This is a genomic window from Shewanella sp. MBTL60-007 (genome assembly GCF_019654915.1).
Lineage (GTDB): Bacteria > Pseudomonadota > Gammaproteobacteria > Enterobacterales > Shewanellaceae > Shewanella.
This window is the reverse complement of record NZ_BPET01000047.1, coordinates 1-47,601: the sequence shown is the minus strand read 5'-3', so window position 1 is coordinate 47,601 and position 47,601 is coordinate 1. Positions and strand designations below refer to the sequence as shown.

General features: G+C 43.3%; 34 protein-coding genes, 5 tRNA genes and 1 pseudogene. 31 read left to right on the top strand and 9 right to left on the bottom strand.

What is annotated here, in order from left to right; translation table 11 throughout:
- Window positions 1–99 precede the first annotated feature (99 nt).
- The 3 genes from K5Q92_RS17080 to K5Q92_RS17070 are packed head-to-tail and all read right to left on the bottom strand — an operon-like array spanning window position 100 to window position 2,574.
- Complete coding sequence (locus tag K5Q92_RS17080) at window positions 100–408, bottom strand: hypothetical protein (RefSeq protein WP_220770127.1); 309 nt, start codon at window positions 406–408, stop codon at window positions 100–102.
- The gene (locus K5Q92_RS17075) at window positions 395–1,615 is read right to left on the bottom strand and encodes an EAL domain-containing protein (RefSeq protein ID WP_220770126.1); all 1,221 of its coding nucleotides are present in this window, start codon (window positions 1,613–1,615) and stop codon (window positions 395–397) included. The genes K5Q92_RS17080 and K5Q92_RS17075 overlap by 14 nt, the downstream gene beginning before the upstream one ends.
- Window positions 1,612–2,574: a helix-turn-helix transcriptional regulator gene (locus K5Q92_RS17070; RefSeq protein WP_220770125.1), complete on the bottom strand. Its 963-nt coding sequence runs from the start codon at window positions 2,572–2,574 to the stop codon at window positions 1,612–1,614. Before K5Q92_RS17070 ends, K5Q92_RS17075 begins: the two co-directional genes overlap by 4 nt.
- Window positions 2,575–3,589: 1,015 nt before the next feature.
- On the opposite strand from K5Q92_RS17070, the gene K5Q92_RS17065 reads away from it, so the two are divergent.
- From K5Q92_RS17065 to K5Q92_RS24280, 15 genes are all read left to right on the top strand, one after another.
- Window positions 3,590–4,477 carry a LysR family transcriptional regulator gene (locus K5Q92_RS17065; RefSeq protein ID WP_220770124.1) on the top strand — a complete coding sequence of 296 codons (888 nt, stop codon included), beginning with the start codon at window positions 3,590–3,592 and terminating at the stop codon, window positions 4,475–4,477.
- 93 nt (window positions 4,478–4,570) lie between these two features.
- A complete protein-coding gene (locus K5Q92_RS17060; RefSeq protein ID WP_220770123.1) occupies window positions 4,571–5,737 on the top strand; it encodes an efflux RND transporter periplasmic adaptor subunit in 1,167 nt (388 codons plus the stop codon).
- A gap of 5 nt (window positions 5,738–5,742) precedes the next feature.
- A complete protein-coding gene (locus K5Q92_RS17055; protein WP_259649614.1) occupies window positions 5,743–8,865 on the top strand; it encodes an efflux RND transporter permease subunit in 3,123 nt (1,040 codons plus the stop codon).
- A gap of 1 nt (window position 8,866) precedes the next feature.
- Complete coding sequence (locus K5Q92_RS17050) at window positions 8,867–10,393, top strand: efflux transporter outer membrane subunit (protein ID WP_259649613.1); 1,527 nt, start codon at window positions 8,867–8,869, stop codon at window positions 10,391–10,393.
- 460 nt (window positions 10,394–10,853) lie between these two features.
- Window positions 10,854–11,522: a GntR family transcriptional regulator gene (locus K5Q92_RS17045; protein WP_220770122.1), complete on the top strand. Its 669-nt coding sequence runs from the start codon at window positions 10,854–10,856 to the stop codon at window positions 11,520–11,522.
- A 122-nt stretch (window positions 11,523–11,644) separates the two neighbouring features.
- Entirely contained in the window at window positions 11,645–12,523 is an 879-nt protein-coding gene (gene prpB, locus K5Q92_RS17040) for a methylisocitrate lyase (RefSeq protein WP_220770121.1), read from the top strand.
- 196 nt (window positions 12,524–12,719) lie between these two features.
- Entirely contained in the window at window positions 12,720–13,844 is a 1,125-nt protein-coding gene (gene prpC / locus K5Q92_RS17035) for a 2-methylcitrate synthase (RefSeq protein WP_220770120.1), read from the top strand.
- 365 nt (window positions 13,845–14,209) lie between these two features.
- Entirely contained in the window at window positions 14,210–16,825 is a 2,616-nt protein-coding gene (gene acnD, locus K5Q92_RS17030) for a Fe/S-dependent 2-methylisocitrate dehydratase AcnD (RefSeq protein ID WP_220770131.1), read from the top strand.
- 318 nt (window positions 16,826–17,143) lie between these two features.
- A complete protein-coding gene (prpF, locus tag K5Q92_RS17025; RefSeq protein ID WP_220770119.1) occupies window positions 17,144–18,403 on the top strand; it encodes a 2-methylaconitate cis-trans isomerase PrpF in 1,260 nt (419 codons plus the stop codon).
- A 262-nt stretch (window positions 18,404–18,665) separates the two neighbouring features.
- Window positions 18,666–19,451, top strand: a complete 786-nt coding sequence (locus K5Q92_RS17020; RefSeq protein WP_259649612.1) for a bifunctional 2-polyprenyl-6-hydroxyphenol methylase/3-demethylubiquinol 3-O-methyltransferase UbiG — start codon at window positions 18,666–18,668, stop codon at window positions 19,449–19,451.
- Window positions 19,448–20,641: an HNH endonuclease domain-containing protein gene (locus K5Q92_RS17015; protein ID WP_259649611.1), complete on the top strand. Its 1,194-nt coding sequence runs from the start codon at window positions 19,448–19,450 to the stop codon at window positions 20,639–20,641. Before K5Q92_RS17020 ends, K5Q92_RS17015 begins: the two co-directional genes overlap by 4 nt.
- Before the next feature lie 532 nt (window positions 20,642–21,173).
- The gene (locus K5Q92_RS17010; RefSeq protein ID WP_220770118.1) at window positions 21,174–21,548 is read left to right on the top strand and encodes a hypothetical protein; all 375 of its coding nucleotides are present in this window, start codon (window positions 21,174–21,176) and stop codon (window positions 21,546–21,548) included.
- Window positions 21,549–21,683: 135 nt separating this feature from the next.
- Entirely contained in the window at window positions 21,684–22,574 is an 891-nt protein-coding gene (locus tag K5Q92_RS17005; protein WP_220770117.1) for a hypothetical protein, read from the top strand.
- Between the two features lie 132 nt (window positions 22,575–22,706).
- On the top strand, window positions 22,707–23,168 hold the full coding sequence (locus tag K5Q92_RS17000) for a hypothetical protein (protein ID WP_220770116.1): 462 nt from the start codon (window positions 22,707–22,709) through the stop codon (window positions 23,166–23,168).
- Between the two features lie 116 nt (window positions 23,169–23,284).
- Complete coding sequence (locus K5Q92_RS24280) at window positions 23,285–24,322, top strand: TIR domain-containing protein (protein ID WP_259649610.1); 1,038 nt, start codon at window positions 23,285–23,287, stop codon at window positions 24,320–24,322.
- Window positions 24,323–24,344: 22 nt separating this feature from the next.
- On the opposite strand, the pseudogene K5Q92_RS16990 reads toward K5Q92_RS24280, so the two are convergent.
- A pseudogene (locus K5Q92_RS16990) lies at window positions 24,345–25,301 on the bottom strand (IS110 family transposase).
- Between the two features lie 525 nt (window positions 25,302–25,826).
- Window positions 25,827–26,570 (bottom strand): hypothetical protein, encoded by a 744-nt coding sequence (locus K5Q92_RS16985; protein WP_220770115.1) that lies wholly within the window; start codon window positions 26,568–26,570, stop codon window positions 25,827–25,829.
- A 772-nt stretch (window positions 26,571–27,342) separates the two neighbouring features.
- Between K5Q92_RS16985 and K5Q92_RS16980 the strand changes: the two genes are divergently transcribed.
- The gene (locus K5Q92_RS16980) at window positions 27,343–27,927 is read left to right on the top strand and encodes a hypothetical protein (RefSeq protein WP_220770114.1); all 585 of its coding nucleotides are present in this window, start codon (window positions 27,343–27,345) and stop codon (window positions 27,925–27,927) included.
- A 121-nt stretch (window positions 27,928–28,048) separates the two neighbouring features.
- Window positions 28,049–28,549, top strand: coding sequence for a DUF4240 domain-containing protein (locus K5Q92_RS16975; RefSeq protein WP_220770113.1), 501 nt, complete (start codon window positions 28,049–28,051; stop codon window positions 28,547–28,549).
- Between the two features lie 246 nt (window positions 28,550–28,795).
- On the opposite strand, the gene K5Q92_RS16970 is transcribed toward K5Q92_RS16975, so the two are convergent.
- Window positions 28,796–30,337, bottom strand: coding sequence for a glutathione synthase (locus tag K5Q92_RS16970; protein ID WP_220770112.1), 1,542 nt, complete (start codon window positions 30,335–30,337; stop codon window positions 28,796–28,798).
- A 296-nt stretch (window positions 30,338–30,633) separates the two neighbouring features.
- On the bottom strand, window positions 30,634–31,716 hold the full coding sequence (locus K5Q92_RS16965; protein WP_220770111.1) for an AI-2E family transporter: 1,083 nt from the start codon (window positions 31,714–31,716) through the stop codon (window positions 30,634–30,636).
- A gap of 296 nt (window positions 31,717–32,012) precedes the next feature.
- Between K5Q92_RS16965 and K5Q92_RS16960 the strand changes: the two genes are divergently transcribed.
- Window positions 32,013–33,041: a YafY family protein gene (locus K5Q92_RS16960; RefSeq protein WP_220770110.1), complete on the top strand. Its 1,029-nt coding sequence runs from the start codon at window positions 32,013–32,015 to the stop codon at window positions 33,039–33,041.
- Window positions 33,042–33,083: 42 nt separating this feature from the next.
- Window positions 33,084–34,244, top strand: coding sequence for a cell division protein FtsZ (ftsZ, locus tag K5Q92_RS16955; protein ID WP_220770109.1), 1,161 nt, complete (start codon window positions 33,084–33,086; stop codon window positions 34,242–34,244).
- 144 nt (window positions 34,245–34,388) lie between these two features.
- On the opposite strand, the gene K5Q92_RS16950 is transcribed toward ftsZ, so the two are convergent.
- A complete protein-coding gene (locus K5Q92_RS16950) occupies window positions 34,389–34,730 on the bottom strand; it encodes a hypothetical protein (RefSeq protein WP_220770108.1) in 342 nt (113 codons plus the stop codon).
- A gap of 366 nt (window positions 34,731–35,096) precedes the next feature.
- Here K5Q92_RS16950 and K5Q92_RS16945 point away from each other — a divergent pair, with 366 nt between their 5' ends.
- The 4 genes from K5Q92_RS16945 (at window position 35,097) to K5Q92_RS16930 (ending at window position 42,204) form a co-directional block, all read left to right on the top strand.
- Entirely contained in the window at window positions 35,097–38,090 is a 2,994-nt protein-coding gene (locus tag K5Q92_RS16945; RefSeq protein ID WP_220770107.1) for a UvrD-helicase domain-containing protein, read from the top strand.
- Between the two features lie 372 nt (window positions 38,091–38,462).
- Window positions 38,463–40,457 carry an excinuclease ABC subunit UvrB gene (gene uvrB, locus K5Q92_RS16940; RefSeq protein WP_220770106.1) on the top strand — a complete coding sequence of 665 codons (1,995 nt, stop codon included), beginning with the start codon at window positions 38,463–38,465 and terminating at the stop codon, window positions 40,455–40,457.
- Between the two features lie 220 nt (window positions 40,458–40,677).
- Window positions 40,678–41,499: a phospholipase A gene (locus K5Q92_RS16935; protein ID WP_259649609.1), complete on the top strand. Its 822-nt coding sequence runs from the start codon at window positions 40,678–40,680 to the stop codon at window positions 41,497–41,499.
- 42 nt (window positions 41,500–41,541) lie between these two features.
- Window positions 41,542–42,204, top strand: coding sequence for a CatB-related O-acetyltransferase (locus tag K5Q92_RS16930; RefSeq protein WP_220770104.1), 663 nt, complete (start codon window positions 41,542–41,544; stop codon window positions 42,202–42,204).
- 73 nt (window positions 42,205–42,277) lie between these two features.
- Here the strand turns inward: K5Q92_RS16930 and K5Q92_RS16925 are convergent, their stop codons facing one another.
- The gene (locus tag K5Q92_RS16925) at window positions 42,278–43,888 is read right to left on the bottom strand and encodes an ABC-F family ATPase (protein ID WP_220770103.1); all 1,611 of its coding nucleotides are present in this window, start codon (window positions 43,886–43,888) and stop codon (window positions 42,278–42,280) included.
- A gap of 428 nt (window positions 43,889–44,316) precedes the next feature.
- Between K5Q92_RS16925 and K5Q92_RS16920 the strand changes: the two genes are divergently transcribed.
- The 8 genes from K5Q92_RS16920 to K5Q92_RS16885 all read left to right on the top strand — a co-directional run bounded on the left by K5Q92_RS16920 (window position 44,317) and on the right by K5Q92_RS16885 (window position 47,457).
- The gene (locus tag K5Q92_RS16920) at window positions 44,317–44,814 is read left to right on the top strand and encodes a VF530 family DNA-binding protein (protein ID WP_220770102.1); all 498 of its coding nucleotides are present in this window, start codon (window positions 44,317–44,319) and stop codon (window positions 44,812–44,814) included.
- Between the two features lie 182 nt (window positions 44,815–44,996).
- Window positions 44,997–45,197 carry a hypothetical protein gene (locus tag K5Q92_RS16915; RefSeq protein WP_220770101.1) on the top strand — a complete coding sequence of 67 codons (201 nt, stop codon included), beginning with the start codon at window positions 44,997–44,999 and terminating at the stop codon, window positions 45,195–45,197.
- Window positions 45,194–46,441 (top strand): MFS transporter, encoded by a 1,248-nt coding sequence (locus tag K5Q92_RS16910; RefSeq protein WP_220770100.1) that lies wholly within the window; start codon window positions 45,194–45,196, stop codon window positions 46,439–46,441. The genes K5Q92_RS16915 and K5Q92_RS16910 overlap by 4 nt, the downstream gene beginning before the upstream one ends.
- A gap of 388 nt (window positions 46,442–46,829) precedes the next feature.
- Window positions 46,830–46,906 (top strand) — tRNA-Met (locus K5Q92_RS16905).
- A gap of 13 nt (window positions 46,907–46,919) precedes the next feature.
- Window positions 46,920–46,996 (top strand) — tRNA-Val (locus K5Q92_RS16900).
- Between the two features lie 38 nt (window positions 46,997–47,034).
- Window positions 47,035–47,111: transfer RNA gene (locus K5Q92_RS16895), tRNA-Met, on the top strand.
- Between the two features lie 2 nt (window positions 47,112–47,113).
- Window positions 47,114–47,190, top strand: a tRNA-Val gene (locus K5Q92_RS16890).
- A 190-nt stretch (window positions 47,191–47,380) separates the two neighbouring features.
- Window positions 47,381–47,457 (top strand) — tRNA-Met (locus tag K5Q92_RS16885).
- Window positions 47,458–47,601 lie beyond the last annotated feature (144 nt).

The following is a 47,601-nucleotide window of genomic DNA, read 5'->3' as shown; positions in this document are numbered from 1 at the left end:
TAAAACTGGTTGAATTTATCTTGTGCATTTTGCCAAAGAACAATATTTATCAATACGGTCATTAACAAACTGAAAATAAAAGCAATATATGTTATAGGGTTACATTTCAAACGACAGCTCCTCAAGCGAGTGCTGTAAAGCTTGAATGTTGCCTAGCAGAGCCACTTTATTATCTGTATGTTCGGATAATATTTCATTTTCCATTTTTAGGTAACGACAAATTCCTCTATGTTTGTGGTGTAACGCACTAATTTTATCGGGATCTTCACTCGAAGTCAGACAGACATCATGATGCAATTGTCTAAGTTCTTCAGATAACACTTGGTGTAAATGAACCTGAGTGCTCGAGTCAAATTGATTAAAGAATAGTGCTAACTTGTCATTAATACACTGGCTAGCAGTTCGCATATTTTTGCTCCCTCTGACGGTTATAACTATTGATCCAAGGAATGAGATAACGGCCTTCTATTGGCGGACTGATGAAGTAACCTTGAGCACAATGACAACCCATTTTAAGGAGACGGTTTTGAATAGCTAAAGTTTCAACACCTTCTGCAACGACTTTTACATTGAGATTTTTTGCCAGCGCAATGATAGATTCCACGATAGCTTGGTGTTGCGGATTTTTATCAAGATCAGACACAAAATCTTTATCAATTTTTATCTCTTCAAATGGTATAGAATCTAATCGATCCAGAGTTGAATAACTTTTACCAAAGTCGTCCAGTGAGATTGGAATATCGTTAATGATCAATTTAGCTATAGCCTGTAGTGCTCTATCTTGATTGATAGTTTGCTGAGATTCCGTTAGCTCGAGCATAAGCTTAATATCAGCATTGCATAGACGTTTATCAATAACGTAATCGATAAAGTCATCTGATAAGAGATCATTAGCACTCATATTAATTGACAATCGATATTTTTTTAGAGAATCAAATAAGTGCCACTGGGATAACGCTTGGCTGAGTACGAGCTTTGTGAGTTGACAGTTAAGGCCTGCATCTTCAACTAAAGGGATAAATTTATCAGGATAAATAAAACCGTCACCTTGAATGCACAGCCTAGATAGGACTTCAAAACCAACGAGCTTACCCGTTGCTATCTCAATTTTTGGTTGATAACAAAGAAACAGATTATCTTCGTTCATCAGTGATGTAATGTTGCCTGAATGGCATACGGGCGTTTCAATATTCAGTTCAGGTTTGGGCTGAGTTTGATTCTTTTTTGCGATCACCGAAGCGTAAATTTCCTTGGTATTTACGGGCTTTTGAAAGACACCAATCAGATTCAAACTAAAGCTGTTGGTTATATTGCCAACAAGTTCAAGTGTTCGTTTATCGGAAGAACTGACAATCGCTAAAGGGATTTCACGGCTACGAGTCGTAGCCATGTGATTAATTATCGCAAGACCATCACCGTTTTCCATTTTCAAATCGGCAATGACTAGGTCGAATTGTGTGGAGACATCTATGGGGCTTTCACTTAGTATTTTTATCGCCGTATTGCCACAATCTGCTTCTTTAAAGTGGAATAGGGTAGATGACGCAACTTGACAAAACTCCCGCATAATAATTTCTCTAATAAAGGCCTGATCGTCAACAATTAGAATGTTCATGAGTTATCTCCTTTCTCGTCAGAGGCTAGGAAGCTCACAAGTTGTTGTGGAGTAATCACTGCCAATTTTAATAGAAAGCGGTTAGCCATTAGTTCTGATCGACTAAGTAAAAATGAATGGATCTCAACTGTCATGTCGTTTAAGTCTATGTTTCTCACTTTGAAGGGCTCTAATTTAGCGGTGTTTAGTTTCTTAATTAAATTTTCATCACAGATACTAAAACAGAGATAGCGTAGGTGTTTTTGTTGCGAAAACTTGTTGATATAAGTAGACATAATGCTATTTTCGACCTGTTTAGTAGCACCAGCTGAAGACAAGATCAGCATTGTGTCATGACTGTTTTTGTCACATCTGGTGATAATTTGGCTTAAGTCATTATTGATATTAATTAGCTCAAGTACATTTTGAGACGTTGTCTCTATATAGAGGCTATGACCGATAATTTGGTCGTTGTAGGCTGTTGCAATGGAGATTCTTACGTCACTTAAACTCTCAAACTTCTCTAAAGGAGGTTTTAGTTTTAAGCTGGGATTACCTTCATAACGTAAGATCATTTTTAATACTAAATAAAAACTATCATCGTTGAGATCGATCGTTTCGATTTTGTAATTGTCATTTCTATAATAAGGATGGTTTGATTTTTGTTTATCAGAATCACTTGTTGTGACAAGGTGACTGCACTCTTCCAGAAATTTTTCATCACTCCTATAGATGTTAGTGAGTTCTTTATCATACAGTTCGACAATTTCGGCTTGTTTTGCCAAAGAGGGGATATTAACGCCTCGTTCCCAGCGACTTACAGTGATGGAATCTAGATTATAAAATAGACTGCTATGTTGACTAAGGTGTAAGCATAGCTGTTCTTGTGATAAGTCGTTATTCAAGCGCAGATTTTTTAGGAATGTTGAAAAGACGTGGTTTTGCTTGCCTTTTGAGTAAGAGTAATTGGTAAAGGTCATAACGCGTTCCATTGGTTTTACTTAATTGTGTTAATAGTCCCATATATTGTTCTTTATTTATGCCGTCAATGCGCTCTGGGTACAGTTCGGTATACATGATCCACACGCTATGTTTGCTTTCATTAAAATAAAGTCCTGTTACTCTTTCATTTGTCATGCTCTCACCAGTAAATCAGTCGGTAGAATGTACCGATGATTGAATGTAAAACATTAAAATTTTTAACAACATGGCAAGTTCATACAGGAGCATTAGTGAACATGCCTAGCGAGAACAAAATTAAAGTTTAGATATGGGAGAATAAGATTAGAGTTTACGGCTCTTGATTAAGTGTTTAAAACAGAAGGTAAAAGTAGAGGCGACCTCACCTGAGATTGCTTATAATTGTTTTTAATGAGCTCAAACATGTTAAATTTCCTGCCTTAAATTTGTTAGCAAATTTAGAGTGTAACAGACTTAGTAAGTGAAGTTGGTGTGCTGTCTGTGATTAGCAATCAACTCTTTATGTCAACGAAATGATTGCCTTAGAACTCTATTTACTAAGGGATTGAATCCTAGCATTATTGTGCCTTTGGGCTTTTTACCCAGTTAAAAAATAACGTTAACTTTACCTAAGCCGTCCATATCGTTTGGGCGAGCCGCCATATAAAAGCGTAAAAATTTCCATTTTAGCTGGCAAATTCAAACACCAGTTACCTTTTAGACTTTACTCCTAGGTTGTTGATAATTTGCTGGCTTAGTTTTAATGGTTTGTATTTTGCGGCAGTGTTGTCGACAAAGTACACCGTTAGTCGAGCGGTGAGCCATGAGACGATTCCCCCTGAAATCCAGCCATCGACTTGAGCATAAATCCAATTTTGGCGCTAGGAGCGAGAGTTTTACCTCCAAGGGATAAATAACGCTTTGATCATTAATTAAAAACCGCTACAGTTTTTTCCTGTAGTACTCCGGCCACTTAGGGGCCAGCCAGAGTAACTCTTTTTTTAGCTCCTCAATAATGGCGTTAGAGGCTGTTCAATGCGTATAGAAGATCTGAAACTTTTTACAATTGTGGTCAAGCTTGGCAGTTTCACTGCTGCAGCTACGGCTTTAGATCTGCCCCGCGCAAACGTAAGTAGACGGATAGGCGAGCTTGAGAAGTCACTCAATGCCCAGCTATTTTTCAGAACAACGCGTCAGTTACGTTTAACCCAGCATGGGGAGATCTATTACCGAGATCTGCTTGAGGTATTAGAAGGGCTCGAACAGGCCAAGAATAAACTACTCGATATCAACGAAAAGCCGATTGGCAAGGTTAAAATTGGTTTTTTGCCTGAAGGGGACGAGGCGTTGCAACCGGTTCTAGCTAAGTTCCAGCAACTTTACCCCGATATCGAGATCGATCTGCGTATTACTAATAACTACGCAAATGACATCTATAGCCAAGGTTTAGATTTTGTTATTTATGCCGGTAAGCTCCATGATTCGGGCTTCATTGCGAGACGAATATTGAGTCTTGGCCGAGCAATCTACGCGAGCCCGGAATATCTCAACCTTTACGGCGTCCCTAAAACCTTAGCAGATCTGAAAGACCATCATGCGATCTGCTATCGCTGGCCTGATGGAACGCTCGATAACAGTTGGGATTTGATCTCGGATACCGTCAAGATGAGCTGCCGCTTTAGTTGTAATCATATGGGGTTTGTTCGCCGAGCCATTGTTGGTGGTCAAGGTATTGGCTTTATGCCGCCCTTGTATGCCGTGTCTGCAATTGAGTCTGGAGAGCTGGTTCGGGTGTTACCTGAGTATGAGTCAAAGAAAGAGGATGTCTGGCTTATCTATCCTGACAGGAAAGGTATAAGCCTTACCACGCGGTTATTGATTGATTTTCTGTTACAAGAACTGCCTGAACTCATAAAATTGTAATGATATTCGTGACAGTCTTGTGCATGTAATGCCGATTATCTAATTAGCTTAAACACTTACACTCTCCCACATTAACTCATTTGGGAGCGTGTAATGACGGTTTCTAGTAAAACATTCGCCAGCCTTGGCCTCACTTCGTTATCTATTTTTATACTTGCTGGCTGCAGTGATGCGCCAGCACAGACTCAAGTACAGATTCAAACACAGGAGCAAATACCGTCTTCAGTCGTCCAACGTCCTGTGCAAATCATGCGCTTAGGCGATAAGGCAGAGAGCAATTCGAAACAATTTTCCGGCGTATTAGAGGCAAGCCAAGCGGCACGTCTAGCGTTTAGAGTTCCAGGTACCATTGAGAAAATCTTAGTTAAGACTGGCGACAAGGTCGTCAAAGGGCAAGTGCTAGCAAGACTCGATCCTCACGATTACCAAGTCACAGTGGTTGAGCTAGAAGCGCGACTGGCCGAAGCAAAGGCTTCACATCAGTTAGCAAGCGCCGAATTAGCTAGGGTTAAGCAAGCGATAGCAGATGATGCGATATCTCAAGTCAATTTAGATAGAGCAAAAAGTGGTTATAAGCGCAGTCTAGCCATGGTTGATGTGGTGACGCAGAATTTGATAAAAGCGCAAGACGCATTGGCATACACCGAGCTTAAAGCGCCTTTTGATGGCGTGATAGCATCTCAATCTCAAGAAACTTTCGAGCAAACCTCACCAGGTATTTCTCTGTTTTCCATTCATCAGCCATCACAGTTAAAGGCAGTGATAGACGTACCGGAAAACATGATGGCTTCAATCAATGATCTGCAACCTGTATCAGTGAGCTGGTTTGGGAATGATAAACCTTTGACCGCAACGTTTAGTGAAATGAATACCCTTGCCGATCCCATTAAGCAAACTTACACAGTGCAATACACCATAGATCAAGCTAATCACACACTGATGCCTGGCAAATCGGTAACGGTTTCCGTCGATATGAAAATGACTTCAAATCAGTACTGTATTCCATACAGTGCACTTGTTAATGGGGGAGATGATGAGCCCCGCAGTGATGAGATTGCTCAAGGAAACCTTGGTCAGGTCTATACCCTAGAGCAACAAAAAGTCGTGGTGAAGCATATCAGGTTTAAAGCAATGCAAAAATCCTGCGTTATTGCAGAGGGAGAGCTTAAGCAGGGCGATGAACTCATTGTTAGCGGTGTCGACTTCCTAAAGCCTGAGCAAGTGATTGCTCAGACACTTGTAATGTCTGCGAGTTACTAGGAGTTATGATGAATTTAGCTGAATTTGCCATAAAACAACGCGTATTTGTGCTGTTCTTTAGTGTCCTATGCGTCATCGTAGGACTCATTTCCTATTTTGAACTCGGTAAGCTTGAAGACCCGTCCTTTACCGTTAAGAGTGCTGTTGTTGTCACTCTCTACCCGGGCGCCTCGGCCCAAGAAGTGGAGCAACAAGTAACAGATAAAATTGAGACTAAGCTACAAGAGATGGGTTCCATGTGGAAGTTACGTTCACTATCGCGCCCAGGTAGCTCCATGATTTTTATCGATCTTAAGGAATCGACCCGCTCAAAAGATTTACCACAGGAGTGGGATCTGCTCAGGCGAAAAATGAACGATGTAAAGCTGTCACTACCTGCAACGGCACAGCTTAGTATCGTTCAAGACGAATTTTCTGAAGTCTATGGCATGCTCTTTAGCGTACATGGTAAAGATGCCGATCCAGAAGCGCTACGCCAATATGCCAAAGAGTTACAACGCCGGCTAAAGACTATCGAAGGCATTAAAAAAATTGAGCTGCATGGTGTGCAGCAACAAGCGATCTATATCGATCTGCCTGATGAGCGCTTAGCTCAATATGGGATCTCTTCGGCGCAAGTCATTAATCAGTTGGCCACTCAAAATCTCACCTACGACAGTGGCAGTTTCCCTGTGGGGGCTGAGCGGATCCGAATCAATCAAAGTAGTGCGTTTAAAAGCATACAAGATATTAAAGATCTGACCATTAAAGGCGGGGCAGGAAACTACAGTACAGGGCTAATTCGTCTTGGTGATATCGCTGAAATCAGCTTGGGCTATCAAACTCCGGCCACCAGCATGAGTCGCTTCAATAGTATGCCGGGCGTTACCTTAGCCGTGAGTCCTGTAAACGGGATTAACGTGGTTAGCCTAGGAGAAGAACTTACTCAAATTATAGAGGACTATGGGCAGACGCTTCCTGTTGGCATTGAAATAGGCACCATCGCATTTCAACCGGACGAAGTGAATGCGTCGATAGCTGATTTTGTTACTAATCTGCTAGAAAGCGTGCTGATAGTATTTGCTGTGCTACTTATCTTTATGGGTTTTAAGAGCGCGACAATCGTTGGTAGCAGCCTGATGTTTACCATTTTGCTCACGCTTATCTATATGTACATTGCTGGGGTCGATCTGCAGCGGGTATCCCTTGGTACCTTCATACTCGCGCTGGGTATGTTGGTTGATAATGCCATTGTGATCACCGATCTCATCATAGTGAAGCTTAATAAGGGCATGGAGCGGACTCAAGCGGCCATCGATGCGGTGAAAGAAACGTCAAAGCCACTCCTTGCTGCAACCGTGATTGCTATCATGGGGGCTACACCAGTACTGTTCTCAAAAACCGATGCGGGGGAGTTTTCAAGCTCAGTCTTCTTGATTATTTGCTCATCATTGCTATTTTCCTGGCTGGTGGCCGTTACCTTAACGCCGCTGTTATGTTGGTTATGGTGTAAGCCCTCTAAAAACAAACAACAAGCCGAACAGAAAGTCAGTCGCTATCAGATGTTGATTAAATGGACTGTGATGAATCCACGTAAGGCTATCGGTTCTGTCATTCCCTTATTACTGATCACTGCCATGGCTGCGCCTTATGTTGCTATCAATTTTATTCCAAGCTCAGACAGGCCTTTAGTATTCCTAGATTACTGGTTGCCAAACGGTGCCAAAATTGAGCAAACCTCCGCTGACATGAAAAAAATAGAAGGCTGGCTGCTGCAGCAAGCGGAAGTCTCATCAGTCTCGAGTTATGTCGGTGCAAGTGCGCCTCGCTTCTCGGTAACCGTTGAACCTGAACCCTATGATTCAAGCTATGGTCAAATTGTCATTAACGTCAAAGATTACGAAGGTATTAGCGAATTGAGTCAGCGAGGAGATCTATGGTTGGCTCAGACGTTTCCTAATGCGGAGCCACGTTTTCGCTCTCTAAAACTTGCGACGAAAGACAAGTTTAGCGTTGAAGCACGCTTTACCGGAAGTGATCCTAAGGTGTTGCAAGATTTATCAGAGCAAGCACAAACTATTATGAAGCAACACCCCAATGCTAAATATGTAAGGGATGATTGGCGTCAACCGAGTAAAGTTATTACACCTTTGATAAATCAAGAAAAAGCGCGTTTGGCTGGCGTGAACCGTACCGATATCTCATTGGCAATCAAGCGAGCCGCTGAAGGGGTACCTTTAGGAACACTCAACCAAGGCGATCAACTTATTCCAATTAACTTTAGGAGCCCTCACAGCGATTTAAGTCATTTGGAAACCTTAACCGTGCGTTCACTACTGGGCATACACAGTGTTCCTCTCGGTCAAGTTGTCGATGGTTTTGAACTTCAATCTGAGCAGAGCGTGATTTGGCGTCGTGACAGAGTGCCAACAATTACCGCCCAAGCCGATGTGTTCGGTGCAACACCAGCTCAGGTGCGAAACCAAATAAAAGATCAAATTGAAGCGATACCTCTACCAGCGGGTTACTCGTTTGAGTGGGGCGGCGAGTACTATGATGAAAACCGTGCTATTAACGATACCCTAAACCAATTACCAAAGGCCTTGTTGATGATGGTGATAATCATGGTCGCCATGTTCAATGGTTTTAGGCAACCTGCCATTATCTTAATCACCTTGCCATTGGCCACTATCGGGGTGATCTGGACGTTGTTACTGCTCGATAAGCCTTTTGGATTTATGGCACTGATTGGTGCAATCACCTTGATGGGAATGATCGTTAAAAATGGCATCGTATTAATGGATCAGATTGAGCTAGAGCGTGCAAAGAACCGACCTATCCATGAAGCGGTGACGGTAGCCACGGTCAACCGAACCATGGCGATCTCTATGGGGGCGTTAACCACGGCTCTGGGCATGATCCCATTATTATCCGACAGATTGTTCGATCAGATGGCTGCCACCATTATCGGCGGCCTAGCCGCGGCGACAGTGTTATCTCTGTTTATTATGCCAGCGTTTTACTGCCTATTTTATCGAGATAATGCGCCTAAGGAGGCGCAAGACAATAGCCAAGACAAAACCCAAAACACGTCGCAAAACCAGCCTCAGGAAAAGACTGCAATCTATTCCTCACAGGAGCAAAACTAATATGAAAATGTCTACATTAGCCCCTGTGGCCATTGCTATTTTACTAACTGGTTGCGCCGTTGGGCCACAGTATGAAAAACCAAATGTACAGTTAGACAGCGAATACCTATATCTAGCTGATACAAGCCCTGAAGCAACAAACCTTGCGTTGAACAAACAAGCGCAGAGTAAACAGGCAAAAAGTCAGCACCAAGCTGACTATTGGTGGCAGCAATTTAATGACCCTGTATTAAATGAATTGGTGAGGGATGCTCAGCAGCAGTCGGTACCGCTCAAGATCGCAGCCGAGCAGATCCGTATGGCGCGTTCCTATCAAAGCGCAATCGAGTCCTTTAAAGTGCCGACTGTTAACTTAGGTGCTGGCTTCGCCAATTATCAACTCAGTGAGAATGACCCCTTGCTGGGCTCGGCGATTACCGCAGTCAATCCTATCAATGGCAATAAACTGGGTTTAGTCGATGATAATAACAGTGCTTTTTTTGCTGGAGCGAGCATCGCCTGGGAGCTGGATCTTTTTGGCCGCATCGACAGTCAAGCCAATGCGGCTGCGATAAGAAAAGAGCAGGTGGTGATAATGCGTGAAGGGCTCACCACACTGATCACATCCGACGTCATTCATAATTATCTACAGCTACGAGGCGCTGAGGAGCGAAAACAAATAGCACTTAATACCATAGAAGATCAAAAAAAGACCTTAAGGCTTGTTGAGCAGATGGTAAAAAGTGGCTATGGCTCCTCACTGGATAAGGCGCGGGCTGAGGCGATGTTAGCGGCAACTCAAGCCGTGGTGCCGCAACTCGAAATTGCCAAAAATGTTCATAAGCAGCGCTTGGCTTTTCTATTAGGCGAAACGCCGAAGCAGATAGAACAAAGAATAGGAAAGCAAAGCTCGCTACCTGATTTTGATGGGATCATTCCTACTGGTTTACCCTCAGATCTACTGAATCGAAGAGCCGATATCCGTATTGCTGAGCGTGAAATGGCCGCTATAAGCGAAGAAAGGGCAGCTGCGGTTGCCTCACAATATCCTAAAGTATTTCTCACTGGCGCCCCGGGCGTCTTGGCAAAGGATTTTGACGATCTTTTCAGTAGTGATTCAATATCTTGGGCGGCAAGTATCGGTATAAGTTGGAATGTGTTCGATGGCGGCCGAGGTGATGCCATTGTCGATATGCAGCAAGCTAGATTTGATATGAGCGTATTAAGCTACCAGCAGTCGGTCATTGGTGCATTTGGCGAAGTCGAAACCCTATTGCAGGGCTATGGCTACAGTCAACAGTATGTCGAGCGGGTAACTTATGCGGCCGAGGCAACCAATATTGCAGTCGACAAAGCTAAATCCCTTTACCGAGCAGGCTTGAGTGATTATCTGTCGATCTTAGATGCTCAGCGTCAGCAAAATGCAATGAAAGATCGCATTGTCACAGCTAAACTGCAAACCGCACACCTAACCGTGGGATTGCATAAAGCATTAGGAGGCGACTGGCACTTAAACAGTAAGGAGCAACCAAATAGTAAGTCATACTAGCGCCAATCCATAAGCTGTTTAAATCAATAGACTGCTTAAATAAATAGTCTGTTTAAACCAATAGACCGCTTAAACAGAGATGCAGTGCATAGCGCTGCATCTTTCTTCCCATTTAAGATGCGGCTGTTGAGTACTGTTTTAACGCTTTAATACCGTACGACAAAGAGCATTTCCTCTTCCTTCGCTCTTTGGCCAGTATCAGTCAACTCAATGTACTTATTTTGGCTAAACTCATACATTGCCTAAACTCACAACCAAATTTAAAGCCAAACCTACGGCCATGCTATTGGCAAAGGCATAAAAGCGTAAAGATTTCCGTCCTACCTAGCTAATTTATCCCCTAGTTGTCCCTTAGACTTTACTCCTACTTTGTCGACAATTTGTTGGTCAAATGTTGACTATTGATGTTTAACTGGCTAGATTGTCGACAATCAATCGAAAACTAATATTGCGTTGGGTGATGACATTTTTTAGCGAACAGCCTGTTACAACGGCGGACAAAACCTTTTACCAGCTACGAAAAGCGATCGTAGAGGGAGAGATTTTGCAGGGCTCTAAGCTAAGTGAAACCGAGTTGTCGACAAAATACGCCGTTAGCCGCGCGGTGATCCGAGAAGCGATAAATCGCCTCGAAGCCAGTCATTTAGTTGAGCGTAAAGCCAATGTAGGCGCAAGAGTTGTCAGTTTAAGTGCCGAAGGGTTACTTGAGTTGTACCAAGTTCGTGAGTCGCTTGAAGGCATGGCCGCAAGACTTGCCGCGATAAATATGTCCGATCAGGAAATAGCCGACCTGCAAACCTTGCTCAATAGCCACTTCAACGAAGTCAAATCCGGTCAGTCTTATTATCAAGAGGCAGGCGATGTCGACTTTCATTATCGAATAATTCTTGGCAGTAAAAATAAGCATCTGATTTCAATGCTACTCGATGGCATTTATCACCTAGTGCGTATGTATCGGGTGCAGTTAGGTATGAGTGGTCCTCGGGTGACCACCGCTTTTGATGAACATAAACATATTGTACAAGCCATCTGTAATCGCGATGCCGAACTCGCAGAAATGCTGATGCGTCGTCATATCTTGTACTCCAAGAACAGTATTGAAAACAAATTAGAACACACAATGCAGTAGAGGCTTTTGCTTAAGCTGGCTAGTTGTAAATGTATAAAACCTAAAAATTGACAGCGATAACACCATCTTTAATCGCAATAAAAGCAGAAATAAAGATGAGCAATAAACATAAGGAATAACACATGAGTGCAGGTAAGAAGTTTCGTGAGGCGTTAGCCGCCAACAAGCCGCTACAGATCGTCGGTACCATTAATGCTTACTCAGCCATGATGGCAAAGAAGATTGGCCACCAAGCGATTTACCTCTCTGGCGGCGGTGTAGCAAATGCCTCTTATGGTCTTCCGGATCTCGGCATGACATCACTCAATGATGTACTTGTTGACGTGCAGCGTATTACTTCAGCTTGTGACTTACCGCTAATGGTTGATATCGACACAGGTTGGGGCGGCGCGTTTAACATTGCTAAAACTATTCGCGACATGGAAAAAGCCGGCGCAGCAGCAGTGCATATGGAAGATCAAGTAGCGCAAAAGCGCTGTGGTCACCGCCCAAACAAAGAGATTGTGTCTACAGAAGAGATGGTAGATCGCATTAAAGCCGCGGTTGATGCTCGCACCGATCCTGATTTTTTTATCATGGCGCGTACCGACTCATTCGCTCAAGAAGGGTTAGAGGCTGCAATCGAGCGTGCTAAAGCTTATGTTGCCGCAGGTGCTGACGGCATTTTTGCAGAAGCGGTGAAAACTGAAGAGCATTACCGTGCATTTGCCGATGCCCTTGATGTACCTATCCTTGCCAATATTACTGAGTTTGGCCAAACAGAATTATGGAATAAAGAGCAACTAGGTGAGTGGGGCGCATCAATGGTGCTGTATCCGCTAAGTGCTTTTAGAGCCATGAATAAAGCGGCTGAGATGGTGTATACCTCAATTTTAGAAAATGGCGATCAAAAAGCGGTTGTTGATTCAATGCAAACCCGCATGGATCTATACGATTACTTGGGTTACCACGATTACGAGCAAAAGCTAGATAAGCTATTTGCTGAAGGCAAAAATCTGTAAGTCAACTTTAATAGCTAACAAATTCAATAAGCTAAAGGTTGTGAACTTAAGCTTTAAAGTAACATAGTTAACCACATAGATTGTAAACAAAAGGCAGTACCTTACAAACGTTAGTGTGATGGATAAGCGCTAACGTAATAAATATAAAAAGCCCGCGGTTAACCCTGACGGGCCAACAAATAAAAGGAAGAGAGCAATGGTTGATAAAAAGTTAGGTGGAGCAGGTCTACGCGGACAAAGCGCAGGCGAAACAGCTTTATGTACAGTGGGTAAGTCAGGTTCGGGATTAACCTATTGCGGTTATGACGTAGCAGATCTTGCCGATAACGCATCGTTTGAAGAAGTAGCCTATTTACTGTTTAACGGTGAATTACCTAATCAAACTCAGCTTGATCACTATAAAACTGAGCTTTTCGCTCAGCGCGATCTTCCACAAGCGTTAAAAGAGGTCTTACAACGTATTCCTGCTGACGCTCACCCAATGGATGTGATGCGTACAGGTTGTTCTTTTTTAGGTAACCTAGAGCCTGAAAACGACTTTAGCGAGCAAAACAAAGCGGCTAATCGCTTACTAGCAGCGTTTCCTGCCATCATGTGTTACTGGTACAAGTTCTCTCACGAAGGTGTTGAAATTGACTGTGTGACTGATGAAGATTCAATTGGTGGTCACTTTTTACACCTACTTAATGGCAAAGCGCCATCTGAGCAACACCGCCGCGTAATGGATGTGTCGCTAATTTTGTACGCCGAGCATGAGTTCAACGCATCTACCTTTACCGCTCGAGTGTGTGCATCAACTTTATCTGACATGTTCTCATGTATCACTGGCGCAATCGGTACATTGCGTGGCCCACTGCACGGTGGCGCTAACGAAGCAGCAATGGATATGATCCAAAAGTTCACATCGCCAGCGGATGCAAAAGAACAAATGGCAGGCATGCTTGCACGTAAAGAGAAGATCATGGGTTTTGGTCACGCAATTTACCGCGAGTCTGATCCACGTAACGTGATCATCAAAGCATGGTCTGAAAAGCTAGCACATGAGTTTGGTGATACCTCACTTTACGATATCTCAGTCGCTTGTGAAGAGTTTATGTGGGACACCAAAAAGCTGTTCTGTAACGCCGATTTCTTCCATGCTTCTGCATATCACTTTATGGGCATTCCAACTAAGTTATTTACGCCTATCTTTGTTTGTTCACGCCTAACAGGTTGGGCTGCCCACGTAATGGAGCAGCGCTCAAATAACCGTATTATCCGCCCAAGCGCGGACTATACCGGTAGCGAGCCACGTACGGTGACACCTATTAGTGAGAGATAGAAGCTAGAACTTAGAGACTAGAACGTGACTACGTCACTGCTAGAGCGTCGCTACGCTCCTGCTAGATCCTATACAGTCAAAAGCTTAAATGAGTATAGCTCTTATCTTTTGATTGTATAGAAGGGCGTAGCCCGCTCTAGCCGCGCAGCGTCCTAGAAGTGAGCTTGCGAACGCTCTAGCACCTAGGGCCTAGAAGCGAAGCGTCCTCGAACCTAGTACCTTATCTTAGCTTTTGATTGTATAGCAGGGCTCTTTTAAGAGGTATTAGCCCGTTCTAGCCGCGAAGCGTCCTAGCAGTGAGCTTGCGAACGCTCTAGCACCTAGAACCTTGCACCATATTTAAACTGGAACGCATTATGACTCCAATGAATACGAATTACCGTAAACCCTTGGCCGGCACAGAGTTAGACTTTTTCGACACCGAGGCGGCCGTGAATGCCATTAGCCCAGGTGCTTACGCCAAGCTGCCTTATTGCTCTCGAGTGTATGCCGAGAACCTAGTACGCCGCTGCTCTCCAGACACATTAACCGCTAGCCTAAAACAGATCATCGAACGTAAGCGTGATTTAGATTTTCCTTGGTATCCTGCACGAGTGGTGTGCCACGATATTCTCGGCCAAACCGCATTAGTGGATTTAGCAGGTTTACGTGATGCAATCGCAGAAAAGGGCGGCGACCCATCAAAAGTAAATCCAGTGGTGCCGACCCAGTTGATTGTGGATCACTCGCTTGCGGTAGAGCATGCTGGTTTTGAAAAAGATGCATTTGAAAAAAACCGCGCCATTGAAGACAGACGTAACGACGATAGATTCCACTTTATCAATTGGACCAAAACTGCCTTTGAGAACATTGATGTGATCCAGCCGGGTAACGGCATTATGCATCAAATTAACTTAGAGAAAATGTCGCCAGTAGTGCAAGCACGGGGTGGCGTAGCCTTTCCTGACACCTTAGTTGGCACCGACAGCCACACACCGCACGTGGATGCCTTAGGCGTAATCGCTATCGGCGTAGGTGGCCTTGAAGCCGAAAGCGTAATGCTAGGTCGACCATCTTATATGCGTTTGCCGGATATTGTAGGCGTAGAGCTGGTGGGCGAACGTCAAAGCGGCATTACCGCCACCGACATTGTACTGGCAATCACCGAGTTTTTACGTAACGAAAAAGTCGTTTCAACTTATCTTGAGTTCTTTGGCGAAGGTGCAAGCAACTTAACTCTTGGCGATCGCGCAACCATCTCTAACATGACCCCAGAGTTTGGCGCCACAGCAGCCATGTTCTATATCGATGAAAAAACCATTGATTACTTAAAGCTAACTGGCCGTGACGACAAGCAAGTTAAGCTTGTGGAAACCTATGCTAAACAAGCAGGACTGTGGGCGGATAGCCTAAAAGACGCTGAATATGAGCGTGTACTGCGTTTTGATTTATCAAGCGTAGGCCGCAACATAGCGGGGCCGTCTAACCCACATCGCCGTGTATCAACAGCCGACCTAGCAGAAAAGGGCATAAGTGCGCCTTACGCTAACAAAGCGGAAGAGGAAGCAGGCTTAATGCCAGATGGCGCGTGTATTATTGCCGCCATTACCAGTTGTACCAATACCTCTAATCCACGAAACGTAATTGCCGCAGGTCTACTTGCCCGTAACGCCAATGCCAAAGGCTTAACCCGTAAGCCTTGGGTGAAAACCTCATTAGCACCCGGCTCAAAAGCAGTGCAACTGTATTTAGAAGATGCCAATCTACTGCCAGAGCTTGAAGCCCTTGGCTTCGGTATCGTCGGTTTTGCATGTACTACCTGTAACGGGATGAGCGGCGCATTAGATCCGGTTATTCAGCAAGAAGTTATCGATCGCGATCTTTATGCCACCGCGGTACTCAGTGGTAACCGTAACTTCGATGGTCGTATTCATCCATACGCCAAGCAAGCGTTCCTTGCATCGCCGCCTTTAGTAGTTGCCTACGCTATTGCCGGTACTATTCGCTTTGATATTGAAAAAGACGCTTTAGGCCAAGACGAACACGGCAATGATATTTTACTCAAAGATCTGTGGCCATCAGATGAAGAGATTGACGCAGTTATAGCCCAGAGCGTAAAACCAGAGCAGTTCCGCCAAGTGTATGAGCCGATGTTTGATATCAAAGTTGAATATGGCACCAACACCAACCCTCAATATGACTGGCGTCCACAAAGTACTTATATTCGTCGTCCGCCATACTGGGAAGGGGCGTTAGCAGGCGAGCGCACCATGAAAGGCATGCGTCCGTTAGCGGTACTGGGTGACAACATTACCACCGATCACCTTTCACCATCTAATGCCATTATGCTCGACAGTGCAGCAGGTGCCTATTTACATAAAATGGGCTTACCAGAGGTGGACTTTAACTCTTACGCTACCCACCGCGGCGATCACCTAACCGCGCAACGTGCGACTTTTGCTAACCCTAAGTTGTTTAACGAAATGGTGACCCAAACTGGCCGTAATGGTGAAGTTGAAGTCAAGCAAGGCTCTTACGCTCGCATAGAACCAGAAGGTGTTGAATCGCGCATGTGGGAAGCGATTGAAACCTACATGGAGCGCAAGCAACCGCTGATCATCATCGCAGGTGCTGACTACGGCCAAGGCTCAAGTCGAGACTGGGCAGCAAAAGGTGTACGCCTAGCGGGTGTTGAAGTGATTGTAGCCGAAGGTTTTGAGCGTATTCACCGTACTAACCTTGTAGGTATGGGCGTATTACCGCTGGAGTTTACTCAAGGTGACAGCCGCCATACTTATCAAATTGATGGTACCGAAACCTTTGACGTACATGGCGAGCGAACGCCGGGGGCATTGCTAACCGTGATCATGACTCGCCGAAATGGTGAAACCGTTGAGATCCCAGTTAAGTGCCGACTCGACACCTTAGATGAAGTCTCTATCTACGAAGCAGGCGGCATACTGCAACGCTTCGCCCAAGATTTTTTAGAGTCTTCAACTTAGTGAAGAGTCCTCAACCTAGTGGAGAGCCTTCAGCTAGTTAAGAGTCTTTAACACGAGCCTTTAGCTTAGGTTAGAGGCCGCCATATATCGTTACCTAGATGAGACACCGCAAGTACGTCCATGTAGGTTTTGCGATGACATCCATGTCATCGAAACTCATCTTAGTAACGATATAAGGCTACTTTAGCGGCTATTCAGCGCAGTTGATACTCATTGCAATAGCAGACAAACCAAGTAGCAATCAGATAAAAACATCAGCTTAAGTAATTGAGTGTTGAGTACTTGCCTATCAATCAAAAGCATTCAAACGGAAAAAACATGACCACTACAACGGATCAAAAACCAGTATTTGCCCCACAAATTAAAGTGCCAGCCACCTATATGCGTGGTGGCACCAGTAAAGGGGTGTTTTTTAACTTAACCGACTTACCAGTTGAAGCGCAGGTTGCTGGCAGCGCCCGAGATAACTTGTTACTGAGAGTCATTGGTAGTCCTGATCCCTACGGTAAACACACAGATGGCATGGGCGGCGCCACATCCAGTACCAGTAAAACCGTGATCCTCACCAAAAGTGATAAAGCCGATCACGACGTAGATTACCTGTTTGGTCAAGTGGCTATCGACAGACCATTTGTTGACTGGAGCGGTAACTGCGGCAACTTGACCGCAGCAGTTGGCTCGTTTGCTATCAGCAACGGTTTAGTCGACAGTAGCCGCATTCCTCACAACGGGATCGCGGTAGTTCGAATTTGGCAAAAGAACATTCAAAAAACCATCATAGCTCATGTACCTATCACCAATGGCGAAGTGCAAGAAACCGGTGATTTTGAGTTAGATGGCGTCACGTTCCCTGCAGCAGAGGTGCAAGTCGAGTTTGTCGATCCAGCCGATGGCGAAGGGGCTATGTTCCCAACGGGCAACTTAATCGATGATTTAAAAGTACCAACAGAGATTGTGCCAAGCGGCGTATTACAAGCCACTATGATTAACGCAGGTATTCCAACTGTGTTTATCAATGCCAGCGAGCTAGGTTATACAGGTGCCGAGCTGCAAGAGGCCATAAACGGCGATGCCAAGGCACTTGTCATGTTTGAAACCATTCGCGCTTATGGCGCAGTGCAAATGGGCTTGATTAAACATATCGATGAAGCCGCCACCCGTCAGCACACACCAAAAGTAGCGATTGTTGCAGCGCCTATTGATTACACCTCATCAAGTGGTAAATCGATTGCCAAAACAGATATTGACCTCAATGTTCGCGCGCTATCTATGGGCAAGCTGCATCACGCCATGATGGGCACAGCCGCAGTCGCCATTGGCACTGCAGCCGCAATACCCGGCACTCTTGTAAGCCTTGCAGCTGCCAAGAGCGCAAAAAGTGAAGAGAGCAGAGCAAGTAAACAAGCAAGCGGTAAAGCCGATGACAATGGCTTTGTCACCTTCGGCCATCCATCTGGCACCTTAAAAGTCGGCGCTGAAGCCGCAGAGGTTAACGGCAACTGGCAGGTAAACAAGGTGGTTATGAGCCGCAGCGCCCGTGTACTCATGGAAGGTTGGGTGAGAATCCCGCAAGGGTAAATCACGGCGTTAGCCTATATCAACAAAGCCACAGTTGTTGTGGCTTTTTTTGTGACTTCCGCTTTTGTCACTCATATTTTTGTAGCTTTTGTTTATGTAAGACAGCCCACAGTTTTATTTATATTTATCATCTAATTATTCCTTTTAAATCAATAGCGTGTTAGGTTATCGCCAAGCTGACTTTTAGCCATGTAAACTACACGAGCCAAAGCAATGGAACAGGCGCATTTGCAACGCAAGTGCTTATCAAAGGAATGAATAGGTGATACCCAAGTTGCAACCCGACCCGAATCTTAGTTTTTACAATCGCAATGCCGAGCAGTTAGCTCAGCAATATGATTCCAAGCCGTTTACTGAGGTTCACCAAAGCTGGTCTCACCATTTGGCCGATATTTTTGTCGCGCTTGCAGCTCACTCTTCAGCTAACTCTTCAACTAATTTACTGGCAACTCAAGCCCATGCGATTACCTACAGCCAACAGCTACAGATACTCGATATTGGTGCTGGTACTGGCAGAGATGCTAAATATTTAGCCGAGCTTGCCAATGCACAGCAACAAGTCACGGTTTATGCAGTAGAGCCAGCAACAGAGCTTGCGGCCATCGGTAAGCAGCACACCAAAGACCTAGCCGTTATTTGGCTCGAAGATACACTGCCTGAACTTAAACAGGTGACTGCAGCCAATATTAAATTTGACCTTATTTTGCTCAGCGCAGTGTGGATGCATATTCCTAGCGCTGAGCGTTTAACTGCACTTACACAACTCAGTCAGCTACTAGCACCGCAAGGAAAACTCATCATAACTTTGCGCCATGGGCCAAGTGGTGATGAACGAATAATGCATAGCGTCAGTATTCAAGAACTAGCTTTATTAAGTCAGCAGCTAGGGTTAAGTATCATTGACAGTATTAGCGCAGAAACAGATAAACTTGGCCGCGCTGAGGTGAGTTGGGAAACTGTGGTCATACAGTTCAGCCCAGCAGTAACAGCAAAAGCCACTGCGCAGTTCGATGCCAACAGCTTAAAAACGGCGGAGCAGGCCAAATGAAGCAATCTCCAAGTTCTTCAATAAGCGATACTACTATGCCATCGCCTGTTTCAGCTCAACTCACAAGCCCAGATATGAACTCAGCAATAAGCCCTGTTATAAGCTCAGTTAAAAGCGCCGATATTGATGCGCAAACACAAGTTAACTTTATCACTTACTTACAACGCTTATTGGTTGAGGGCGAATTTACCGCGACTTATAAGTTTGCTTTGCTCCACGCGCTAGCAGACATTTGTATTGAGCGGCCATTGCATAGCGATGTTAACGCTAATCTGCACGATGCATTAGACAGTGTGATCACCATAGATGAGTTAGTGGTGAAGTTTATCGAACTGTATTGGCAACACTCTTTGCCTTATAACGGTGTGGCTGATGAAGCATTTGTATTGTTGCAAAGCTCAAAAAAGCAGGCGAAGCTGATTCGAGTACTAGCGGAGTGCCGTTTAGAAGGGATTAGAACCCTGGCCGAGCTAATGTCTCATAAAAAATGGAAAACCATACATACAACCACTAAGAAAGTTTTATTAGATGGGCCTATTTGGCGCTTACAGATATTAGCCGCTAAAGAAGAGTGCTTCTATTACCCCCATGACAAGTCGCAAAAGCACATTGTTCTCAACCCAGGTATCGCGTTCTGCTTTAGACGCTTTTACGATTTAGTGGTCTCGCTCGCAAGGAACCATTGGACACAAAAAGTCAGTGCATTTCCGGCAAATTTTGCGGTATTGGGCGGCAAAGGCGACTTATCGCAGTTCCTTTTTGGCAGTGACAGAAACTCCATAATCAGTGCAAGACCGCTACTAACCGAGATCCAACAAGGCAAATGTTTTTACTGTAATAAACCGCTAAAAAACGATGGCAGCAATGCAGCCGAGGTGGATCACTTTATCCCTTGGGCGCGCTACCCAAACGATCTCGGCCACAACTTTGTTTTAGCACATCGTAGTTGTAATAACGCCAAGCGTGATCACCTTGCTGCTCAGCGCCATAAAGAGCGCTGGTATGAGCAAAACATCATAAATAACGCTGCACAAATCACATCGGAACTCAGCCAGTATTTTATTTGCGATAGTTCTCGCTCAGAAGCCATTACCGCTTGGGCGTATCAGCTAGCACACCAAGGTGATTCGCCATTGTGGGTAATGGGAAGGGAGTTTGAGACTTTAAAAGGCGTGGAGAGGTTGAGTTGATTTAGTGAGTTTTAGATATTGATTGGAAGGTTGCAAAGATGGTGATTGGGGAAGTTAGTTCTAACGAATTTCTGCCCCGAAATGCGTTTCGCTATTCAAAAGGTAAATAGGGCAAACAAAGCTTTGGCTTTAGAAAAGCTATGTGGCATGTTTTTCATAGTCCATAAGTTATGCTTGTCCTATCTTTTGATAACATAATGCATCCGCACAAGAACTGTTCATATAAACAGTTATAATAAAAATTGTGAATTTTCAGCATTATTTTGGTGTAACAAGGAAAGCGATTTACAGTTAACAACTGCTAAGTGACTGTTTAAAAACATTTCTCCCCAGTAGTTAAATCAAATCACGTCACAAATAAGTAAATTCTGGTTTTCACCATCAGCAAAGTCAGTGGATTCGCAATGAGGTGAATATTAAGTTGTTGATTTTAAGTTTATTTGTGGTTACCTTGTTCGCGTAGAATTAACTAGGCTGGCTGTTCTTATTCGGAATTCAGCCTAATATACTGTTATAACTCAAGGTCGAGATTGTGAAGTACAAACACTTCAAACCATTAGTTCATAATTTTACGCATTCTTTTATGGGTGGCTGCAATTTTCATGATGGTCGCTTTATCTTCGAAGATGTGTATGACTTAGCAATCAAACGATCTGGTCAAAAGGTCATTATTCAATGGCTACCAAAAACTGAACATCAGGACACTGAGCTTACTAAACGAGTTAAAGAGTCCATTAGATTTTACCAGCAATGGCTGCCTAAAATGGCAAAAGGATTAGGCGTTTCAATTGATAATTTAGTTGAATACCAAACAGAGGTGTATTTAACTAAAACTCGTCAAATTAATGTTCGTGCAATAGCTCTGGATGACAGAGGTAAAAGGTACGAATATTTTGTTTGGGTTTGAGTTATAACAAAGCAATCAAGTGCGGACTAAAAAAGCTTGGCTTAGTTCGTACCTCACTAATTATAGCCAAGCCTTTTTAGCCGCTTATTGCGGCGTTAAGAGGCAATACAATGACATTCACATTGAGAGGTCAATTTGCAAAATAAAATAGGTATTGTGAAAAATCCATTATCTGTGATTGCGATTTTTGCGGGAATCGCTGAAATAAGTGGAACGATGGTGCTGCCGCACATTTCCCCAGAGAATCAAGAAACTTTTATTTGGTTCCTAGTGACTTTTCCATTTTCCTTGGTGATTCTGTTTTTTATTACTTTAAATTGGAATTATAAAGTCCTATACGCCCCTTCAGATTTTAAAGATGAAGAGCACTTTGTTAGATTAACAAAAGCTACGCCATCAGATCTTATTAATAAGTTCAACGAGGATTTCAGTGATAGCATCATCGATAGTAAAGGCGATATTGCCGCTGATACATCAGGCATTAACCTAAATGCTGCGGATATTGGAAGTTTTGTCGATGACTCAGTGATGAAGGCGAGTACCGGAAAAATTAGAAATAAGGAAGAAAGGTCAAGGCACAAGGAAATAAGGCGTACCTTATCCAAGTTGCAGTATGAAGAAGGCCATTTAATGGCTGATATGGTTCTAAACAAAATTGAGTCAAAGCTTGGGCAAGTAATTGATCGTGACATGGTCTTTGAAAAGGGTACACAACGTTTTCCTTTTGATGGCGTAATTAAAAATGGTGATAACATTACTGCTATAGAGGTAAAGGTATTAAATAAGAATACGTTTAATGCAAATGGGTGGAACAGGCTTTTTTCTAGATTCGATTCGTTTTATTCATCGCTGAGTGATTCAGAAAAAAGAGGCTTTTCTTTAATTTTAGGTATTGCTACAGAAGAGCCCTCTGATGAAATGAAGAATATGTTAGAGAGAAGACTTGCTAACGCAGAATTCAAATACTTCTTGAACATATATGAAGTCGACGATTTAGCAAAGGAACAAAGTGAAATAGCCTCTTAACAAGTTACTTAAACGGACGCTAAATGCTAGTTCCTCGCAATTTTAGCCAACAATTTTGCGCCGCTTAGTAAGGCGTTATGTGCCGGAGCGGTTTAGCTCCAAACCGTAGATTTGAAATGGAACTAAAGTAGTATGAAATTATTCGTAGTGATTGTGTCTGTTCTTTTTTCTAGCTTTGTGCTGGCTAGTAGCGAAATATCTGTAGCCATAGTGGAAAATCAGAACGAAGCAAATAAAAGTGTTTATGTCTCAGACAGGGCGTTAGGGTATGGAGAGACAATTTATGTCACCGAGCGAGCTCCCGGCTATGGCAGCACTTTTTACATTACGGACAATGCAAGCTCGGCAGATATAGTCTTTGCAAAACCAAAGGATGGCCCTAAGTCAGCCGATCTTCGATTGTATGTTCATCAGAGAAACCTTGGGTATGGTACTTCGATATATGTAACTGATAGGGCACCAGGCTACGGAAAAACAGTATATTTTGCGTCTCGCAACCCAGGTTACGGAAAATCAATATATGTAGAAGACCCGCTTCTTAAATTTAACAAAAAGTATATCGCGGTCATGCTCTTGTTACTTGGCGCAATCTAGTGATAGCACATAACAAGTCAATCAACTACGCACCTTCGGTGCCGGACGCAGAAAAGCTGCGCCGGTTATTGAGGCGTTAGGCATCATGATTCACCTTAAGAATAGAAGAGTAGTAGATGGCGATAAGAAAGAAGAAGACCGAAATAAAACGACTTATATCCGCTTTTGAGGCTGAAGCTAACAAATTTCATGATTTGAGGCTTAGTACAGTATATCGAGAGAAGAATAAGATTGTTAATGAAAGGCGTTTCGAAAGAAACAACCATATCATCATGCTCTGGCAATATTACGGTATAATGTCTGACGCTCATCAAGTTACTATGGATGTTCTCGATAGACATCCTATTTGGGGGGTGTTGGGAGCAGAGTTGTCAGCCTATTCGCTCTTGGAGGGTGAAACGTGTCAGTTATTTATGCGAATGGCTAATAGGGCTGGCGCGCTATTTTCTGAAAAGGAGCGCGATAAAATCAAGAGTAGACAACTTGAAGAGTTGGTAGAAAAGAAAATGAAAAGCTCAGAGGGTAAGCCCGTTTGTGCTCACAACACTGCCAATGCTTCAATTTGGCTCAATTATCTACTCTATTACATTTCAAAAGTAAGACCTTTTAGCTCCGATTTAACTCGTATCGATTTGGACCCATTTACACTATCGCTAATGGCACTAGAAGACTTATTAGAAAATGAAATTATACAAAAAGTAGACAAATCCATGACTCGATTAGAAGATATTAATTTCAAAGTAGCTGTCTCCTTCCCAGGAGAGAAAAGGGCTTACGTTGCGGACGTTGTTAATGAACTGAAATCTGCTTATGGAAAAGATTCCGTATTTTATGACTTCGACTACCAGTCACAGTTGGCAAGACCAAATCTAGATACATATATACAAAACATTTATCGCAATCAAGCTGATTTGTTGGTGGTGTTTTTGTGCGAGGATTATACGCAAAAGCAATGGTGCGGCTTAGAGTGGAGAGCTGTTAGAGACATAATTAAACATAAAGAAGATCAGCGTATTATGTTTGTAAAGTTCGACGATGCAAGTATAGACGGTGTTTTTTCCATCGATGGTTACATTGATGCATCATACCATGATGAGAAAAAAGTTGCTCAATTCATACATGAACGGATAGAACTCATGGCAGAAAATGCCTAACAAGAGACTATGGCGTCAATAGCTAAATTTGAGCTTTTGGCGCTTCCCACATTACACCATCTCTTAGCATTGAGTTTAACGTTACAACCATCTTTCTGACGCAGGCAATTATAGCCACTTTCTTTGGTTTTCCAGCTGCCACCAATCGTTGATAAGTTTCTTTAAAAATAGGATTAGATTGAATTGCAGACATCATAGCCATGTATAAAACGGTTCTAACTTGATGTCTTCCTCCTTGAATTTTTCGCATCCCTTTAAACCGTCCACTTTCTTTATTCATTGGGGCAACGCCTACCAAGGCGCTAGCCTTTTTACTATTGATATAACCCAGTTCAGGTAGATTACTAATAATAGAAGCTGCGGCTATTTTTCCGATCCCTTTCATGCTCTGGAGAATGGTGTTTTTAGCTTGATAGTCTGGACATGACTCTATGTGTTTAACTATCTTTGCCTCTATCTTTTCAATCTGAATCTTGAACACAGTTCAGACAGGCTTTATTGTCATAGCCAGTTCTTTAGGTAGAATTTAAAGACGGTTTTTCTCCATTGTTTGCATGGCTAATAATTGGTTACGCCTTGCGACTAAATCACTCATAGAGCGCATTATATCGGGCTTTAAGGTTGATAAGGGAGGCTTAATAGCTTCACCATAATGAGCAATAAGTTGAGCGTCTAACTTGTCTGTTTTTGCTCGCTGACCAATAGCACCTGCAAAGCGTTTAACATGAATTGGGTTAGCGATGACAAACGGTAACTTTGATTCAGCGCAGGCCATTATAAAAGGCATTTCTAACCGACCCGTCGCTTCAATCACAATCCGTTCGAGCTGATACCTTTTTAATTGTTTAACAGCTTCTTTTATCCCTTTATCATCATTCGTTACGCTAAAGAAATGACCGATTGGACGGATATAAATATCCAGCTGAAACTTGCCAGTATCTACACCTACGTTAATGTTTTGATTAGTTTTTGAATTCATAATAAGCTAACTCTTGCTTGCAAATGCGGGTTCGAGACCCAGTAGACTATTCGAGTATTTTGCTTGGAGTCCTTTGTCGCGTTCGTTCTTGTTATCGGTCTCTCAACTGAGGAGCCATCGTTCAATCGAACTACGACAAAGAAAGCTTTAGTTGCAGCTAAAGCGTGGGTCTCACGTTACCCGAAACTGAGCAGTATTTGTAAATCAGGTGGGTTTATTATCCATACAAGTAACTCAAGCGGGACAAATAAAGCTTGGCTTTTGTCGCTTCGCTCAAAATTTTAGCCAAGCTAATTATTTGCCCCTTAGTTGGGCGTTACCGCATATCTGATTGCTTTAGTTTTCCTAATGCCAATAGTCATTTTCAGAGCTTAAGCTCTAACCAATTTCTGTCCAAAAATGCGTTAGAACACAAACATAGCCAATTTTTGTTGGCTAAGTTTTTTTAACGATCCAACTCAATCACTAAACAGCAACTAATCCAACACCCCCATGCCGCTGTTAACTCCGACCTTTAACCAGTGGCTATTTAACCTTTAGCAATATGGTAATGCTGACATCAATTATGCCTCCTGTGGCTGTTTCAGTATCTATAAAAGCATCAAATTGAAACTCAAATGGGATCATTGGATTCGCAAAGCCTTGGTTGCTTAGTTCATAATCTCTACCAACACCTTCACCAGCTAATATAGGATTACCTTGCCAATCTTTAAGTCTAATAAAAACATTTTCAGCGCACTCTTCTCTGTCACAATTACCGATGCGCCCATCCATCGTTACTTCAGCATTGTTAGGAATAAAGCTTAACGTTGCTTTAGTTTTAAATTCTTCGACATCTTCTCTGGCTGAACAATCATTAAGGTAAATTTTAAATGGTTGTATTGCAGCATTATCTTGCTTTTCTAATGTGCCTAAATCAAAAGTTTCATTAAGTGGCCTCAAACTACTGGTCGCTTCTGACACCGTTATGGATCTGCCGCTATCAATTATATGAATATAACCAGCTGTTGCACCCATAACCCACAAGGTCCTACCTGTATTAAAAGAACCCCATTTCGCCATATTTTGGACTCTGTTTAATGTGTATGTACCAGGGGTTATGTCTCCTATACGTACAAGTTCAGCAAGTACTTGATCTCCATAGTCAACGGTATAGGTTCGGTGCTCCGGCCCTAAATTGGCATATATTAAGTTGATATCCGTAGGGGCTGAAACTGCTGGCTGACTTCCGCAAGGTAATGCAGTTCCATTTGGGTTGTATAAGCGCATGCCAACTCCAGGAAACTCCGGTATAACACATACTGTAGGGTCTCCCCCAGGAGCAATGGTAGGGTAATAACTCGGAACGAGATAAAACCTAACATCCCCGCCTCTAGTTGAATTATGGTGTTCACAGGTTATCTCTATGGGGGATGTCGTTATTGTTGTGATGACTCCCCCCTCAGGGGGTAAATTCGATAAGGAAATGTCGCTCTGTGTTACTTGAACATGTGCAAGATTGGCTCCATCGTCACATCGATATGGTCCACCGAATTCATTTGCGCTAATAGCATTAGCGATATACAACATAAATACGATACAGCTCTTTATAAAGAACCAAGTCCATTTCATCAAGCCCATGTTACACCTCGCTATTTCCTTTTAGCCAATAGCTGTTAAGTCAAAAGTTTCAGCCTTTTTACACTTCCAACTGGTTTTATAGAAATGAAATGTTATTAACAGTTTTATTAAGCCCGTAATAGTCGGCTTTGTTTGTTGAATCGAATGAGTTCGTGATGTGCTTAGCTGTTAAATAATAAAAAAGGTTGCTAGAAAATATTAAAGATAGGGCAGCGATATTCCCCTCTGTTTGCTTAGTGAAAGCTGACACGCTTAGTTTTCACCATCAGCAGAGTCAGTGGGTTCGCGATAAAGAACTTGTTAAGTTTTTGATTTAAAATTCATTTAGAGTTACCTTGTTCGCATGGGATCAACTAGGCTGACTGTTCTTATTCGGAATTCAGCCTAATATATTGTTAGGTTTCTAGTCATAGTTGGGCATATGGATTTAGAATTTGTAAGAACTTTGATTGGTGAATTTATTTCATGTGATGAGATTAAGCGAAAACTAAGTCTTATCGAAGGTTTGAATTTGAAATCAGGCAAAAAAACTCACGATTACGAAAAATGGCTTCAGATCGAGTTTGCGATGTTTTTAGATTCTCTTGATTGTGACCGAGTTTCCGGCTGGGGAAGAGAAAAGCGCTATGTTTTGGATGGGAGAAGAAAATCTAGAATATCAAGTAAGAATACCACTACTGTAGACTTTTGGATAAAGAGAAAGTACCAGAAGTATAGTGGAGAGATCTTGATTGAATTTAAAAGGGCTAGGAGTATTAACGGTTGCGTAAAACAGATGATTAAGGACGGCGCTTTATTGAGGAAAATAAAGGCATCCGAGTCTGATGTCCGGACTTTTTGGATGGTTGGTTTTCATCCAAATGAAAATGATAGCCACAAGGCTTTTGAGAAAGCTTTTACGCAAGAAGAAAAGCTGAACGAGTGGGTTAATTATCGGAAGTTCAAAACAGAAGAGATAGCTGGCACCGGGTTAAGCTTTTCGATATTTACACTAGACGAAACCTAACAATGCACTGCAGGCGGATTTCAACCCGGCTGGCTTTTGCTCGTGCCTCGCAGATGTAGCCAGCCAGATTGCTCCCGCTGAGTGGAGCGTTATACGTTTCTAGGGTACGGGGTTAATTTAAATGGATGAAAATAAATTCTGGTCACTTATTGAAAAGGTTAAGATAACTTCTAAAGATGATATAGCCTTAAGGCCACATATTTTAAAAAATCATTTATTGGAAAGTGATCCTGCTTTTATTGAAAGCTTTAACCAATGTTTTGTTAATTGCGTTTCTAAGGCATTAACAAATAAATTAAAGAAAGCCGTTTTCTTAATCAAAGGCTACAAAAACGATTATGATTTCATCCCTTATGTTGATTATCTGATTTCTGAGGGTGAGAGCATATTTGAAGTCGCTTTGCATCGACCAGATGATTTAGCTGACATAGCATTAGCTAGAAATGAGTCCTATGTAGCCATTGAATATCGTGGTGTTATCCATGAAGCATATGAAGAACTGACAGAGCGTGATATACCTGAGTTTGAATTTAGTTTTCCTGCGGAGGACTTGACTAATGACTTTAAAACGATTGAATTATCTAAAGAGTTTCCAAAACTAACCGAAAAGTACGGTAATTAAACGTATAAAAAGTGTTAAGTGAAGGGACTGCTAATAGCTCGCTCGATTCCGCTTCTCTACACATTTTAGCAAACGATTATCAGCCCCTTATGTGGGCGTTGCCACTTATCTGATTGCCATAGATTTCATAATGCCAAGAGTCATTTTCAGAGCTTAAGTTCTAACACATTTCTGTCCCAAAATGCGTTAGAACACAAGAATAGCCAACTTATGTTGGCTATTCTCTCTTAAAGTTTCATTCAGCTGCTAATCACTAAACACTAACGAATCCAACACACCCATACCACTGTGGACACCACCTTCGGTGGTTCGGGCTGACTTACTTCTAATCAAATATCCGGCGTAAGCTTGTTGTCCGCCATTGAGATCATTAATCGCTGGTTTACCGTCAATATGTACGGTGAACATGCCGATTTCACTGATAAGATCGTCGACTTGTTGAAGCTCGCCTTTACGCACTGTCAGTGCTGGCGTGGGTCTTGGCGTTGGCTGTAGTCTGCGCATTAACGACCAAGCTTGGTATTCGTCTGGTTTAAGTGATAACAGTTTTGGCAAAATATCGTCGTCAAATATACAGTGGCCGCCACCTTCGCCTTGGTTTTTTAGTACCCATTGCTCGGGGCTGGTTTGGCTAATCAAAGCTGCGCTGTCTGTAGTCACAGGGCGCATTTCCCCGAGGAGTTGTTTAACGCTTGAGGCTTCATCTAAGGTTAAACCAAAAGTTGTTAACTGCTCGGCTGTCATTGATGACAGTAACATCTGCACCCGTTTGCTGGTGGCCAGTTGTTGGCTAACAGTGGCATTAATAGCAACCCGGTGTTTCTCAATAAATATACGGGTTTGCATTAATGCTTCGCAGCAGACTCGGCTGATGATGTCATTAGCGTGGTAGTCACAATATTGATAGCCTGCGCGCAGATACACAGTATCGATGGGGCCAACACCTTCGAGCAGTAATCTATGCTCTTTACCCGTTGTAAGTTTGTCGTGCAGCTCTCTAAAAGTGCGTCTTACTGTTTTAATGCCTTTGGCTTGCAGTGCATGTTCTAACAGGTGTTGATCGTAAACATTATCCTCATTTGCTTGCACGACCATGAGGAACACGGGTGGGTGGTTTTCATAACCTGTCGATAGATCGCTGTGTGTAAATTCTTGCTTAATTTTAAATGTGGCATTAGCTATGCCGTTAGCTAACTTCTCTAATGCGTGATTTTCTACTAGTTGGTTATTTGTGCTTGCTGACCATTGATTAAACGTATCGGCGGCTTGCAGTTGCAAGAACTTATGCAGCTCATGCACTCGTTGGCCAAATGGCCCCATACCTGCGGCAATGCCATTGAACTCGATAAGCTTTGGGCCCAAGGCGGCATCGTCCATAAAGTCGCTACGCATAATCAAAAGCGGTACGCGTTTGGCGCTACTTGAAGGGTGTTCTAGTGACACGCTTTTTTCGGTCGAGTGTTCGGTCGAGCGTTCGCTTGATTGCTTGGGCGCTTGATGAATAGCTTTATGCATCTCAAGCAAGGCATTAAAGAAGGGATCGCCCTTGGTGATTGGGTCGATCGCATGGTTTAAGAATTGATGATCTTCAGATACATAATGCACTAGCTTGCCAAGCAGACCTACAGAGGCCACCAGCTGTTGGTACCTTGCCTTGCTTATGGGCGTAGGGGCAAAGCTAAAAGCCGTGTGGGTTGCTGAGTAAGCTGTGGTTTTAAGCGCCATGCCATGAGTTAACGCCCATTCGATAGCATCGGTTGTTGCTTGGGGGGGGTGACTGCTGTACATGATTTTGCACCTTTGACTGAAATTAAATTCTATTTATCTGGAAATATAGTTTTAGGGTGATGTGCTGTCAATCGTTATTTCGGCTATGTTGGAAATACTGATGTAAAATAAAGGCTTAAATAAAGTGGGGAAATGAATAGCTTAAGAATAAATAGCTTTAAAATAAATAGCTTTAAAATAAAAAATCTAGAACTAGTGAATAGTGATACTAAAACGCGATGTTAATGGGCTGGAAAATGGCTCCTTAGTATTAAGAAGCCAGCTTTATAGCGGTGTTCTAGTATTTAACTCTGCAGTTATTCTTTGTCTTGCTGCTCAATAAAGTCTTCAAACTCAATCTCATACAATCGAGCTAACACTAAGGTCACAGCAAAGATGATTGGGCCGTAGATCAAACCTATTAAGCCAAACAGTTGTAGGCCACCTAACAATGAGAAAAACAGCAGTAGGGTACTCATGCCGGTACTGCCTTGCATTAGCCAAGGTCTTAGAAAGTTATCAATTGAGCCAATAACCAACACTCCCCATGCGATTAAAAACAGCGCCCATTGCCAGTCACCGGTAATAAATAGGTAAATTGAGGCGGGTAGCCAGATCATAGCGGTGCCTACAAAGGGGATAAATGATGCAAAGGCCATCATGCTGCCCCAAAACAAACCAGAAAAGCCCGCCATGGCCATGGCTATACCGCCCAGTGCACCTTGGGCCAGCGCCGTTAAAAACGCACCAAAAACGGCTGACTTAGCTACAACTTTGACCTCGTTAAAAATCATTTCTTCTTGAGAGCGTGATAATGGAATGATGTGGCGAATACTACTCACAATGTTTTCTTGATCTCGTAGGAAGAAAAACAGCACAAATAGCATTAGAGAAAAGCTCAAAACCGTATTGGCCACATCTCCCAGTAGTCCGGTACTGGCAGACAAAAAGCTGCTGCTTAGTTGGGTGACTTTGACTGCCGCTTGCTGTACTAGTTCATCTACTTTTAAGCTTTCAAAAGGTAGCCATTTATTGAGTAAGCTAATGCCACTTTGAATATAAGGGTGAGATAAAAATGCCTTGGCGCCGCCATTGGTTAGCCAATCATAGGCGTTACTCATAAAGTCTATGCCTTCATTCATTATCGCAATAGTGACAAATAGCAAAGGCAGCAACACCACCACAGTGACTAACGTACAAGACACCACAGATGCCAGATTAGGCTTTGTCGGCATATAGCTTTCAATTTTTGCATGCAGTGGCAACACCAATAGCGCAACAATAGCCGCCAGAACGATAGAGCCTAAATAAGGCGCAACCAGTAAATAACATGCATAGAAAGCAATCGCTAGTGCGAGTAGTAATATCCCGTGGCGGGGCTTGAGTTTCAGGCTGTCCATTAAACAGAACTCCAAAGAAGATTTAGTGATTTACCTTACTGCTTTGGCTTTTACCATTAGCCATAAAGGTGTTAAGCGCTGGATTAATCTAGTTCATATAATGAATGGTTATGAACAGGGTTAACTATAGCCAAAGGTAACAAACACTTCTGTGATTAATCTAGAGCTATTTCAGACTGAATGTCATGGCTCAATTGGCATTATATGATTGAATTAGGTGAAAACTATTTCGCTGCGTCAAATTTTGTCGCAGCGTGGTATTATGCTAGCGGCTCAGGTTAATTAGAGAACGTTTGATGCAAACCAATATTCAACGCCAGATCGCCATGCTTGAGCAGATCCCTCGTCACCCAAGACGGATCACCGCCAATGATATTACTGAGAAGCTAAACAACCGTGATTACAACGTAGGCCTAAGAACGGTGCAGCGTGAGCTAAAAGCGATGCACGATATGGGGCTATTCGGCCTCGTTATGGATGATAGGTGTAAACCCTTTGGCTGGTCTATTGCAGCTTGTTGGCGTGGCCTTAACTTAACCTTGATGGATCAGCATATGGCGCTGGCGTTTCATACCTTAAAGCACAGTGCTAGTCAGTTGTTGCCGCCACAAAGCGTTAAACAGCTTACTCCCTATTTTGAGCGTGCCGATCAAGTGCTCGGTAGCGATCCTGATAATCCATGGCTCTACTGGGCGTGTAGGGTGGCTCAGTTACCTGAGCCTTTGCCTATTACCTATGAAGATCATGACCCGAAAGCGCTTGAAATCGTGCAGGATGCGCTCTTAAATAAGCGACAAATTGCCTGTGAAATCCAACGTTTTATTAAAGGTAAAAGTTATTGGATTGACTACCGTCCTATTAACCCTGAGGGAATTAAGATCTCGGGCGGAGTGATTATGTTGGCGTTTACGGTGGGGACGTATCATACAAAGCGCTATGCCAAACCGATTAACTTAATGCGTAATATTCGTCTGCTCGATACAACAGCGGTAACTCGTGATGATTTTGACATCGAACTTAGCGGTGAAGAAAGTAAAACGACCTTGATTGCGTTAGAACTCCAGCTTTCGCCATCGGCCAACTTTATTCAGCGCAATGCTAGATTAAGTGATGACCAACAGGTTGAGCGTTTGGCCAATGGTTATTATCGAGTCTGCGCCAGTGTTTATGATACGCCCAAATTACGTGAGTTCTTATGGAGCATGGCAGACAGTGTCGAGGTAATCGCTCCGCAAAAACTGCGTAACCACTTCAGCCGATTAACCAGTAAAATTAATAATAAATATCATAACGCTACGACCGAGTTTGTCGCAGGTGTCAGTTAATCTCCTAGGTACTATCAATAGGTAAGTATCGAGGAGATCGCCATGTTCGATCTAGTCCCACAAAACAGTCAAACACCGAAAATTGCCGTTTTTGGTGTGGGAGGCTGTGGCTGTAATACTATCAATCAGCTTAGCCAGTCCCCTTTAGCCGACAACGTCGAGTTGATTGCCGTTAATACCGACGCCCAGTCTTTACAGATCTCAAGTTGTAGCACACGTTTGCAGATAGGGCTTGAGGCTACTAAAGGGCTTGGGGCAGGTGCTAGGCCGCAAAAAGGTTATGAGGCAGCACAGGAGTCGCAAACGCAGCTTCGAGAGCATATTGAGCTGGCAGATGTCATCTTTGTGACCGGAGGCATGGGCGGTGGTACTGGCACAGGGGCGATCCCCTTTATGGCGTCTATTGCTAAAGAGTTCAATAAACCCTTGGTAGCGGTAGTGACGTCGCCATTTAGCTTTGAGGGATCTCAACGAGGTCAGCTGGCTCAAGCTGGCGTTGATGAGTTAATCCAGTATGCGAGCGCGGTGATAGTGTTACCTAATGATCAGTTGCTTAAAGCACTTGATAAGAAAATCAGCGTTGTGAATGCCTTTTATGAGAGTAACCGCATTTTACAGGACGTATTGCAGGGGTTAACGACCACAATCAGTCAGTCGGGTTTGATCAATATCGATCTCAATGATTTTATCGCTGTGGTGAGTCATCAAGGGCGTGCCGCAATGGGCGTTGCTAGGCAGATGGCAGGGGAAGATCTGCAATTGACTATTGATAAGGCCCTTAAAAACCCCTTGCTAGAAAAGGTTAACCTTTGCAAAGCGAAAGGTGCGATTGTGAGCGTTATGGCAACAGAGAGTATTGAGCTAAGTCAATACAATAGTATTGGCGAAACCTTGCTTAAGCAGCTTGAACCAAGCGCAATGGTGATTATTGGACTGACAATTGTGCCTGAGCTAGATTGTGAACTTGAGTTGATGGTGATTGCTACTGGCATGCAAGAAGCGGAAAACGGTTTGCTTGACGAGCACAACGCTGAAGCAGATGAACCTCAAACCAAGCCCCTTAAAACGCGTTTCGATACTTCAGAGTTGTTAAACTTACATGATTTTTTAAAGCAGAAAGCGGTGATTGGTGCAAATGAAGATCGTCATGATGAGGAGCTTGAGATCCCAACTTATACACGTAATCAAAGGGCCGCTAATTGATGTTTTAGCTGCTTAAGTGGGTCGCTTAATTTGCCCTGGTTTTGTAATGCAGGCCGCTGTCGGACAGCGGTAAAAAAGATAACCCCGAGAGGGGTTATCTTATTATTCAATTGTTATTTGTCTCTGCGGGCAGATAACTGCGGCTTATTCAGCAGGTACAAAATCACTTTCACGAGCGAACTTTATCGCTTCATCACACAGTTTAATTTGCTGCTCTTTGTTAGCCGCTTTGAATTGGTTCATGTAGGCATCGAGTGCTTCACTGGTTTCTTTAGACATGATCATCTCTTCAATGCCTGCATTTTTATGAGCCATCATAGACTGGCCAACAATACTGCCTTCGATTTGCATATCATGTTCGGCATAAAAAGTTGTACAGATCATGAGGCTTGCCATGCCAAGCGCTGTTTCTTTGTCTAGGTTCTCAGCGGCAGCGTTACCTGCCAATAGACAGCTTACAAGACCTGCAATTAGTACTTTTTTCATTATGATAAACCCTTTTTTCATTCCATCATTGGAGCTGTTATCTAGATGATATGGCATAGCATTTCTATTATATATTGCCTGCTATGAACTGGTTACAAAGGCTAGCATTTACCATTTATAAGGTGTGTGATTCGGGCCTCTCATTGACGGGGTTCGCTTTGTTTTTGTGTGCTTAATCACGCTAGAAAGACAGATTTTATATGTGAAAAAAGATAAAAAGCGCCTATTTACCTAGTTAGCTGATTTTATAGGCAAATTTTTAGCTAATGAGTTGGTAAATTTTTAGGCAGACAACAGGGATAACGCTATTTGCCGTTGTTATTACTTGCTACTATGCCGCGGTATTTTGCAAATCAGAGGTTGTAAATGGAGCTTAGGCGACATGCTGTTGAATTTGGATTCCTACAAGGGATATTTTTCTGTAACGGTGCCAAGCTTTGCGAGCAGGGCCTGACCATTAATGGCAAGGTTTACCCCTATCCAGAGTTTGATGAAACCGTTGAAGTACGAGAGGGCTGGTTCACCCAAACCTTAGTTTGGGGGGATAACCGCTTTAGCTTTTTCCGCTTTATCGATAGTAAACCTCTATTTCAACACGCCTTATATAACCACTTATTACATAGCAAAGTCGGACTACAACTGACTTATGACGAGCTAATTGCCGATATAACCCACTTCGACCATACCTTTGCTCAGCATAAGCGCTATTTAAGGGACTCTGATAAGAGCCGACTACAACGTGACTTTCAAGCTTCTTTAGCATCATTAAACCATGTAGAACATTTCAAAAAGCTGGGGTTCGACACCGAACCCTTTAACTGTCGCTTAGCAAAATTTATTAAGCAGCCCGAAGCTTTCACGGAAAAATATAACCAGTGGTGGCAGCAAAAACAGCTCGATGGTTATCAAGAGCTGTTTGACTCATTAGAGGCGCATCCTTTGACGCCATTGCAGCGCGAGGCCTGTGTCGTCGATGAGAATAATACTTTAGTGATCGCCGGAGCTGGAACGGGTAAGACTAGCACCATGGCGGCAAAGGCTGCGTATTTGGTGGCTCAGGGGCTAGCAAGGCCCGAAGAGATCTTGATGTTAGCCTATGGTAAAGATGCCAGAGTGGAGCTTGAGCAAAGGGTGACGGCAATGGGCGCGCAAGGCTTGACTGGCGTTAAAGTCAGTACTTTCCACGCGCTGGGCAAGGAGATCATTCAGTATTATCTAAATAGCTCGACTCAAGTATCGGTGCTGGCGAGTGACGATAAACGTTTGACGCAATTTGTCGATCAACAGATCGATGACATCGTTGCCGACCCAAAAATGGCCGATCCTGTCGCCGATTATTTTGGTCGCTATCTGTATCCCCAAGTTAATGAACTCGACTTTACGACGGAAGGGCAATATCGCGCCTACCTTAAAAATAACGAGATCCGCGCATTATCGGGCGACTTAGTTAAAAGCTTTCAAGAGCTGAGGATCTGTAACTATCTCTATATCCATGGGATTGAATTTGAATATGAACCTAAGTACCTATCAAAACAAGGCGCCGAGGTAACAGAGCCGGGCAAGAGTGTGTATCAACCTGACTTTTATATTCCTATCCTTGATGCTTACTTAGAACATTTTGGCGTTGATAAGCAGGGTAATACCCGTCACAACATAGATAAAGAGTCCTATAACCAAAGCATGCAGTGGAAAATCGCCCTGCATCAACAGCATGGTACCTGCTTACTACAAACCTTTAGCTGGCAAGCCGATTATCGGAATGATGGTGGTTTAGAGAAGAGTCTGGAAGCACTACTGTGTGAGCGCGCGGGAGAAATCGGACTTGGCGAACAGCAATTGTTCAAACCCATTTCACCCGAAGCTGTATTTGCTCAGGTTAAGCACTTGGGCGTTTATCGTAATGTCAGTCGGTTAATGTCGAGCTTTTTGGGGCTGTTTAAGTCATCAGGTTATACCTTTGCCAAGCTTGAGTCGTTAAAGATGGCAACAGGTTCAGACAAGAAGCTAGTTACTTATAACCAACTAAGGTGGAAGGCATTCCTGCATTTGTTCAGGTGGGTTTATGATCGCTATGAGGCGCATCTTAAGTCCCTTAGCACATTAGATTTTTCCGACATGATAGGCGAGGCGCTTAAGATTAGTCGTGCAAAAGACTTCCATCAACGAACTAGCGATCGTTTTCGATTCAAATACATCATGGTCGACGAGTTTCAGGATATATCGCCTGAGCGCGCCAAGTTGGTGACTCAGTTAAGGGATTCAACACCAGACTGTGCACTGTTCTGCGTCGGGGATGATTGGCAGGCAATCTACCGATTTACCGGTAGCGACCTTAATTTAACTACCGAGTTTAGCCAAACCTTTGGGGTGTCTAAAACTGTAATGCTGGATAAAACCTTTAGATTTAACGATAGAATCGAAAAGGTGGCCTCACAGTTTATTCAGGCAAACCCAGCCCAGTTAAAGAAGTGCCTTACCACCCATAGTGTGAGTGATAACCCTGAAGTGTGCTTATTGATCAACAATAAAGAAACAGCATTAACTCAGGCGTTCGACAGTATTGTTGAAATCACCAGTCAACAAGACAGCCCAAAGCGGGCCACGGTAATGATGATTGCGCGCTTTAATGCCTCCTTAAAAGAGCTAACGAGTTGGCAGCGTCGCTATCCGCAGTTTGCGATCTCTGGTTTTTCGGCTCATGCCTCTAAAGGTAAGCAGGCTGACTTTGTGATAGTGCTTGATGTCAACGACGACAAATATGGCTTCCCCTGCAAAATTGATAGCGACCCGATCCTTGAGGCGCTGTTACCTAAGCTCGATGGTTTCGCCGATACTGAGGAGCGCCGCCTGTTTTATGTAGCATTATCTCGCGCTAAAAAAAGGGTGTTTGTGCAGGCTGAGTTAGGTAGAGAGTCTGTGTTTGTCAAAGAACTACTTAGTTATCAAGCCGATATTCGTGTTTACCCGAACGAGCTAGCGCCTATGTATAACGATGCTTTATGTTGCCCAAATTGTAATGAGGGTAAGCTTATTCCAAAAGAGGGACGTTTCGGTCTGTTCTATCGCTGTTCTTTAGGCCAAGAGTATTGTGATACCAAACTTGATGCTTGCGCTGTTTGTCATGGTGCACCTATGGTTAGAAATGAAACACATCACTACTGCACGAGTGGCAAATGCAATCATCGGCTTTTAGTCTGCCCTGAGTGCTTCTCGGGTAAGTTGGTTCTACGCACTAATGGCAAAACCAATAGGCAATTTTTAGCCTGTAGTCTGCACCGAAGAGGTGACGCTAATAGCTGTCACTATACAACGAGTGATATTGCTAATTTTGCAGATAAAGCATCGGAAGCTGCTGCCTAGTTCTCTTATTTCCAGGAGCAGTGGAGTTAATCTGAGCTTTCAGATTTTTTGATGGGTATGGTTTTTCTGTGTGGTTGGTGATAACCCCTTAAAAAAGGGAGTAGCCTATTTGCTACAGTAAATGGTGTGTTTGTGTCTAGGCTAGAGTCGATTTCTGGTGTGATTATTTTTGACTGCTGTTACCTATTTGACGCTTAGAGCGCTTATTGCACTTCCTTTAGTATTTGTTTTGATAGGCTGTTTTAGCTAGATCTTAACTAAGCTTGATGTTCTATAGTTAATACACGCCGTTGTAATCGTCTCAGCGCGGCAATTACCGAATCATATATTTATGAAAGGTGTGTATTACAAGCGAGCTAAGGGTCACTTCTTATGTCTAATTCACAGCGTTCTAAGAATAAGTTCATTTTACATTCAAGCTATCCGCCATCTGGGGATCAACCCGAAGCCATAGCGCGTTTAATTGATGGAATTGAAAAAGGGGTAACTCACCAAACATTAAAAGGCGTGACGGGGTCGGGTAAAACTTTCACTGTTGCCAATGTTATCCATAGGCTTAAACGGCCGACCATCATCTTGGCCCACAACAAGACATTGGCTGCACAGCTTTATAGTGAGATGCGGCACTTTTTCCCCGAAAATGCCGTTGAATTTTTTGTCTCCTATTACGATTATTACCAGCCTGAAGTCTACCTTCCCGGTAGCGACCGATTCATTCGTAAGGATTCTGCGATAAATGAACATCTAGAGCGTTTACGTCTATCTACCACTAAGGCCTTGATTGAACGTAGAGATGTGATTGTCGTGGCATCGGTATCGTCGGTATATGGTTTAGGCGATCCAGAAGCCTACCGCGCCCTTCAGCTTAAGCTCAGCCAAGGGCAGGCTATTAAGACTGAGGAGCTAATTGAGCGTTTAGAAAGGCTGCAGTATAGCCGCTGTAATCGCACAATTAATCGAGCGACATATTTAGTTCGTGAACGCGCGGTTGATATCTTTCCGGCGGATTCTGAACATAAGGCGCTGACCCTTGAAATAGAAAACGGTCATTTGAACAAACTCTATTGGATCGATGCCATCAGTGGTGAAAAGCTTGCGGATATCGACGAGTATTATGTGTCGCCTAAAACCCTTTATTCGGTGTCGGTTGAGCAGGTCGAAAAGGCCTGCGAGCAGATCATGAAAGATATGGAAGCGCAGGTTGCAGTACTTACGGCTGAAAATAGGCTAACCGAGGCTGCAAGATTATATGAGCGGACGATATCCGATCTCGATCTACTTCGCCTGCAAGGCTATTGTCCCGGCATAGAAAACTACGCTTCTTATCTAAATCGGCGCGATCCTAACCTGCCGCCCACGACACTGTTCGATTACTTACCCAAAGATGGTTTACTGTTTATCGATGAATCCCATGTGATGGTGCCGCAAATTTCGGCCATGTATAAGAGCGATCAGAGTCGTAAGAATACCTTAATCGATTTTGGCTTCCGTCTTCCCTCCGCGCGAAATAATAGACCATTAAGCTTTGCCGAATTTGAGCAGATAAAGCCGCAGACGATTTTTGTATCGGCAACACCGGGCCGTTATGAGCTTGATAAATCTAACCAGCATGTGTTTAAGCAGATCATCCGCCCAACTGGTCTACTGGATCCTGAAATTGAAATTCGCCCCTGTGAGAATGATCTTGAAGACTTGGTTAAGGAGATAGAGCTAAGAGTGGCCCGTAACGAACGGACACTCGTGACCACATTAACCAAGAAAAGCGCCGAGACGCTCAATAACTTTATCGCTGCCAAAGGAATAAAGGTCAGTTACCTGCATTCCGATGTAAAAACCAGTGACAGAGTGGAGATTATCGAAGCACTTCGCACCGGAGCTTATGATGTACTCATTGGTATTAACCTATTGCGAGAAGGGCTCGATATCCCTGAGGCATCCTTGGTGGCAGTACTGGATGCTGATCATGCGGGCTTTTTACGCTCCGAGCAGGCCTTGATTCAGATTATCGGGCGAGCCGCCCGTAATGAAAACGGTAAGGCGATTCTGTATGCCGACAAAATGACTGCAGCTATGCAAAAAGCGATAGATGAGTCTTCGGAGCGGCGAGGCCATCAGATGCTGTATAACATGGCTAATGGCATAGTACCGAGTTCGTCTAAGCGTAAACTCGATTCTGACGCCCAAACTCATATTGCTGCTGGCGCGGTGGACAGAGCCAAATTTTGTGAAAGCCTATCTGAGCTTTGCCAACAGATCACCGCAAAAGAGAAGGAGTTACTGCAGTTGGTAGATGAAGAAGGAGCCGAGCAGGCCAAGCTTATTCGTGAGCAATTGATTGTGCTTTATCGACAGTTTATCTATATGTAGGGGCTAGCGTTCACTCAGGTGGTTATGCTTATCACCATTTACGAGGTTTTTAGAATAATTAAGTTGTGGAATAAGCGATTGGCGCTATAAAAACAGGAATTAATCCAATATATTAGGACATTGAGGTGAGTTTGAATCAAGCGCCCAGTGTCTTTTTTATTACTGGAAGGCGCTTATTTAATAGGGGATGAATAACTTGAAGCTAAAGAGCACGATAATATTGTTAACAAGCTTGATGGCCGTAGGCTCAATACAGGCAGAAGAGAGGGCTAGCATAAGTAAGGAGGTGACCGGTATTGCAGGATTAACGCCTAAGGAAGATCTCTATAACTTAAGAGTATTTGACAATAATTTCATCTTACCTGTCTATCAAACTCAATCAGCAAACCAAGCTTATTACGCTCCCCAAAACCCTAACAAAGGCGAGATCAGCGAAACCAACGTTCAATTTCAAATCAGTTTAAAATATGGTATCGCCAATAATTTATTTACCGACAATGACGGTTTTTATATTGCCTATAGTCAAATATCAAATTGGCAGGCTTATGATAAATCGGCTTATTTTCGTGACTCACAGTATCAGCCACAAGTGTTTTGGTATTGGCAGCACTCTGATTCAGAGCAAGTCTGGCAAGGTACTAGTATAGGCTTTGAACATCAATCAAACGGTAAAGGCGGCGAATACGAACGCAGTTGGAACCGAGTTTATTTGGAGTTCTCTTTAGCATTTAGTGACCTTGAACTCACCATTAAACCCTGGGTTAGAGCAGATTTTTCCGATATAGACTATAACCCCGATATTGAAGATTATATGGGCTATGGTTCGGTTAAAGGTGATTGGTATGTTGGGGACCATCAGATTAGTTTAACGCTCCGTAACATAGTAGAAAGTGGCTTTTCCAAAGGCTACGAGGAGTTAAGCTGGCGATTTCCTATCTACAAGGGGTTAAAAGGCTACTTGAAACTGCAAAGTGGTTATGGATTAACGATCTCTGATTATAATCATTTCGATAATGCAGTGGGGATTGGGATCGCGCTTTAAGATTAAATGATTTTATGCGTTAAATTTACTTAGGCTATAAAAATGAACGAATTTTCTAGTTGGCTTGATTCTAAAAAGCTTAAACAACAAGTCACTAACCCCAACATACAAGTGGGAGAGTACTCTTATTATTCAGGTTTTTACCATGGCAAGTCCTTTGAAGACCAAGCTGTGCGCTACCTGTTAGGCGATGGATCCACTATAGATGTGTGGGAAGCGGGCGTTTTCGGTGAAGTCGATAAACTGATCATCGGTAAATTCTGCTCAATCGCATCCGGTGCTTGTTTTATGCTTGCAGGTAATCAAGGTCATCGCATGGACTGGATCTCCACCTATCCGTTTGCGCCGGAGGAGTTTGGTGACGGCGTAAAGAGCGGATTTGAGCGTGCCGGCGATACCGTGATTGGTAATGATGTGTGGATTGGTAGTGAAGCGATGATTATGCCCGGTGTGACCATAGGAGATGGCGCTGTGATTGGGGCGAGGGCGGTGATCTCAAAAGATGTTGCGCCATACAGTGTGGTTGTGGGCAGCAATAAATTAGTGAAGCAACGTTTTACGGTTGATGAGATTGAAAAGCTATTACAGATGCAATGGTGGAATTGGCCTCTAGATAAGCTAAAAGGTGCAATGGCACTAATGTGTAGCGCAAACATTGAAGCGCTGTATCAATACCATCTCAAGCATGAACAAAGAGTTGAGTAATAAAAATGGCGCTAATCTCTGAGATTAGCGCCATTTTTCATGTCTAGTTATTTAGTGCAATGCCATGGAAAGCTTAAGCACTTTTCTTCGCTTCATTTTCAGTCTGGCTTGCCATGTACTCACTAAAGGTACCTTGGAAGTTTACTAGCTTCTTATCTTTCACATCTATGATGCGTGTAGCCAATGATGAAACAAACTCACGGTCATGGCTTACAAACACTAGCGTGCCTTGGTAAACCTTAAGCGCATTGTTGAGGGCTTCAATCGCTTCCATGTCCATGTGGTTTGTTGGCTCATCCATTACCAGCACGTTGATGTCCATCATCATTAACTTACCGAATAATAAGCGGTTTTTCTCACCACCTGAGCAGTTGCGGGCTTTTTTGTTGATATCGTCTTCAGTAAACAATAAACGGCCAAGCATGCCACGTACCATTAGGTCGTTATGCTTTGGTAGACGCCACTGTGACATCCAGTCAAATAGGTTTAGATCGTTATCAAAATCTTTGCTGCTGTCCTGTGGGCAGTAGCCGATAGAGGCATTTTCTGACCATTTGATTTCGCCAACCTTGTTCTGTAACTCATTGACCAAGCAGCGAAGGAATGTCGATTTACCCACGCCGTTCTCGCCAATAACAGCAAGCTTTGCGCCTGCTTCTAGGATTAAATCACCACCTTCAAACAGTAATTCTCCGTCAAAACCGTGGCCAACGTTTTCCATCACTAGGGCTTGGCGGTGCATCTTCTTACCGTCTTCAAAACGAATTGAAGGTGTCATACGGCTTGAGGCTTTGACTTCATCTAGGGTGATTTTTTCAAGCTTTTTAGCGCGAGAACTGGCTTGTTTCGCTTTAGAAGCGTTAGCGCCAAAACGGTTAACGAAGTCTTGCAGTTCATTCATCTCAGCACTTTTCTTAGCGTTACCCGCTAATAGCTGCTCTTGAATAAGTGCAGACGCTTCCATGAAGTACTCGTAGTTACCTGGGTAAATACGCAGCTCACCGTAGTCGATATCGGCCATGTGAGTACACACAGTGTTTAAGAAGTGACGGTCGTGCGAGATGATGATCATGGTGCACTTGCGCTTATTTAGCTCTTCAGCCAACCAGTTAATGGTGTGAATGTCCAAGTTGTTGGTTGGTTCGTCAAGCAGCAAAATATCAGGGTTTGAAAACAAAGCTTGTGCTAAAAGCACTCGCAGCTTCTTACCTGGAGCGACTTGGCTCATTAGGCCAAAATGCAGTTCTTCTTCAATACCGGCCTCAATTAAGATTTCACCTGCGCGGCTTTCAGCGCTGTAACCGTCCATTTCAGCAAACTCGCTCTCTAGCTCGCCTACTTTCATGCCATCTTCTTCACTCATCTCTGGCAGTGAATAGATGCGCTCACGTTCTTGTTTTACTTCCCAAAGTTTGGTGTCACCTTGAATAACTGCATCAATTACTGAGAACTCTTCGAATGCGAACTGGTTCTGGCTCAAAGTACCGACTTTTTGACCTGGAGTAATAGAAACGTTACCTGAAGTAGGAGAAAGCTCACCACTTAAAATCTTCATAAAGGTAGATTTACCACAACCATTAGCGCCAATTAAGCCGTAGCGATTGCCGTTTCCGAACTTAGCGGAAATGTTTTCAAATAGTGGCTCAGGGCCAAACTGCATTGTGATGTTAGCTGTAGTGATCAAGGCTTTTCCTAAAAATGGCTTAAATAATAGTAGAAGTCATTGGCTTGGGTTAGAAACAAGACGGCATCGTGATGTTTGCCCTTGAGATCAAAAGAGGATCCCGAGTGATTAATCAAAGTGAAAGCCAAAGACGTTAACAGGTTACGGAAAGTCATCCCTGTTATGAAGGCAAAACAGCGGCGGATTATACAGACCTAGGTGGTTAGATGTCGAGCTATCATCATCTGTTGAGGTACGCTATTTATCGTAACGGATATGTATTTTTAATTAATTGGTGCTCCGCAACGATTTTCGTGGGTGAAATCGACAATTTCTTGTTATTATTAGCCCATTGATTTGCCCCGCTCGTTGAGCAGGCTAAGTATTCATTTAGTGAATATTTTCTATAGAAGTATGTTTTGACAACTTCTGCGATATTTGGACTCCCCATGATTGAACATCAACAGAATAATCCACTCCACGGCTTAAATTTAGAAACTATGCTGACCGAGCTAGTCAAGTTCTACGACTATAAAGTGCTTTACGCTGCCCTTAAGTTAGAATGCTTTAACCTTAATCCCAATATGGCAGGTTGTATTAAGTTTTTAAAGAAGACTGAGTGGGCGAGAGAGCGTGTTGAAGCCTTTTACCTTTATCGCTTTAAGCGCATGCCAAAAGGCACTGCTGCTCAAATGGAGCTAAAGCCTCGTGAGCGCGGTTATGCTGATGGTATTGTGCCGCGTAAACCTGAAAAGTTAACGGTTGAGCTTGTTGAAGAGTTGCGTGCTAAGGCCGAAGCAAACTATAAAGCGATGAAGAAAAGCGGTCAGCGTCCGCGCTTCGGTAAAGACAAGCCAAGAGCGCAAGATGGATATGCGCAAAATCGTCGCAGCGGTGCTAAACGCCCACCGGCATCACAAGACCCTAAGAACCCTTGGGGTAAGTAATTAGCATTTAGTTGAAATGCTTTTATCAATATATAAGGACCTTGATAGGTCCTTTTTACTATCTGCTTCCCTATAAATTTAATATATGCACCCCATGCATAGTATTGTTTCAATTTATTCATTTGTTTCATAACTAACTAATCAGTAGCATGCGCTTCCTTTTTAGTAACCCCAGTAAAGTAATGCGCTCTCAATCTATCTCTGCACAGCTGCTGCGTATGACCGCGGTATTAGGTCTAACGTTAGTTTTAGTTAATCACTTTCCCCCTTTGCTCAGCGCCTTTAGTGACAATGGCGCAGAAGTTGGCTGCCACCAAATTCCTAAAAATGACCCAATTTTAGAAGTTAACCATAAGAGTGAAACCGGAGTGGCATCTTTATGAGTATTTTTCGTTTTCCATTATTAGTTTGGCTTGGCATTGGCATACTTATTATTAGCCTTGGGATCCGCCAATCGTTTGGGATCTTTATGATGCCAATTTCGATGACCTTTGATGCTGGGCGAGAGTTTTTTAGTTTTGCTATTGCACTACAAAACTTGTTGTTTGGCGTATTTCAACCATTTGTTGGTATGGCTGCAGACCGATTTGGTTCTAAAAAAATCATTATGGGTGGGGCATTAACTTATGGCTTAGGTTTATTACTTACATCGATTTCAACTAGCCATGAGCTGTTTTACTTTTCTATTAGTATGCTTATTGGCCTTGGTTTAAGTGCGACCAGTTATGTAGTCGTTTTGGGCGCTGTAGCAAAGGTTGTACCTGCTGAACATACTGCTAAAGCGTTTGGTTTAACCACAGCTGCTGGCTCGTTTGGTATGTTTGCTGTTATTCCTGGTGCGCAAAGTTTATTGACTCACTTTGATTGGCAAACCGCGCTACAGGTCTTTGCATTACTTTGTTGTGTGATGTTTGCCTTTGCTTCATTTATGAAGGCGACTAAAACGAACAGTGTTATCAATGAAGCAGTAGATGAACAAACACTTAAGCAGGCGTTATTAGAGGCTTGTACTAATCGTAACTATTGGCTGATCCACATCGGCTTTTTTGTGTGTGGTTTTCATGTGATGTTTATTGCCACGCATTTACCTAGCTACCTTGCAGATAAAAATCTAGATTCATCTATTGCTGCGTTGGCATTAGCTTATGTGGGTATTTTTAATATCTTTGGTTCCTACTTCTGGGGCGTAATGGGGGATAGATTTAATAAGCGTTACGTGATGAGTGCGCTTTATTTTGTTCGAACCGCGGTTATTGCTGCTTTTGTAACTTTACCAGTAACAGATAACACTGCGGCATTGTTTGGAGCGGCTATAGGTTTTTGTTGGTTAGGTACGGTTCCATTAACTTCTGGCTTGGTTAGGCAGATATTTGGCGCTCGATATTTATCTACACTTTATGGTTTAGTATTTTTTACCCATCAAGTGGGTAGTTTTCTTGGTGCTTGGGTTGGCGGCCGTATTTATGACTACTATGGCAGTTATGAGCCGATTTGGTGGTCGACTGTAGTACTAGCGTTTGTTGCTGCACTCTTACATTTACCGATTGATGACCGCCCAATAGCGCAAATAAAGCAAATGCTTCGTGAAAGAATGATAGAAGAGGGCGGAGTAAGTGGTTCTCACTAATGAGAGTCAAAGCTGGAAACTCGTTTTATTAGAGTTTCAATAACAAAGGCCGCCATCTTGGTGGCTTTTGTTTGTGGAAATTAATACAAGAGGTAACTTTTACCATTTTAATGGCCGTAAAAATGGCCGTTGTTGCAGGTTACTTTGGTAAATAACGATAACTTACATTAAAGTAGCTCGCTTAAGGTGCTTAAATTTTGTCTTTAAATATTCTTGTTTGTAATTGTTTTACTTAAAAAATGCGGGAAAATGCCTAAACAGCGCCCAAGTTGACCATCAAATCACCGCTTAACAACTATTTGTGTTTTTTTGCTTGCAACGAACGCGCTATCGCCATACTATAGCGCTCGTTCCAAGGCAACAGCCAAACGAACAGCAAGAATACAGTCGCGGGATGGAGCAGTTTGGTAGCTCGTCGGGCTCATAACCCGAAGGTCGTTGGTTCAAATCCGGCTCCCGCAACCAATTCTTGAACAGTACAACCGTAGCTCAGTTGGTTAGAGCACTACCTTGACATGGTAGGGGTCGGTGGTTCGAATCCACTCGGTTGTACCAATTCTTTTATAGAAGAATCGAAAAATCTATTATCCTGTCGCGGGATGGAGCAGTTTGGTAGCTCGTCGGGCTCATAACCCGAAGGTCGTTGGTTCAAATCCAGCTCCCGCAACCAATACAACCGTAGCTCAGTTGGTTAGAGCACTACCTTGACATGGTAGGGGTCGGTGGTTCGAATCCACTCGGTTGTACCAATTCTTTTGTAGAAGAATCGAAAAATCTATTATCCAGGCGCGGGATGGAGCAGTATAAAAGCTACTCGGACTCAACTCTTTATAAAAGCTAGGCGAAGGTCGTTGCCAGTTCTTTTATAGAAAGTAATCCAGCTCTCGTAGCCAATTCTTTTATGACAGAATTAAAACAGTTATTAGCGTTTATTACGGACGCGGGATGGAGCAGTTTGGTAGCTCGTCGGGCTCATAACCCGAAGGTCGTTGGTTCAAATCCAGCTCCCGCAACCACTTCCTTATAATGAAGTAAAACGAATAAATATTACGGACGCGGGATGGAGCAGAGTAAAAGCTACTCGGGCTCAACTCTTTATAAAAGCTAGGCGAAGGTCGTTGCTAAGTTTTTTTGCAGAAAGTAATCCAGCTCATGCAACC

Coding starts and splice junctions, on each gene's coding strand:
- K5Q92_RS16975 (WP_220770113.1), top strand. CDS start 28,049: ATGGATGAAAATAAATTCTGGTCACTTATTGAAAAGGTTAAGATAACT.
- K5Q92_RS16910 (WP_220770100.1), top strand. CDS start 45,194: ATGAGTATTTTTCGTTTTCCATTATTAGTTTGGCTTGGCATTGGCATA.
- K5Q92_RS17000 (WP_220770116.1), top strand. CDS start 22,707: ATGAAATTATTCGTAGTGATTGTGTCTGTTCTTTTTTCTAGCTTTGTG.
- K5Q92_RS16985 (WP_220770115.1), bottom strand. CDS start 26,570: ATGCGCTTATACAACCCAAATGGAACTGCATTACCTTGCGGAAGTCAG.
- K5Q92_RS16950 (WP_220770108.1), bottom strand. CDS start 34,730: ATGAAAAAAGTACTAATTGCAGGTCTTGTAAGCTGTCTATTGGCAGGT.
- K5Q92_RS17080 (WP_220770127.1), bottom strand. CDS start 408: ATGCGAACTGCTAGCCAGTGTATTAATGACAAGTTAGCACTATTCTTT.
- K5Q92_RS24280 (WP_259649610.1), top strand. CDS start 23,285: ATGGCGATAAGAAAGAAGAAGACCGAAATAAAACGACTTATATCCGCT.
- K5Q92_RS16970 (WP_220770112.1), bottom strand. CDS start 30,337: ATGTACAGCAGTCACCCCCCCCAAGCAACAACCGATGCTATCGAATGG.
- K5Q92_RS17060 (WP_220770123.1), top strand. CDS start 4,571: ATGACGGTTTCTAGTAAAACATTCGCCAGCCTTGGCCTCACTTCGTTA.
- K5Q92_RS17050 (WP_259649613.1), top strand. CDS start 8,867: ATGAAAATGTCTACATTAGCCCCTGTGGCCATTGCTATTTTACTAACT.
- K5Q92_RS17075 (WP_220770126.1), bottom strand. CDS start 1,615: ATGAACATTCTAATTGTTGACGATCAGGCCTTTATTAGAGAAATTATT.
- K5Q92_RS17055 (WP_259649614.1), top strand. CDS start 5,743: ATGATGAATTTAGCTGAATTTGCCATAAAACAACGCGTATTTGTGCTG.
- K5Q92_RS16965 (WP_220770111.1), bottom strand. CDS start 31,716: ATGGACAGCCTGAAACTCAAGCCCCGCCACGGGATATTACTACTCGCA.
- uvrB (WP_220770106.1), top strand. CDS start 38,463: ATGTCTAATTCACAGCGTTCTAAGAATAAGTTCATTTTACATTCAAGC.
- K5Q92_RS17070 (WP_220770125.1), bottom strand. CDS start 2,574: ATGACCTTTACCAATTACTCTTACTCAAAAGGCAAGCAAAACCACGTC.
- K5Q92_RS16945 (WP_220770107.1), top strand. CDS start 35,097: ATGGAGCTTAGGCGACATGCTGTTGAATTTGGATTCCTACAAGGGATA.
- K5Q92_RS17015 (WP_259649611.1), top strand. CDS start 19,448: ATGAAGCAATCTCCAAGTTCTTCAATAAGCGATACTACTATGCCATCG.
- K5Q92_RS16915 (WP_220770101.1), top strand. CDS start 44,997: ATGCGCTCTCAATCTATCTCTGCACAGCTGCTGCGTATGACCGCGGTA.
- ftsZ (WP_220770109.1), top strand. CDS start 33,084: ATGTTCGATCTAGTCCCACAAAACAGTCAAACACCGAAAATTGCCGTT.
- prpB (WP_220770121.1), top strand. CDS start 11,645: ATGAGTGCAGGTAAGAAGTTTCGTGAGGCGTTAGCCGCCAACAAGCCG.
- prpC (WP_220770120.1), top strand. CDS start 12,720: ATGGTTGATAAAAAGTTAGGTGGAGCAGGTCTACGCGGACAAAGCGCA.
- K5Q92_RS16930 (WP_220770104.1), top strand. CDS start 41,542: ATGAACGAATTTTCTAGTTGGCTTGATTCTAAAAAGCTTAAACAACAA.
- prpF (WP_220770119.1), top strand. CDS start 17,144: ATGACCACTACAACGGATCAAAAACCAGTATTTGCCCCACAAATTAAA.
- K5Q92_RS17065 (WP_220770124.1), top strand. CDS start 3,590: ATGCGTATAGAAGATCTGAAACTTTTTACAATTGTGGTCAAGCTTGGC.
- K5Q92_RS17045 (WP_220770122.1), top strand. CDS start 10,854: ATGACATTTTTTAGCGAACAGCCTGTTACAACGGCGGACAAAACCTTT.
- K5Q92_RS16960 (WP_220770110.1), top strand. CDS start 32,013: ATGCAAACCAATATTCAACGCCAGATCGCCATGCTTGAGCAGATCCCT.
- K5Q92_RS16980 (WP_220770114.1), top strand. CDS start 27,343: ATGGATTTAGAATTTGTAAGAACTTTGATTGGTGAATTTATTTCATGT.
- acnD (WP_220770131.1), top strand. CDS start 14,210: ATGAATACGAATTACCGTAAACCCTTGGCCGGCACAGAGTTAGACTTT.
- K5Q92_RS16920 (WP_220770102.1), top strand. CDS start 44,317: ATGATTGAACATCAACAGAATAATCCACTCCACGGCTTAAATTTAGAA.